Annotated in this window: 35 protein-coding genes; 4 read left to right on the forward strand and 31 right to left on the reverse strand. The window is 33.5% G+C overall.

All coding sequences use genetic code 11. The features are described 5' to 3' along the window. The first annotated feature begins 442 nt into the window (after positions 1–442). Positions 443–3,310, forward strand: a complete 2,868-nt coding sequence (locus BBI01_RS04225; RefSeq protein ID WP_065393459.1) for a M16 family metallopeptidase — start codon at positions 443–445, stop codon at positions 3,308–3,310. 46 nt (positions 3,311–3,356) lie between these two features. Here the strand turns inward: BBI01_RS04225 and BBI01_RS04230 are convergent, their stop codons facing one another. The 3 genes from BBI01_RS04230 to BBI01_RS04240 all read right to left on the reverse strand — a co-directional run bounded on the left by BBI01_RS04230 (position 3,357) and on the right by BBI01_RS04240 (position 7,647). Further along, positions 3,357–4,442, reverse strand: a complete 1,086-nt coding sequence (locus BBI01_RS04230) for a GNAT family N-acetyltransferase (protein ID WP_065393460.1) — start codon at positions 4,440–4,442, stop codon at positions 3,357–3,359. Next, on the reverse strand, positions 4,439–5,440 hold the full coding sequence (locus BBI01_RS04235) for a polysaccharide deacetylase family protein (RefSeq protein ID WP_065393461.1): 1,002 nt from the start codon (positions 5,438–5,440) through the stop codon (positions 4,439–4,441). Before BBI01_RS04235 ends, BBI01_RS04230 begins: the two co-directional genes overlap by 4 nt. Positions 5,441–5,508: 68 nt before the next feature. Next, on the reverse strand, positions 5,509–7,647 hold the full coding sequence (locus BBI01_RS04240) for a S46 family peptidase (RefSeq protein WP_083190010.1): 2,139 nt from the start codon (positions 7,645–7,647) through the stop codon (positions 5,509–5,511). A 278-nt stretch (positions 7,648–7,925) separates the two neighbouring features. Between BBI01_RS04240 and BBI01_RS04245 the strand changes: the two genes are divergently transcribed. Next, positions 7,926–8,411: a copper resistance protein NlpE gene (locus tag BBI01_RS04245; RefSeq protein WP_065393462.1), complete on the forward strand. Its 486-nt coding sequence runs from the start codon at positions 7,926–7,928 to the stop codon at positions 8,409–8,411. A 36-nt stretch (positions 8,412–8,447) separates the two neighbouring features. Here the strand turns inward: BBI01_RS04245 and BBI01_RS04250 are convergent, their stop codons facing one another. After that, entirely contained in the window at positions 8,448–9,095 is a 648-nt protein-coding gene (locus tag BBI01_RS04250) for an MgtC/SapB family protein (protein WP_065393463.1), read from the reverse strand. Positions 9,096–9,246: 151 nt separating this feature from the next. Between BBI01_RS04250 and BBI01_RS04255 the strand changes: the two genes are divergently transcribed. Together BBI01_RS04255 and BBI01_RS04260 are read left to right on the forward strand one after the other, a co-directional pair. Beyond that, positions 9,247–9,645, forward strand: a complete 399-nt coding sequence (locus BBI01_RS04255) for an immunity 22 family protein (RefSeq protein ID WP_065393464.1) — start codon at positions 9,247–9,249, stop codon at positions 9,643–9,645. Between the two features lie 204 nt (positions 9,646–9,849). After that, positions 9,850–10,212 carry a hypothetical protein gene (locus BBI01_RS04260; protein ID WP_083190011.1) on the forward strand — a complete coding sequence of 121 codons (363 nt, stop codon included), beginning with the start codon at positions 9,850–9,852 and terminating at the stop codon, positions 10,210–10,212. Positions 10,213–10,291: 79 nt separating this feature from the next. On the opposite strand, the gene polA is transcribed toward BBI01_RS04260, so the two are convergent. From polA to BBI01_RS04400, 27 genes are all read right to left on the reverse strand, one after another. Beyond that, positions 10,292–13,126 (reverse strand): DNA polymerase I, encoded by a 2,835-nt coding sequence (gene polA / locus BBI01_RS04265; RefSeq protein WP_065393465.1) that lies wholly within the window; start codon positions 13,124–13,126, stop codon positions 10,292–10,294. 81 nt (positions 13,127–13,207) lie between these two features. Further along, positions 13,208–13,639, reverse strand: a complete 432-nt coding sequence (locus BBI01_RS04270) for a hypothetical protein (RefSeq protein WP_065393466.1) — start codon at positions 13,637–13,639, stop codon at positions 13,208–13,210. Positions 13,640–13,734: 95 nt separating this feature from the next. Further along, entirely contained in the window at positions 13,735–14,148 is a 414-nt protein-coding gene (tssD, locus tag BBI01_RS04275) for a type VI secretion system tube protein TssD (protein WP_065393467.1), read from the reverse strand. Between the two features lie 346 nt (positions 14,149–14,494). Next, entirely contained in the window at positions 14,495–15,778 is a 1,284-nt protein-coding gene (locus BBI01_RS04280; RefSeq protein ID WP_065393468.1) for a hypothetical protein, read from the reverse strand. Then, positions 15,771–16,745: a hypothetical protein gene (locus BBI01_RS04285; protein ID WP_123862080.1), complete on the reverse strand. Its 975-nt coding sequence runs from the start codon at positions 16,743–16,745 to the stop codon at positions 15,771–15,773. The genes BBI01_RS04280 and BBI01_RS04285 overlap by 8 nt, the downstream gene beginning before the upstream one ends. Positions 16,746–16,776: 31 nt before the next feature. Then, positions 16,777–17,841, reverse strand: a complete 1,065-nt coding sequence (locus BBI01_RS04290; RefSeq protein ID WP_065393470.1) for a LysM peptidoglycan-binding domain-containing protein — start codon at positions 17,839–17,841, stop codon at positions 16,777–16,779. Positions 17,842–17,902: 61 nt separating this feature from the next. After that, positions 17,903–20,056 carry a type VI secretion system Vgr family protein gene (locus tag BBI01_RS04295; RefSeq protein ID WP_065393471.1) on the reverse strand — a complete coding sequence of 718 codons (2,154 nt, stop codon included), beginning with the start codon at positions 20,054–20,056 and terminating at the stop codon, positions 17,903–17,905. A 203-nt stretch (positions 20,057–20,259) separates the two neighbouring features. Then, complete coding sequence (gene tssD, locus BBI01_RS04300; protein WP_065393472.1) at positions 20,260–20,667, reverse strand: type VI secretion system tube protein TssD; 408 nt, start codon at positions 20,665–20,667, stop codon at positions 20,260–20,262. A 355-nt stretch (positions 20,668–21,022) separates the two neighbouring features. Then, positions 21,023–21,889, reverse strand: a complete 867-nt coding sequence (locus BBI01_RS04305; protein ID WP_083190012.1) for a lytic transglycosylase domain-containing protein — start codon at positions 21,887–21,889, stop codon at positions 21,023–21,025. Positions 21,890–21,948: 59 nt separating this feature from the next. After that, positions 21,949–24,444, reverse strand: coding sequence for an ATP-dependent Clp protease ATP-binding subunit (locus tag BBI01_RS04310; RefSeq protein ID WP_065393473.1), 2,496 nt, complete (start codon positions 24,442–24,444; stop codon positions 21,949–21,951). Between the two features lie 266 nt (positions 24,445–24,710). Then, the gene (locus tag BBI01_RS04315; protein WP_065393474.1) at positions 24,711–25,382 is read right to left on the reverse strand and encodes a hypothetical protein; all 672 of its coding nucleotides are present in this window, start codon (positions 25,380–25,382) and stop codon (positions 24,711–24,713) included. A gap of 78 nt (positions 25,383–25,460) precedes the next feature. Further along, a complete protein-coding gene (locus BBI01_RS04320) occupies positions 25,461–26,069 on the reverse strand; it encodes a hypothetical protein (protein ID WP_065393475.1) in 609 nt (202 codons plus the stop codon). 276 nt (positions 26,070–26,345) lie between these two features. Continuing rightward, complete coding sequence (locus BBI01_RS04325) at positions 26,346–26,903, reverse strand: hypothetical protein (RefSeq protein ID WP_065393476.1); 558 nt, start codon at positions 26,901–26,903, stop codon at positions 26,346–26,348. A 24-nt stretch (positions 26,904–26,927) separates the two neighbouring features. Then, positions 26,928–27,425, reverse strand: a complete 498-nt coding sequence (locus BBI01_RS04330) for a hypothetical protein (RefSeq protein ID WP_065393477.1) — start codon at positions 27,423–27,425, stop codon at positions 26,928–26,930. A 281-nt stretch (positions 27,426–27,706) separates the two neighbouring features. Then, positions 27,707–28,291, reverse strand: a complete 585-nt coding sequence (locus BBI01_RS04335; protein ID WP_065393478.1) for a hypothetical protein — start codon at positions 28,289–28,291, stop codon at positions 27,707–27,709. Between the two features lies 1 nt (position 28,292). Further along, positions 28,293–28,670 carry a hypothetical protein gene (locus BBI01_RS04340; RefSeq protein WP_123862081.1) on the reverse strand — a complete coding sequence of 126 codons (378 nt, stop codon included), beginning with the start codon at positions 28,668–28,670 and terminating at the stop codon, positions 28,293–28,295. A gap of 131 nt (positions 28,671–28,801) precedes the next feature. Continuing rightward, positions 28,802–29,338: a hypothetical protein gene (locus BBI01_RS04345; protein ID WP_065393480.1), complete on the reverse strand. Its 537-nt coding sequence runs from the start codon at positions 29,336–29,338 to the stop codon at positions 28,802–28,804. Beyond that, positions 29,335–30,885 carry a hypothetical protein gene (locus BBI01_RS04350; protein ID WP_065393481.1) on the reverse strand — a complete coding sequence of 517 codons (1,551 nt, stop codon included), beginning with the start codon at positions 30,883–30,885 and terminating at the stop codon, positions 29,335–29,337. The genes BBI01_RS04345 and BBI01_RS04350 overlap by 4 nt, the downstream gene beginning before the upstream one ends. A 3-nt stretch (positions 30,886–30,888) precedes the next feature. Further along, positions 30,889–32,820, reverse strand: coding sequence for a type VI secretion system Vgr family protein (locus tag BBI01_RS04355; RefSeq protein WP_065393493.1), 1,932 nt, complete (start codon positions 32,818–32,820; stop codon positions 30,889–30,891). Positions 32,821–33,183: 363 nt separating this feature from the next. After that, positions 33,184–33,531 carry a hypothetical protein gene (locus tag BBI01_RS04360; protein WP_065393482.1) on the reverse strand — a complete coding sequence of 116 codons (348 nt, stop codon included), beginning with the start codon at positions 33,529–33,531 and terminating at the stop codon, positions 33,184–33,186. A gap of 650 nt (positions 33,532–34,181) precedes the next feature. Beyond that, positions 34,182–35,168, reverse strand: a complete 987-nt coding sequence (locus BBI01_RS04370; protein WP_123862082.1) for a hypothetical protein — start codon at positions 35,166–35,168, stop codon at positions 34,182–34,184. A 109-nt stretch (positions 35,169–35,277) separates the two neighbouring features. Then, positions 35,278–35,826, reverse strand: a complete 549-nt coding sequence (locus BBI01_RS04375; RefSeq protein WP_123862083.1) for a hypothetical protein — start codon at positions 35,824–35,826, stop codon at positions 35,278–35,280. A 5-nt stretch (positions 35,827–35,831) separates the two neighbouring features. Further along, entirely contained in the window at positions 35,832–38,477 is a 2,646-nt protein-coding gene (locus BBI01_RS04380) for a hypothetical protein (RefSeq protein WP_065393486.1), read from the reverse strand. Between the two features lie 13 nt (positions 38,478–38,490). After that, positions 38,491–39,048, reverse strand: a complete 558-nt coding sequence (locus tag BBI01_RS04385; protein ID WP_228393933.1) for a hypothetical protein — start codon at positions 39,046–39,048, stop codon at positions 38,491–38,493. Between the two features lie 97 nt (positions 39,049–39,145). Next, positions 39,146–39,787, reverse strand: coding sequence for a hypothetical protein (locus BBI01_RS04390; protein WP_123862084.1), 642 nt, complete (start codon positions 39,785–39,787; stop codon positions 39,146–39,148). A 2-nt stretch (positions 39,788–39,789) separates the two neighbouring features. After that, on the reverse strand, positions 39,790–41,181 hold the full coding sequence (locus BBI01_RS04395) for a zinc metalloprotease (RefSeq protein WP_065393489.1): 1,392 nt from the start codon (positions 41,179–41,181) through the stop codon (positions 39,790–39,792). A gap of 16 nt (positions 41,182–41,197) precedes the next feature. Continuing rightward, the coding region (locus BBI01_RS04400; protein ID WP_228393934.1) for a phage baseplate assembly protein V at positions 41,198–41,934 on the reverse strand (737 nt) is incomplete at its 5' end.

The following is a 41,934-nucleotide window of genomic DNA, read 5'->3' on the forward strand; positions in this document are numbered from 1 at the left end:
TGAGATTTATTTAGTAAACGGGCTAAAGCCGGTTCTAGTGAATGGATTGTGGTTGGGCATATTTTATTTAAATACATAGGCATGGATTGCGCAGAGAAGTATAGATGTTTTAGGAATATTATATATAGGAATGGAAATAGGGAGCCGGAAACTTGGAGACATGTACAATAGCTTGAATCCTTCATAAAATGAATGGTTGACTTTATTATATATATAGAGAGGCGAAAGTGAAAGTATTGTTAGGATCACTACAGGATAACTAATACGGTAATGGATGCCTGATTGAAAGTAACGACTGCCAATTATTATTTATTTTTCTCCTCGATTTATCCATTCAACTATAATAATAGATGTAATAGTAACGAAAGCATAAAGCATATTTTTTCGATTGCTTACATTTGCATCACATTCTGAATCTACAAGAATGAAATGAGCTTATTATATGACAGACATAAAATATAAAGAAACGAATCACACAGATATAAATCACTACGAATATACTACGGTAAATCACGATGAAAATAACATAAGAATCTACACATTAAAGAATGGCTTAAAGGTTTTCCTTGCTCAAAACTTCGATGCTCCGAGAATTCAAACATTTATTCCTGTAAGAACCGGAAGTAATAATGACCCTTCTGACAATACCGGGCTTGCTCACTATCTGGAGCACATGATGTTCAAAGGAACGTCTAAATTAGGAACTCAAAACTGGGAAAAAGAGAAAGAACTTCTTGACCAGATCTCTGATTTATACGAAGAACATAAAACTGAACAGGATTCTGAGAAGAAAAAAGAAATCTATAAAAAGATCGATGAAGTATCTCAGAAAGCCAGTCAATATGCTATTTCCAATGAGTATGACAAAGCTATTTCTTCGTTAGGAGCCAGTGGAACGAATGCCCACACCTGGTTTGATGAAACAGTTTACAAAAACAATATTCCTAATAATGAACTGGAAAAATGGCTAAAGATCGAGAAGGAAAGATTCTCTGAAATTGTTCTGCGCCTTTTCCATACAGAATTGGAATCTGTATATGAGGAATTCAACAGAGCACAGGATAATGACACAAGACTTGTAAACTATGAGCTGATGTCAGCTCTCTTCCCTACTCATCCCAATGGGCAACAAACAACTCTTGGGAAGCCGGAACATCTGAAAAACCCGTCCATGAAAGCTATTCATAAGTATTTTGATGAATATTATGTTCCTAATAATTATGCGATGGTACTGGTAGGTGATCTCGATTTTGAGGCAACGATTCAACTGGTTGACCAATATTTTGGAGCTATTCCATATAGAGAGCTTCCGGAAAAAACACCTATTATTGAACAACCGATAACCGAAATTGTTGAGAGAACGGTAAAAAGCCCCACTACTCCACGGGTTCAACTGGCGTGGAGAACAGACAGCTATGGTACACGTGAAGCCATGCTTGCAGATATCGTTGTAAACATCCTTAGCAACAGAGGTGAAGCAGGACTATTGGATCTTCACATTAATCAAACTCAAAAAATGCTATGGGCACAGGCTTTCTCTGTAGGCTTGAAGCAATATGGATATTTTTCAATTGTAGCTGTTCCAAAGGAAACTCAAACTCTGGAGGATGCTACAAAAATGGTTTTGGAAGAAATTGAGCTTATCAAGAAAGGAGATTTCCCTGACTGGATGCTTCCTGCGATTATCAATGATTTCAAACTCCAAAGAATGAAAGGGCTGGAAACAGCAGAAGGGCTTGCCACCAATTTATATGATATCTATATAAAAGGAAGAAGCTGGGAACAGGAATTGAATGAAATGAACGAATACGCAAATTTCACCAAGGAAGATGTAATCAGCTTTGCCAATACTTTTTTCAAAGACAATTATGTGGTTGTCAATAAAGAAAAAGGGGTGAATGATAAGCTGGTGAGAGTTGAAAATCCTGGGATTACTCCTATAAAAATCAATCGTGAGGCACAATCAGAGTTTTTACAGGAAATTTTATCTGAAAAAACGGAAGATATCAAGCCTGAATTCATTGATTATAAAAAAGAGATTGCAACAGATCATATTAAAGGTAAAAAATTAAGCTTTGTAAAAAATAAATACAACGATATTGCTCAGGTTCATTTTATTTTTCCTTTTGGAAGTGATCATGACAGAGATTTAGGTATTTCAACCCAGTTTTTACAATATTTAGGAACCGAAGATTTTTCTCCTGAGGATTTAAAGAAGGAATTCTTTAAAATCGGGGTGAGTAATGATTTTAAAACGACAAATAATCAACTACTGATTTCCCTTAGCGGACTGGAAGAGAATATTGAAAAAGGAATTTCACTTTTACAGCACTGGATGACTCATGTACTGCCAGATCAGGAAATTTATAATCAGTTTGTAGGAACTATTTTAGAGAACCGTCAGGCAATGAAGAAAGATAAAGGTCGTATCATGACAGCTTTAGTCAATTATGCAAAGCTTGGAAACACTTCTCGTTTCACAGACGTTATTTCTAAAGAAGAACTTGAAAGCAGTAAAGCGGAAGCATTCACAGACCGAATGAAACAGCTTTTCAAATATCCTTATCAGGTTTTCTTTTACGGAAAAGATTTTGAAAAATTCAAAAGTTATATTGGACAATATATTGAAAATGAAAGCCTTCAAATTCCTGAACCCAAGAAATATCCTGAGCCTGCAACCGGAGGCAACGTTTATTTTATCAGCTATGATATGGTTCAGATGGAAATGAGTAAAGCTGGAAGAGGAAATCTTGTTAATCCGTCAAACTTCGGAAAGATCAATGTTTTTAACGAATATTTCGGAAGAGGTTTGTCGTCTATTGTTTTTCAGGAAATCCGTGAAAGTAAAAGTTTAGCATATTCTGCTTATGTTTCTTATTCTGCCAATGCGGAAATAAATCATCCTGATTATGTAGTTACTTATATCGGAACACAACCAGACAAATTGATGGTTGCAGTGGATACTATGAACGAGCTGATGAATGAGCTTCCTGAAGTTCCTATTCAGTTTGAAAATGCAAAAAATGCAGCGTTAAAACAGATTGCATCAACCAGAGTTACCAGAAATAATATATTCTTTAATACATTAAGATTAAAAAAACTGAATATTGAACATGATTTCAGAAAAGATATTTATGAGCAGATTCAGAAATTACAATTTAAAGATATCAAACAGTTTTACCAAACAGACATTCAATCTATAGATTTCAATACTGCCATTATAGGTAAAAAAGAAAATCTGGATATGGAAGCTGTAAGTAAAATGGGAACTTTTACAGAAGTAAGTCTGAAAGATATTTTCGGACATTAAAAGCAAAAGCCACTCAGTTGAGTGGCTTTTTATTTATATTTTGTTCTTATGTCATTAAGCAATCTCCGTCTCCATCCTGAAGTTCAGGGTTGAAATCTTTGGGAAGTTCTTGTAATAATTCATGACGGAAAAGATAATCACGTTTAAAATCTCTTTCGTAAATTTTTGGAAACCTATTAAATTTCACGATCTTATTATTCAGAGCAACATTATAACTAGTCATCATTTTCACTTTGTTTTTAATGATAAAATAGCTCAGAAAATGAATCAATTGGGTCAGATTTCTGTCTGTCTTTGAAAAAATATAAGGAATTTTAAGATGCCCGTCCCTTAAAAGCATCAACGAACAGGTTTCCAGATTACCTTTAGGATCATATATTTTAACCCAGATATATTTAAAAACTTGAGCATAACTTGAAAAGAAGTAATTATCATCTTTTTTCCTTCCTTCTATCACCCAAGGATTTTCTACGAAATAATTAATCTCAGAAATACTCCTTTTACCCGAAAATGTATTCACAAAGTCTAAAATCTCTACATTAGCATGGTCCAAAGTTTCAAAACGAAAATCCGGTTTTTTAATTTTACTGTTTTTAAAACTAATCAAAGAGTTGGTAATACCGTCTGCCATCTGCAATAAAGGGCTGAATATTTTTGTCCAGGGCATTTTTCCAATAATCATCTCTGTAGCATCTACTTTAAAATAGTATCGTTTTCCACTTTTTGGGAAAATATTCTCAACATTTCCCATATGATTAAAGAAAACCTCAGCTTCTTTGGTAAACTCAGCCATTATCACACGATTTTCGTATGCTTCCAAAGCTTTCATCAAAAGTGCTTTTGCAATCTTTTTTCCTCTGAATTCTTCACTTACATACAGTGTACTTAGCCACGCGAAACTTATCTTCTTATCCTCAACTGAGAAATAATCAGGAAGACATCCCATATATCCGGCAAGTTTACCTTCGTAAAAAGCAAGAATAAGAAGGGTCTGCTCATCCGTTGCTTTTGGATTATGGATGTGAGACTTGGCACGATGCTCCGTGATAGGAAGAAAATCATACTGCAGATAATCACCGGAAATTACAAAGTCTTTTAATTCTTTTTTGTTGAATGTTTTCAGCTGCATCATTTTCTTACAATGGTATTTTTATTCATCAGTCTTTTAAGTCTGAAATAGGCTGTTTCCTTTTTCAAAATCATTTCTGCACTCTCTCCCATTTCCATTGGAATTCTCTGAAAATTTTTCTTTACACTATCCAGCTTTACTCCTGCTGCACCAAAACTGCAATACATCTCTTCATTCTTAAAAAGTTCATCAAAGAAATCTTTTTTTACCCCAAAATCGGTGAAGGGAAACGCAAAACTTTCATACAGGAAACCATTTTCCTTTAAGTAAGCAAATGTTTTATTCGTTGTATTCATTTGCTGCTCAAGAGATAGATCTCCATATTTTGGATGATCCCAACTGTGGGAAGATATTCCAAAGCCCTTTTCTGTAAGTTTTTTCAACTCACCAGTACTCAGATAAGGTTTATATTCTTTTAAATAGGATTGAAAATCTACTTCAAGTCTTTCTGCAAGATTATCGAGAACATCTTTTTTCTGATAATTAATTGTTAGAAGATGCCTTTGCAGCATTTCTAAAGTTGTATTTTTTTCAAGGGATAAAACATTATACACTTCAGTATCAACAACTTTCACTTCACTAATCTTATCAATAATAAGACTAGATTTACATCTGAACATCAGTTCTTTATTATCTATAAAAGCAGGATTGATAAAATTACATGCATAAATTCCTTTGCGTTCCAAAACAGGAGCCACAAGATCATAAAACTCTCTGAAACCATCGTCAAATGTAAGTAAAGCAATTTTTTTTCCGGTCTTTACATTTCCTGAGGTAAAATTTTTAAATTCATTCCAATCAACAAACCTGAACTGTTTTGAAATATAATCCAGATCTTTTTCAAACTGTCTTGTATTTTTATACTTAATAATATGCTTGATATGAGGGAGATCTTCATCGGAAACACAGTGATAAACCGGCAAACAGTAATCCAACGGAAATGACTTCCCGATATTATCAGATTCAAGAGCAGTAAACAGATTAATGATTTTATCCTTCATCCTAAAAATAAAAAGAATCTATTCGAAATAAATTCAAATAGATTCTTTAAAGGTATAACTTTTTAAAATTATTTAACGATCTTCATTTCATCAACAAGCCATTTTGCATCTGCAAATTTCTCAACGACGAAAAGGATATATTTAGTGTCCACCATGATGTTTCTGCTGAAACGTGGATCATAGTTGATGTCACTCATTGTTCCCTCCCACTGTCTGTCGAAGTTAAGACCTACTAAATTCCCGTTAGCATCAAGAGCAGGGCTTCCTGAGTTTCCTCCTGTTGTATGGTTGGTAGCAGTAAATCCTACAGGAACATCACCTGTTTTATCTTTATAGATTCCGAAATCTTTCTTGTTGTAAAGCTCAATCAGCTTCTTTGGAACATCAAATTCGTAATCTCCGGGAACATATTTTTCCATTACTCCGGCAAGGTGAGTCTGGTAACCGTAAGATACAGCATCTCTTGGAGCAGATCCTTTAATTTTACCATACGTTACACGAAGTGTTGAATTCGCATCCGGGAAGAATTTTCTGTCTTTATCTGTCTCCATCTGCTGTGCCATGAATTTCTTCTGTAAAGCATCAATTTTTGCCTGAAGAGCAGTATATTGAGGATCAGCTGTCTTTGTATAAGCTTCTCTCATTGAAATATACAACTGATAGATAGGATCTTTCTTTAAAGTCTTGATTAACTTGTCCTGATTAGAAAATGCTTTATCAATATCCGTAGTTAACGTCCCGCCATTTACAGCTGTTCTTCCTGTAATGATAGAGTTTTTAGACATATCTTCCAATACAGGAATGTTTGCATTTTCGTCTTTATATTTGTTAAAACCTGCCGGTAAAAACTGTGGAGCCGTTTTATTCACATATAATGCCAATAATTTCGCTGTTACTTTAGCATCCAGTTCTGCGCTGTAATCCTTGTAGAAAGATGTTACTTTTGTTTTGAACTTAGCAAGTTCTTTTTCATCCATTCTACCTGCTTCTACAGAAGTGATGAAATCATTATAATCTCCTGCAAGCTTCAATGTCTCAGCATTTCTTACTACTTCTGTATAATAGGCATTATTCAGAGCGTAAGGAGCCTGATCGTTATAAAGTTTGTTCAATTGATCTAAAGTTGTCTTAATCTCTGGATTTTTAGCAACTAAAGAACCTTCATACATTACCTTTTTCTCTACAGCATTAGATTTTTTCAAACCTTCTACTTCACCGATCCATTTTTTCCAGTAATTAGCTACTGAAGCATATTTCGAAGCATATTTAATACGTGTTTCGTTATCTACACGCATTTTTTCGTCTAATGTTTTTAAAGCTACATCACGAACAGCAATTCTTGCAGGGTCGATATCTTTCATGATTTTCTCTACTGCTACTGCCGGAAGATATTCTGTAGTTCTTCCCGGGAATCCGAATACAAAAGTAAAATCGTTTTCGTTTTTATCTTTTATTGAAACCGGTAAATAGTGTTTTGGAACGTAAGGAACGTTGTCTTTAGAGAATTCTGCAGGTTTATTGTTTTTGTCTGCATAGATTCTGAACATTGAGAAGTCTCCTGTATGTCTAGGCCAAACCCAGTTATCGGTATCACTTCCGAATTTCCCAATGCTTTGAGGTGGTGCACCTACAAGACGGATATCTTTATAAGTCTCTATAGTGTAAGCATAGTACTTATTTCCATAGTACATTGGCTTAACCATAATAGATTGATAAGATTCTATTTTTTGAGAATTCTTATAAATTTCAATATTGTTATTGATTTTTTTAGTGTACTCAGGCTCAGTAAGCTTATCCGTACCTTCCAAAATCTGGTAAGTAACTTCTTTAATATCGACAATAAAGTCTACTTTTACTCCCGGATTAGGAAGTTCACCATTCATGTTTTTAGCCCAGAATCCGTTTGAAAGAAGATCATTCTGAACCGTAGAATGTGCCTGAATCTGACCATATCCACAGTGGTGATTGGTCAAAAGCAATCCTTTAGGAGAAATAATTTCCGCAGTACATCCGCCGTTAAACTGCACCACAGCATCCTTTATGCTTGGTTTCTGAGGGTTGAAAATATCTTTTGCAGAAATTTTCATTCCCAGGTCCTTCATTTCCTTTTCATTCAGTTCTGTAGGAATCCACATTCCTCCATATTGTTGTGCAAATGCCATTGCAGCCGGCAAAAGAAATACGGATAAAAGTATCTTTTTTGTCATAATCAAAATTTTGCCCGAATTTACGAAGAAAAATAAGAATAATCCCCATAAAAAGGCTGTAAAAGTTGATAATGATGGTTTTTACAACAGCATATTAAAATTAATTGTGGATTTACCCTCCCAATGAAACGTGAACCATTGTACCTATAAAAATTGTCAAACAAAGTAGATCAGGCATTGATAATTGTATATTAAACACAGAAAACATTATTCTTCAATGGCTCGATTTTTGTTCATAAAAAGTCAGTTTAATAAAACATTTTTAATTAATTTTTACGATGAAAAATAAAATATTCATTCTTGGAATAGGAGCAGCTTTGTTCCTTGCTTCATGTTCTAAAAAAGAAGCTACTGAAACTTCAGGTTCAACTACAGATTCTGCAACAGCTATGCCGTCTACTCCTTCTGACAGTATTGCTAAGGCTACTCCATCAGCTGCTGGTGACACTTCTGAAAACGCATTAGATTGGAATGGTACCTATGAAGCGGTAGTTCCTTGTGCAGATTGTCCTGGTATCAAAACTTCATTGACGCTGAATGATGATAAAACATTTAACATTACTGAAGAATATCTGGACAGAAACTCAAAGAACGATGACAAAGGTACTTTTAGTTGGGATTCTACAGGAAGTATTATTACCTTAAAAGGAAAAACAGCAAACTATAAATATAAAGTAGGTGAAAATATATTAATCCAATTGGATATGGACGGAAAAGAAATTGATGGTCCAAACAAGGATCTTTATGTTTTCAAGAAAAAATAAAAATAAAGGCTTTTGCCTTTATTTTTTTGCTTTATTCTAAAATTGATAGGATACAATTTTACGATCTTTCATCATATGTTCGATAACCGCTTCATGATTACTGCTTTTTCCTACCAACCTCCATGTAACGGATAAATTACCGTGAGTATATTGCTGCTTGAGCATCATATATTTCAAATGATGTTCTTTGAAAAACTTTTCACAATATTGCAAATCTTCCGGCTCCGACAAGGCTATTTTATACTCTCTTACTTTATTATAATTGTCTATAAAAGATTGAAGATACGTCAAAGCACTCAGAATGATAAGCACCAGTGCTGTTCCCAACAGTGAAAAATATACATATCCTGAACCCACCGCCATTCCTATGGAAGCAGTAGCCCAAATAGTGGTAGCAGTTGTGATTCCTTCAATCTTATTTTCTCCTTTAAATATGACTCCTGCTCCTAAAAAACCAATTCCTGTAATAATATTGGCTGCAAGACGATCAGGGTTAGCTACTCCAATTTTAATGGAAAGAATAGTAAACAGACAAGCTCCAAAGCAAACCAGAATAAAGGTTCTCAATCCTGCAGATTTGTTACGATACTCACGTTCAGCACCGATTAACAAACCTAATATTACAGAAATAAAGATAAGTAAAAGTTCGTTTTTGACCGTATAATGGTCCTGAAGAAATTCCATTTTTAAAATTTTAACCTTAGAATAAAATTACGATAAAAAAATTTACGGAACTATTTTTGATCTTCCGACTTTCATTGGACATCAAAAGTTGATTTCACAGAAAACTTTTGTAATATTACATTTTAAAAAATAAGACAACAAAAAATAGATTATGGACAAGGAAATTTCACACTTCTGGTTGGGATATTTTAATAATGAAGAAGAATTTTATGCTTTTGTGGAAGAGAATGAAGATTATTATCTGGAGGAAGAATCTGAGGATCAATATGTTTCAAAGTTCGCAGAATCTCAGAATATCAAGTGGTTTGATGATGATTTTATAGAATATGGATTTGAAGATGAGCGACTAGGTCTTTATGACAAATTCGCGGAATATTCTTATGCAGATCAATGGCTTCCTATTCTAGAGAACAAGCTTAATGAACTTAGTCTGGATACGCCTGTAAATGCAATCATTTTTGCCAGCAGATTTGTAATTCCTAATCCTGTTTCTGTGGATGGTGAGGAAAATAAACTGTATTATCTTGGCGAGATTGAATTTGATGTATAATATCAGAAATAATGGATATCTCAAAACGGGTATCCATTATTTTTATCTATAAAACGATAAGAAAATAAACACTCACCAATTTTAAAAAATATTTTGAAAACTGCTGAACCCATCAAGAAAAGTCGCTTTTTACCTTTTTTAAAAAAGTTTTCTATTAGTACTGTCATTATTTTTTTGCTTACAATACTACAGATTTATTGGTCAATGGGAAGGTTAGCCGATCAGATGTCAAGCAGCTGTATGAGCTGTGGTTTTCTGGATGATGCTGTTTTCATGTCTTTTCTTACGGGGATTTTTCTGTCTGCTGTATTTATTTTATTCAACTCTGTTCAAAAGTATTTTATAAAATATATTTTTGAGTTTCTATTATTGATCAGCATTTGGATATTCTGGAACTACTCGGTTTTTGTAGACAGAGAATCATCCTGGAGTACTTATGATTTTCAGTCTGAAATGTACTATACATTCTCCCAATCTTTTTTTCCTGTTATAATTCTGGGATTTGGATGTATTTTACTTTTACATTTTAAAGAAATAAAAGATAAGTTCATCTCTTTTAGAAAATGATATTCCATTTATAAAAACAAAAACTTCCGCCCCTACGAGCGGAAGTTTTTTTGTTCAAAGATATATTTGGAGGAATTTATTAATGTGCTTCCAACCAATTGTCTCCTACACCTATTTCCACTAATAATGGAACCTGTGTTTTCAAAGCATTCTCCATTTCTGTTTTAATCAGTTTTGAAGCGGCTTCAATTTCATCTGTCGGAGCTTCAAATACCAATTCATCATGAACCTGAAGCAGCATTTTTGTTTTAAGATTCTGTTCTTCCAGTTCTCTGTCTATTTTGATCATAGCAATTTTCACGATATCAGCTGCACTTCCCTGTACAGGAGCGTTTACTGCATTTCTTTCCGCATGACCTCTTACCACAAAGTTATTGGAGTTAATATCTTTTAAGTGTCGTTTTCTTCCTAAAATAGTTTCTACATACCCTGTCTGGCGTGCTTTATTTACCTGCTCAGCCATGTATTCCTTCAATTTCGGATAGGTTTCAAAGTAAGCTTCGATCATTTGTTTCGCTTCTGTACGGGATAATCCGGTTTGTTCAGCTAATGCAAAAGCTCCTTGTCCGTAAATGATTCCGAAGTTTACTGTTTTCGCTTGGCTTCTTTGAGTTTTAGAAACTTCTTCCAAAGGAATTTTAAACAGTTTTGCAGCTGTGGAAGCGTGAATATCTTCTCCATTCTGGAAGGCTTTAATCATATTATCTTCTCCAGAAATCTCAGCGATAAGACGAAGTTCAATCTGAGAATAATCGGCTGAAATAATCTTCTTTCCTTCCCCTGAAACAAAGGCTCCACGAATTTGCTGTCCTCTTACTGTTCGGATCGGAATATTCTGAAGGTTCGGATTCACACTTGCCAAACGACCTGTAGCAGCCGTTGTTTGAGAGAAATTTGTATGAACACGATTATCTAATTTTTCAATCTGCGATGGTAATGCATCTACATAAGTTGATTTTAATTTCTGGTACGTCCTGTATTCCAGAATATGTTTGATGATCTCGTGCTTTGAAGCTAATTTTTGAAGAACATCCTCTGAAGTAGCGTATTGCCCTGTTTTTGTCTTTTTCGCTTTCGGATCAAGCTGCATTTTTTCAAAAAGGATTTCCCCCAATTGTTTTGGTGAATTCATGTTGAATTCTTCTTCTGAAAGTTCAAAGATTTTAACTTCAAGTTGCTTTAGATCGTTCTCTAAATCAATACTTTCCTGAGCCAGCCATTTTTCATCAAGAGAAATACCGGTAAGTTCCATTTTCGCCAATACTTCCATCAGCGGCATTTCTATGTTGTAGAAAAGCTCTTCCAGATTTTCTTTTTTTAATTGAGGAGCAAAAAGCTCATATAATTGGAATGTTACGTCGGCATCTTCTGCAGCGTAATCTGTCTGGGTTCTAAGATCTGCATCTCTGAAATTCCCTTGTTTTTTGCCTTTTTTTCCAATAATGGTTTCAATGGAAACAGGTTTATAGTTAAGGTATACTTCTGAAAGATAGTCCATCCCATGTCTTCCGTCCGGATTTAGCAGATAATGAGCAATCATTGTATCGAACATTGCGCCTTTTACGGTAATGTCGTACTGTTTTAATACTTTGTAATCGTATTTAAGATTGTGAGCAATTTTCAACAAATCTTGCTTTTCAAAAAACGGTTTGAAGATTTCCAGCGTCTGTAAAACTTCATTTCTATCTTCAGATAATGGAATATAATAGGCAAGCCCTTTTTTATAAGAAAAACTCATTCCTACCAATTCTGCTTCCAGCTCGTTTAGGGAAGTAGTTTCCGTATCAAAACAAACGGCTTTTTGTTTCAGCAGGTTTTCAACCAGTTTTTTCTGTGCTTTAGGATTGTCGATAAACTGATAAAGATGATCATTATGTTCAATAGATGACTTTGTAGAAGTTGCCTGATCCAGCTCTTCAAAATTGGCAAAAAGATCAAGCTGCATTGCCTGTCCTTTTACCTCAGTATTTGTCGGAGTCTGTTTTACTTCAACTTCACTTACCACTATAGTTTCCGTTGCTGCAGGTGCAAATGCTCTGTAAAGGTTTTCATACAGCCTTCTGAATTCTATTTCTTCGAAGACTTCTTTTACTTTTTCGAAATCCGGAGTTTCAAGATCGTATTGTTCCTGATGGAATTCTATAGGTGCATCACAGATAATGGTAGCCAGCTTCTTAGACATGATTCCGCGTTCTGCAGAAGCTTCTACTTTTTCTTTCAGTTTTCCTTTCAGCTTATCTGTATTTGCCAGTAGGTTTTCAATGCTTCCAAATTCTTTCAGGAATTTCATTGCAGTCTTCTCTCCTACTCCCTCTAATCCAGGAATGTTATCTACTGCATCTCCCATCATGGCAAGATAATCGATCACCTGCTTAGGATCTTCGATTTCATATTTTGCTTTTACCTCCTCTACTCCAAGAATTTCTATATCACCACCCTTTAAGCCTGGTTTATAGATTTTAATTTTATCTGTAACCAACTGTGCAAAGTCTTTATCGGGTGTAACCATGAATGTGGTATACCCTTCTTTTTCTGCTTTGCAGGCAATGGTACCTATTACGTCATCTGCTTCATAGCCTTCTACTCCAAGAATCGGAATATGCATTCCTTCCAAAATCTTATGAATGTATGGAACAGCAATTTTTATAGCCTCGGGAGTTTCACTTCTATTGGCTTTATAATCTGCAAAATCATCGGTTCTTACACTTGCCCTCCCTACATCAAAAACTACAGCCAGATGAGTAGGTTTTTCTCTTCTGATTAATTCGATCAAAGAGTTGGTAAAGCCAAAAATGGCAGAAGTATCCAATCCTTTACTGGTTAATCTCGGATTCCTGATCAATGCGTAATATCCTCTGAAAATCATCGCATAAGCATCGATGAGAAACAGCCTTTTATCTTGTGTTGCGTCCATATTATCTATAATGAACAAATATAAGAAAATAGGAAGATAAGTTGCTAGTTTTGGTATGAGGTTATAAGAGTGAAATACAGATTAGCAATCGTGATTTTCATAATTTACTTTTTCCATTTTTTCCTCGTAGGTTTCCATTTCTTTTTTGCTGACAGATACTTTCTTTAATTGTACAGGAAGTTGTTTTTTGTTGTCTGGGCTTATCCAGACTCCGTTCATGGTTTCTCCGTCTTTTTTCAGGATCATTAAACCTGTAAAACCATTTTCTACCATTGCAAACTGTTGTTTTACTCCTTCTGTAACGCTTAGTTCAAGCCAATTGCTTACTTTTTCGTAGCGATACATTGCATTATAGAAAGGATCTCCTCCGCATCCGTTTTCTACAGATTGCAGGAACAATGTTACCGGCATTTTTCCGTTAATGGTTCCTTTGTATAAAGTAGAGCTATTTTGTGCTTTTAAGGAAATAAAAGAGAGTATACATGTGAGAATTAGTATAGCCTGTTTAATCATGGTTATTTAATTTTAATTATATTATTAATAAAAGCAAAACAGCATACTCTATGAGTATACTGCTCTGTTTTAATTTTTTTATTAAGTGTTTCAGCTTATTTACCGTCTGAAGGCCAAAGCCCTTCATAAGCAGAATTACCGTACTCAATTGTTTCAGCACTTACTACAAAGCTGATTAGCATACTGTTAGTATCCACAGCATCGAAGTCTACTTCGTGTTGGATTACATATCCGTTGTTCCACTTTAAAGTAATCAATGTTCCTTCTTCGTGAGATTTGTTGAAAACAATTTCTCCTACTGTCGGCTTATATTTTCCGTTTAGTAAGCTCTCAAGGATGTCAGATTTTTCAGTAGCTTCTACTGTTACCTTGATTAATGCGTTAGAAGGGTCTGATGCTACACGTCCAGATACATCTGTAGATCTTGCTACGCTGTAGTTCATTTTTAATAATTTCTGACCTTCTCCGTTGTTGAATTTTAAGATTCCTCTCGAATTTCTTTCTGCCATGATTTGTAAATTTTAATCGTTAATAATATTTTGTTTTTCAATATTTATATGACAAAGATAGAGCCCATTATGATGAAAAAAAAGCTTTTGAATGGAAATCTGAAAAATTGTAGTAGTTCTACGATTTTGTGTCGTAATTCTACGACAATAGATTTAAAGAGTATCGCAATTGCTTATTAATAAATATTTTAACCATTTTCAATATCTAGTAAAAATTTATAACTTATATCCCATTAAAGAGATATAAAATATCATAAATAACGATTATTTTGATTCAAAAATTAATTAAAAAAAAGGGAATGAAATTTTCTTAATAGCTCTTTTACTTTCTCCTGATACCTTATTATCAATTCTGTGATGCATTGATTGTGACTCCACCTCCTGACTGATTTGCATATGAATCTGCCAGTACACTAAAAGTCCATTCGTTAAGAGGAGAAACCAGTAAAGGAAGTACTAATCCTACTACATTCATTACGCCTCCAAAACCTTCAGCAGCCTGATTCTTCATTGCCTTATTGGTTTCAGCTCGATGTTCATTAATTACCCGGTTACCTTTATTACTTGTTTTTTCTCTTGGAAGAATTTTGCCGCTACCTTTTCTTTTCATGGCTTCTACAGCCTGAGCTCCTGATCGGGTTTTCTTCATTTCCGTAACTATTTCTGCTATTCTGGCTTCTCTTTCTGCACGGGTACCTTTCAGGTTCATAATCTCTTTGATATACTTTTCATTTTGATTTTGTCTGTATTTATCATAAGAAAGAGTCAGTAGTTCTCCGGCAGCACCCGTTTGTGATGTTCCGACATATGGATCATCAGGAGTGTCGACTGTAAAGGAACTTTCCATACTTTTGCGTGATTCCAACATCTTATCATAAGTTGTGTTGCCATCACCACTGTACATTGCCTGCATTCCCTGGGCTTCCCAAGTAGAAATGGGTTGATAAACCAAATACGCCCCAATTACTCCTACTGCAACCTCTTTCCCTCCAGCTAATAATCCAGCTCCAAGACCACCTGTAGATCCTGCGGCATAACCTACTCCAAAACCAAAAAGCCCTGAAATAACTGCCGTAAGTCCCAGTTCCCCCATATTTCGGAAAGCAACATTTTTTGCAGCTGAGTTTGCTTCTGCTTCATCTATAAATGGTGTTAAGATCCCCGGACCTACAGAACATGTCATAAATGAAGATAAATTAACTGCCTTTTTCCCTTCGAACGCTACAGAAGGGTGTGGATTTTTCCAATCTACAAGATTTGGATTACATTTTGTGGCATTAGATTTCAGTGCAAATGTAAGTCCTGTCCCAATGACAGCCGTAGCTACCACGCCAATGATGACTGCGCCAACTCCAAAGGTTAAAACAGAAAATGCTATCGCAGCACCAATAGCAAGCCCGGTAATCAGTCCTCCCCAAAAGAATCCCCATCCTACAGCCTTACCCCAGTTGGATTTACACTCAAAGTCTTCTTTAAGGAGCATATCTGCCTGAGTTAAGAGCGGTTTCTTTTCAGATTTATATAGTACAGACAGATTCCATACATTCGGATCTGCTAAAATATTGCCCGGTGAAGGGTTTACCTGATGAGAGCAAACAATAAATGTTTCTTGAGGAAGGTATTTACTCATGAGTGTATTTTTTTTTCATTAATATACTGCCTGATGAACCTATTGTAGTTATGGTATTTTCAATATCAATGTCAAAATATCTGATATATGAATTTATGAATTCCTGATAATCAGGATTATTATCATCTTTATTTAAAACTATATAGCGTATTCCTTGCTTCTGTTCTATGATGAGCCATTTTGATAAATGAGTAAGCCTGTTGATAAAAAAGACAGATGTTTTAACTTCGCTTTTCTTAAAATCATATTTTTTACTTCCTACAGAGGCTGTTATCTGATTTGGAGACCAATCTATTTTTATCAGCTGTTTTCTTAATACTGTCTGTTGGAACATGTAATACATAACCAAAAAAAATACAGCCATAAAAGGTATGGATATCATGATCATCAATAAAGGACTCTTCGCTCTAAAAAGCATCTGTAGAGCATCTATATGAGGCTGTAGCAATTTAAAAAGAATGATTGAATAAGCAATATAAAGAACAAACACAACAGCCAATGATAAGTACACAACACTCATTGGAAGTATTGTTCCTGAGAAAGAACTTCCAACAGCCTGCTGATTTTTTATTTCATTTAAATACTGTCTAAAAGCATCAACGGATATTCCTTTAGGATGCTTTCTCAAGGTTCCTTTTATATTTTTTATTCTGAATGTTTTCTCGCTTATGAATTGAATATCCTCTTTTCTAATCAATGTTTCATTTTGATTATGATCAGATAAAATATACTCGTTATTATTTGTTGCACTGATATAAAAGTTTCTGGAAAACCTATTGAATAATGCTATATACAAAATGAGAAAAAGCGAAAAATAAAACAGTAATAATATCCCCATAGGAATATATCTTCCAAAGTAACTTTCCAGTGCGGCTAAATGAGTATTCAGGTAACCCCATCCCGGAATGAAATAGGAAAGAATCACACATACCAGCAGAGATACTATCAGAATGATAATTCTTTTCAAAAAATTAGGGTATGCACGAAATATGAATTTATTAACCGCCATTATTCAATCTTTTTAGGTTAAATATACATTCAGATTTTATATTATTCTCAATATTTTCGATGATTGACAGCTCTGCTTTCTCCAATGTTTTTGTTTTCAGATTATAAGTAAACAGATTTCTCATATCAAGTTTATATTCAGAAAATTTATATTTTATAAGAGGTTGATGATATTTTTCGTAGCCTTTGGTTACTTTCTCCAGCAGCTCTTCCGATTCAATCGTTTCCCAAACCTTTCTGATGGTAATCAGGTCTTCATCTTTTTTCAGAACGTCATATCTCACTGTCATAGGGACAACCACATCTGGAAAAAGCTGGGATTGATAAGTATACTCTTCAGACTCTATATTTTCATCCTTATTATAAAGGTATTTGTCTAACAAGGTAAGATAAAAAAGCTCCCTGTTGTAATCTTTTTCATCATTATACTGGTTTGAAAACTGTAAATCACCTTCCTGAATAAGTTTCATATATTCCTGTGGTTTAGCTTGCTTTACAACTTTGATAAATTCAATTTCATCAAGCTTATTTTTTTTAAACTCTTCCCAGTTTTTTCTTATTTTATTTTTATCAGCAATCTTATTGAATCGTCCATGTTTGTTAATTTCTATCAAGCAGTCATTTCGAATATAATCTACTTCGGATATAAAGTCGAAAACTCGGGATAACGCAGGAGGATTAAATTCATAAAAAAAATCACAGAGTTTTACCTGCACCAGGTGATTTGTTAAATTAAACTTCACCTCATATTCTTTCTTAAGCTGTGAGTAGCTTTTTATATCATCTTCTATTCTGGTAATATTCAGCTGTTCTGCTCTATATCTGTTTTTTTGTTCGAAAGTTGTATAATCAATATCCTTTTTCTCTTCTTTATCTTTTTGGAGTGGGATTATGACTGTATCAATATGAATGGGCAAATAATCTCCAAAGAACTGCTGAGTCACCGGTGAATGTGAATTATGAAAGGCAAGCAGTTCCTTCCCTGTCATATGATATTTCTCTGCAATTGACTTTAATGTATCTCCTCTTTTTATCTGATACTTACTGTATTCCATACAATGGATTTCTATGATTTTATTTATAGTTAAAAATTCCAGTTTCCGTTCTGACCGGAGTTTAGTTGATATCTACCTGAGCACCTTTAATAGTAACGTTACCATCTACCACCATTCCTGGATTTCCCGCTGCTTTTCCAACATTGGTAAGACTAACTCCTTCGATATTTACTGTGTCAGCTTTCACTGTTATGGCATTTTTTGTAATTTCAATGCTGCTGCTTCCCACTTTAAGGGTAATTTTATCAGTTCCAATTAAATCAATAACTCCGGCATTATTCATTTTAAATATGCTTTGGGCATCTCCTACTTCAACCTTATGCATATTACCAACATCTGCAATATGATCACAACCTACTTCAAGCTTCTTATTGTTTCCAATTTTATCCGTCTTGTCATTCCCTACCGTCTTATTACTATTATTATTAGCATTATGAACTACATTTCCAGAACCGTCAAAGAACATATGAGCACCTCCCTGATCTTTAAGATTCATAGATCCGGCGCCATTGTCATACTTTAGCTCGGCACCGCTTCTCCCACTAAAACTCATGATATTATTACCGGTTCCACCGCCGCCGCCAACGCCACCATGGAACATGCCTCCCATCACAAACGGACGGTCAGGATGCTGATGAACAAAATTGATGATTACCTGATCTCCCACTTCCGGAACAGACATAAATCCTCTGTTCTTACTGACTTTATCACTACTTCCTGCATCAGGAGACATAACACGGATGAATTCTGTAATATCCGGACCGTTTTGCCAGTCGAATTGTACCTGAACTCTTCCCTGATTTTGAGGATCTGTATTGGATATTACTTTTGCAAACTGTGCTTCTGCTCTCGGAGTTTCAAATTCAGGACGAGGGATAAATCCAGTATCTGCTGCTATAGCTTCAAATCTTCCGTCATAATATCCTCTGGCATCTACTTCATGAGTAACTTCTATAATCATCAGCTTGGTAAAATAAGACGTTTCATTACTTGCAGATTTACGCATTTCAATATCAGCAGTACATCCCGGATAAAGGAAAGGTACCGTGGTAGTTCCAGAAGTGATAAATACCTCCGATGCTTTACTACCTGCTGTTCCTTTTTGAGAAGCATCAATATCCATGAAAGATGATGCTTTTATTGGAGCTACTCTAAGAGAAGGAGTTGTAAAGGTTTTCTCAGATATTTCGTAAGCTCGTCTTGCAATATCCGAAGTATGGTTAATTTTTGAACTACCGGCAATAAGTTTTTCATTTTTACTACTATTATAGCCGTAAAAACTAGGACTTACATGCTGAGCTTTCATTTTGATAGCAATATCACTCACGCTACTTCCATAGGTAAGTTTTACAGGCTTTTCCTGAGGTGGAAGCTTCCCGAAATGCAAAACTTCACCATCATAATAAAACTGTTCTCCGTAGGCTTCAGCAACTCTTGCCAGATAATTGTAATGCGTTTCTTCGTATTGTGAACTGTAAGATACGTTTCCGTGCTGTGCATCAACTCTGAAATCGAATTTGTTTTGTCCTAATCCTTCTCTGATGACATGGTCTGCAATACTGTTTAAACTTACAGGCTGGCTTCCACCAAAACTTTGAATATGCGGAGCAGCATCCAAAAGTACCGTTGGGCTGTACCCTTTAAGCACAATATTTCCCAGGCTGCCTTTCTCCTGGCTAAATCCTACTTCTGTAACTACTCCAACGAAATTACGCTCTGCTCCTTGTACAATATCTTTATATTTAAAAACAACAGTAATACGTTTCCCAAGAAAGTTCTGAGCTTCTTCCAGATTATGATTTTCAGCATTTCCTAGAGTGTCATGAGCTAAGGTAAGACTGAATTCATGATGTTTTGCAGCGCTTTGAGTCAGCTTAAAATGTTTAAAATGCTTAATAATCTGCCCTTCAATTACCACATCCAGTTTTACAACACGGTTAATCCCCGCAATAAAACTTTCCGGAATGGCTTCGGCATTATGTATTTTTGAGGTTGGCTGTTTTGCCCACACTTTATCTCCAACTATGGATGGATTGTTAGGAACCTGAGTTTGGTTCATAAACATATTGGCTCCCTGTACCGAACTTACAGCCTGTTGTCCAGCTTTTGTCGCTTTATTTAATTTTCCCTCAGCATTTTTAACAGTATTTTCTTTAACTGCCTTCATATCACTCTTCTGATTGTCTATTTTAATGGTTTTATCATCCTGAAACATAGCACTATGTTTTAAATTAAATATTAAATACAATGCTGATTGTGCAGCATATACAGAATCAAAAAATAGGTTGAGATATCAACTTTTTCATGGGGAAAACACCCTGAAATTCAGCACTTCTTATAATGGAAAAACAGAACAGCATACTCTTACGAGTGCACTGTTCTGTACCAATTTTATTTTTACTAAGATGATGAATAGGCTTAATTACCTGGCCACAGTCCAGCGTACTGAGAAATACCATAATCAATGGTTTCAGCACTTACTACGAAGCTGATTAGCATACTGTTTGTATCTACTGCATCGAAATCTACTTCGTGTTGGATTACATATCCGTTGTTCCACTTTAAAGTGATCAATGTTCCTTCTTCGTGAGATTTATTGAATACGATTTCACCTACTGTCGGCTTATATTTACCGTTTAGTAAGCTTTCAAGGATATCTGATTTTTCTGTAGCTTCTACTGTGATTTTAATTAACGCATTGGAAGGATCTGATGCTACACGTCCAGAAACGTCTGTAGATCTTGATACACTATAGTTAAGTTTTAATAGTTTTTGCCCTTCTCCGTTATTGAATTTTAAAATTCCTCTCGAATTTCTCTCCGCCATGATTTGTAAATTTTAATCGTTAATAATATTTTGTGATTCGGTGATTGTGTAGCAAATATATAGGCTCTTTTTTTCTAAAAAAAACATTTAACTATAAATATGAAAAATTGTAGTAGTTCTACGACTTTTTGTAGTAATTCTACGACATTAGATATAATAACTCTACTTAAACAGCCTAAAATAAATACTTTTGAAGATTTGTAAAACACTGAAAAGAAGACACTTTTCCCACACATTTGAGAAATATTAAGATCTTGTTATGATAATTTAGCATGCTTTAACAAATCGCCAAAAGACACAAAAAAAAGCCGTCAATATGGACGACTTTAATTATTTTTTTAGTAAAAAATTCAACTTATTGCTGAACTCCACTCCCTTCTTTTATCGATCTTGAAAGAATTTTAGTTTTTCTTAAAAGGAAATCAGGCATTAAATCGGTAGGAAGATAGAATGTACTTTCTCCTTTTTGCTGTAATTCCTGTACAATTCCAGGATTCCAGGCAAGAATTTTATCTACTTCTACATTCAGTTCATCGGCAATCACTTTAAGGCTGAATCCTGCATTAATTTCAGTTTCTGAAAGAGAAGCATTCATTACTTTTCTATTTCCATCTTCAAAGAAAACTTTATTAAGTCTTGAAGAGTTATAATTACTCAATACACTTTCAAGTTCTCCTGTTGCATAGCACGCGTTCAGGTATTTTTTTACGTGATTAATTGTTTCTCCCGGAAGATACTTAGAAAATTCGTGATAGTGTGAAGAACCCGCTGCCTGCATTGCTTTTGCGATATTTCCTTCTCCACAGTTGTAAGCCGCTACTACAGTTACCCAGTTATTATACTTTTTATAAAGATTTGCCAGTGAAATAACTGCTGTTTTTGTACTTTTATAAATATCAGTACGGTTTTGTTCTGTAAGTCCATACTGATTGGCATGAGCAGTCATCAGCTGCCAGATTCCTACTGCTCCGGCACTTGAAGTAATATTTCTGTTAAAGTGAGATTCAATCAGAGCCAGGTTTCTTAAATGTTTCGGAAGTCCTTTCTGTAAGAGTAACTGCTCAATAAATTCAACAAGATCTTTATTTGAATTAATGATCCCCTGATATTTTTTCACACTACTTTCTGAAGTATCGGAAGCAGCAAGAAACTGTCCGTTTACAAAAACAACAGTTCCTAACAACATGACACCTGTAAAGATATTCCTGATTATCGTTTTCATCTTAAATGTATTTATAAAGCAGAAAGACAAATCTGCCTTTCTGCTATTTTATTTCTCAATTAATCTACTTTCCAGCTTAATTTTTCTTCTTCTTTATTCCAATCAACATGAATGGTCTGCCCGGATTTTACTTCTTCTCTTACAATCATTTTGGAAATGGGTCTCGCAAGCTGTGCACGTATCACACCGGAGATCTGTCTGGCTCCATATTTACTACTGAATCCTCCCAATGCAAGATTTCTTACTGCATCATCCGTGATTTTTAAGGCAATCCCTAATCTTGTTAATGAAGTATGAAGTGATTTTAACTGGATGTTAAAGATTCTTTCTGCAATAGATTCCGTAATTGGAGCAAAAGGAATGATTTCTGTAATTCTTGCCAGGAATTCCGGTCTGAATCTTCCTGAATTTGACATAATCTGCATCAATGAAGATGATTCCGGTATTTTTCCTTCTTCAAACTGCTTTACGATTTCCTCACTTCCGATATTGGATGTAAACAGAATCAAAGCATTACTGAAGTCTCCTTCTTTTCCAAGTTTATCATGTACTTTACCTTCGTCCATAATCTGAAGGAATACATCAAAAACGGAATGGTGAGCTTTTTCAATTTCGTCAAATAAAACAACGGTATAAGGCTGTTGTCTGATCTTATTCACCAACATACCTCCTTCTTCATATCCTACATATCCCGGAGGCGCACCATATAATAATGCAGCTGAATGTTCTTCTTTAAATTCTGACATATCGAAACGAACCATTGCTTTCTCATCATTGAAGAGTAATTCTGCCATTGATTTCGCAAGCTCTGTTTTTCCGGTTCCGGTAGGTCCTAAAAGGAAGAATGATCCAATTGGCTGTCCTGGCTTGTTCAATCCGCTTCGGTTTTCAACAATAGCATCGGAAAGGATCTTCAATGCATGATCCTGTCCTACTACTCTGTTCAATAGAAGAGATTCCATATTCAGGAGTTTTTCTTTTTCCTGAGCCTGAATTTTCCCGATCGGAATATTTGTTTTGGCAGCCATTACTGCAGCCAGCTCCAGACGGTCTACTTTTTCTCTTTTTTTAGCAGCATGCTGTAAAAGTTCAGCATAAGTATCTTCAATGATCTGTTGAATCTGTTCTACCGGCATTGAATTATCAATTGCAGGCTGCTCACTTAGTGAACCCCATAAAATAGGGCTTATTTTGTCTCTCAATAAATTGTACGTCCAGATCAGTTCATCTGCTTTGTCTTTATTATCAAGATATTCTTCTTTTAAGATTTCATCGTAGCTTGTTTTCCAGCTTTCCAGTTCTTTTTCGGAAAGTTCGTCAAGCATTTTGATTGCTGCCATTGTTCTATCTAACAAATCGATTGCTGCATCTGGTAATTTTTTACCTTTTGCATATCTTTTCGCTAAACGAACGCACTCTGGAAGAGCTGTTTTTTCCACTTCAATACCGTGGTGTTTTTTGTAACCTTCTAAAAGAACGTCAATCATTTTTACACAGGTCTTTTCATCCGGTTCATTTACAGTTAAAACCTCAAAACGACGATTGAAAGCCTGTTCCGGTTCAATGATTTTTCTGTATTCTTCCTGTGTAGTTGCACCAATTACTGTAATTTCTCCTCTTGCCAACTCCGGTTTTAAAAGGTTGGCAACATTTCCTATACTTCCTTTTGGGTCTAAAAGAGTGTGGATTTCATCAATGAAAAGAATTGCTTTTTCAATTTTCTTACATTCATTGATTACTTTTTTCAGACGGTCTTCAATTTCTCCTTTGTAAGAGGTTCCTGCCAGTAAAGCTCCGGTATCCAGTTCTAAAAGTGTACCGTTTTTAAGCATATCAGGAACGTTTCCTTTTGTAATTTCAATGGCAAATCCCTCTACTAAAGCGGTTTTTCCAACTCCGGGTTCTCCGATGATAATTACATTCGGTTTGCTTCTACGACAAAGGATTTCAACTAGCATTCTCAGTTCTTTGTCTCTACCAATAATATTTTCAAGGTTTCCGTTTCTTGCCTGTGCCGTTCTGTCTACACAATAGCTCTTAATAGAAGGAAGTGATGAATCTGAAAATTCTGATCCATTGGAAAATAAAGAGGCAAAGTCTCCGTTTTCTGATACGGTGAAAGGAGTGTCTTTTCTGTATAAGTTAAAAATATCGTGTTCTCTTAATGGAAGAGATTTCAATTGTTGAAGTGAAAATACAACCTGAGGTTTTACAATAGCTGTAAGGATACAGATGGGAGTGATCTCATCCAATCCTAATTTTAAACGGATATCGTCTGCTTCTTCTATAAGAGTATCTACAGCTTCATCCTGTCCTACCTCATCGGGAAGATGACTTGTTTTTGGATATTCTTCAATACGAACATCTGCCCATTCGTAAAAATAACCGGGATCTTTATCTATATTTTTTAAAAATTCATTAAGACCGATATCTTTATGCATTAATGCCTGTAAAATATGTGGTCCGCCATATGTTCCGTTATAGTTTTCCCTTGCTATCGACTGAGCAATATGAAATAGCTGTTTTACTGTTTCGTTGGTTACTAGTACTCCCATTTATAATTTTTCTTATATTAATATATTTGCGTTCTGTTTTTACTTTTTATTTCAGATCAACTGATTGAAATGTATCTTTCCCTCCTTTGGTGTTCAAGAAGTCGAAAGTTGTTTTTTATTTTGCTAAAATTAAATATTTTATTCTAAACGTGATAAAGATAGTTAATTCTTCAATTAGAGAAGTAATAACGGACTTTTTTTATTGGTATATGAGTTTCCAGAAGTCAGTAAAATCTCCTAAATATTACTGTAAGAAACTTTTTATTTTAGATATTCAAAAAATACATTAAAATAAGACTTATCCATTGAAGCCCGATATAGATGTAAAATAACATTGCAGATGGTTCTGCTAATTCGTGCAACTTTTCAATGAGTGTTGTCTTAATAATGTCATCAAAATTGGTATTTTCATCTCCCAGATTTAATTCATCAAATTTAACTTTATTTAAGGCATAGCTTAGAATACGTTTCAGTATTTTATTTTCTGAATTGTTTTTAAACTCATTGAGTAATCGGGTTTTTGCTAAAGCATAATCTGCACTATTCTTTACAACTATCGGTTGATTATTTTTAAATTTTTCTACAGCTTTATCAATAAAGGGAATTAATATGGTTTTTGAATGGTCCTGTACCAATCTGCTGATAATTCTCGACATTCCATATTTGGTGGAAAATATTGCAATACAAAATGGTGCAGCGATCATTAAAAGATAAAAAAGTCCGGCTGACAAGGGTTTTGCCATTACTGTAGCAATCAGAAATGCTAATGCTCCACTATGTCCTAATGAAGCTCCCAAGCTCTCTGCCAGGATATAAATTCCAAGCGTAAAAGTGATAACCGTTGAAAGAATTCCTATTGCATAAATCTTCAAAAGGCTAAAAATAAATACTCCTGAAAGTTTCGAAAAATATTTTAGGTGAGTGGTAAGGGTGTTCATTAGTGTTCAGGTTATTGTTTTAAGCTTTTCAAGATAAGAAAATTATAGAAAAGTTATTTAAATACTTAATTCATTTCTTTAATATTCTTCTAAGTCTGAAAAACTTAAGTCCTGAATTTTTGGCAATATATCCATTTTAATTTTTCTCACTTTTTTATTTAGAATTTTATCTGAACCCAGCTCCTGATCGAATTCTACTTTAGTTTTTGTTAAAAGATCAATTTCCGTTTCGGAGGTGGTATTTTTTCCATCCCAGATTACCCTTGAGATTTTTATTAGTTCAAAATTATTCTGTTTATACCTGAATTCATATCTGCTTTTCCGGCTATTAATATCAGTTAGCATTATTAAATTACCATCTTCAATAATAAAATCCGGAATGGTATTTCCGTTATGTTGTCCATTTTTGTCTTTAGGATATTCACTTTCAATTAACTTTGTTGAAGAAACAACCAGCTTGTGTTTATGGTCAGGCTGTGTGAGGAATATCTGTACTGTTAACGGTCTGGTTTCGTCTTTCAGATCTATTGTTAAGACAACTTTATCATCACGTTTATCTTTATTTAAGTCTCCTTCTTCTGTTTGTACCAGGAATGTATAGCTATCTTTCTGAACCGGTTTTTGTGAATATAAACCTGTTTCCATTAAAAGAAAAAATATAATAAAGTACGGGGATGTTTTTTTCATGGTTATTTTATTACAATTTTAATTGGAATATTTAAAGTGACTGTATCTGATGGTTTATAATTAGGAGATAGACTTAAGGATATTTTTACCTGTGGGAATCTGGTCTATATTCAACGTTTAGTCTTCGTATCACAAAAATAAAATCACCAGACTTAATACAATAAATGAAATTTTCATAATCCTGACCTTGATTCTTAATAAAATTATTTTCTAATACCAATTTTTCATCTTTTCTTTCGTCTCAGGAATCATCAATTACAAAATCCAGTATCAACTTCACCAATTTACCCTTATTCTTTTTTCATTCAGTAGCTTGTTTTTTGAAAAACTTCTTACAATAATAGTATCCCCAATTTTATTAAGTTGTTTAAAAACAAGTGGATTCTTTTGTTTAAATTCTACATAATTGTATTTAACAGTGCCTGTTTTATCTAAATCATCAATTAAGCTTGTACTGTTTCTGTCAAAATCACTCTTTAAGACTGGAATATCTTTAATAACAACATTAACTATCAAATCTTGATTTGAAGTACTTTTCTTTTCAATATCATAAATAGGTCTATTATTTTCATCAAAAAACATATAATCTGTTATTTGGTACAATAATTTATTGTCATTTGTAATTAAAAAAAGTTTATCTAAAGTCTCAGAATCTTTATATAATTTAAACTTTAACGGAAAACTGATTAAAACCTTTTCATTATCTAAACTTTTATGATCCTTAATAACAATAACTTTTGAATTTATATCATTTTTCTCCTGTGATATAACTTCCTTTTCTCTTGATTTACAAGAAAACAGTACTAAGCAAATAATATAAAAGAGGCTCTTCATTTATTGAAAACTATTAAATAAACTTTACCAAGTGATTTTCTTTCGAAAGCTTGTAAGTAGTTGGTTATTATTAAACAAGTTAACAACAATACTATCATTATTTTTATTAAACAAATTCATCAGTTCACGATTTTCCTTACGAAAAACTGAACTCTGACTGAGTTTAATTGTATCAATAGAATTTTCTTTATAGCCTGTAAATAATTTCCTAACATCCTTTTTAGAAATCTTCATTGTACTGCGATGAACAATTAAATTTTTCTTAGCTTTCTGTGGGATATCCAATTTATGTATGATATGAGATCCTTTGTTATTTAAATCATATACATAATAGTCAGTAAGATTTATAAGCATTTTACCATTTTCAGACATCAAAATAGAACACCCAGTAATATCTTTATCAGAATTATTTAGTATTTCATATTCAATAGGAATGTCTATAATAAGGCTATCCTCATTTTTCTTAAAAATATCGGAATAGATTTTAACATGTTCAGTTTTATTATCTGTTTCCTTTAACATGATATCTGAACTATTACCATTTGTTTTACAACAAATTAGAAATATTACGCTACTTAAGTAAAAGAAATGTCTCATTTATTAATATGCTATTCAAGAGATTTCACCAATTTATTTTTAATTCTTCAATAAAAGTTTTTTTACTTTACAAGAAAATAAAATCAATAAAAAGATTGATAAAAATAAGTTTCTCATTCATTAATAAAATATTTATAAGCTTTACCCATTTTTTTCATCTTTTCCTTTGTCTCAGGAACAATTATTTACAAAATCCGGCATCAATATTACCAGCTTATTTTGAATTTTTTGGATTCGTAATTTTTTTTTCCATTATCTCTTGTAGTAACTTGTACTGTATCCGGAACTTTCTCCATTTTTTTTATGATCTCAGGAAAATCTTTTCGGAATTCTTTATATGATACAATTTTTGCTGAGTCCCTAAAATTTTCTATATCTTTATTGACTGCATATTTTTTAAAGATTTTTTTTGCATCGTCCATATCAATATAAAGTTTTTCAATGCGAGATGTTATCATATTATCCTCTCCTTTTGATATCTCCCAATCTTCTCTCTTTGCTTCTTTTGTATTTTTATCAATATTTTCATAATCTCCTAATGAAATATATTCTTTATTAATAAAAAATTTTGTCCCTACAAAATCATAGTTTGTATTGCTATTATTCTTAATATAAAATTCTAACGGTATATCGATTTTTAAGCTATCTCTACTTTCCGAATACATATCAGGGGTTATATAAACAAATTCATTACTGATATTTTGTTTAAAAATTAATCCCGATTCTTGATTTTTACAGGAGTAAATTGTTATAAAAATTATAAATAAAATAACTATTCTCTTAATGTTCATATTAATTTTTTATAAATATTGTTTCTATAATGAAAATATCATCTGCAATCTTTTCATCATATTCTTGTCTTAGTAGTATAATATAATTCAAAGAAGATTTATAAGGTTGATTACCAGCTTTTCTATATACTTCTCCATCTTGCTTTTGCGTGGCTATCTCTAAATTCTCCAATTTATCTCTTTTTCTTATTTTGCCAGATAATAGTTTTTCAAGTGTATCTTGGCTAGCCTCAATAGTCTCATATTGTTTATCACTATTTGCATTCAATAACACAAACTCTTTCACTCCCTTAACACCTAAGTCCTTCGCTTTCTCTAACACAGCTTCCACAGCTTCATCCCACATTTCTTTCATTCTTTCCTTCGTCTCTGTAACCATAATATCAATTACAAAGTTTAGTCCCGGAACCGGGCTAGGAATTGATGGCAGTTCTCCGTTACCGGAAATGTATTTGGCAAGATCCAGAGGCAAGACAATCTAAGGCGTTCTTCCTATAAGTAAACTATGGCTTATTTAGCATAATCTATTTTCAATACATCATAAGAAGTCTTTTTCCCATTTGAAAATCCGACCACTTTAATACTATCTGTATGTTGATTAAAAGTTTTCACCAAAGGCAAATAATGTTCTTTAGATTTAAGTACAATGGAATCTTTATCTCCAAAATTTATTTTTTCGTTTCTGAAAGCTTCTTGAGAAGCTAATTTGGAAATTTTAGTATGATTTTGACGAATAAGGAAAACAATAGCCTGATTAGGTTGAATTTCATCTTGAAAGTTCAATAATGTACCTTTCTTATAAATAATATAATCTCCCATATCTATTAAGGCACTATTACCATCGCTTAAAATAATATGTAGTCTGTTAATGACTTTACCTGTATTATTTTTGAATTCGAATTTTAAAGGTATATCAACAGCAATGCTATCATCCTTCTCTATTAAATTTATACTATTTGATGACTTAAGCTGAGTAAAATTATTCACTTGAGTTTTACAAGAAAATAAAAAGCTTAATAAAATTATTGCAAATAAACAGGTTTTCATATTATAAATATAGTTTCAATTATAACTAATTCTTCTTCGAATTTATATAAAACAATGTATTTTGGTGAGGTTTTAAGAGAAGAATTCTTTCTATATTCAAATTCATAGTTTCTCAATCTTTGTAAACTTCTTATGTCTCCTGACAATAACTCCTGTAAGGTTTTTAGACTTATATTTTCAATATGATATGTTTTATCTGAGTTAGCATTTAAAGTTACAAATTCTTGAATACCTCTAACACCTAAGTCTTTCGCTTTCTCTAACACAGCTTCCACAGCTTCATCCCACATTTCTTTCATTCTTTCCTTCGTCTCTGTAACCATAATATCAATTACAAAGTCTAGTCCCGGAACCGGGCTAGGAATTGATGGCAGTTCTCCGTTACCGGAAATGTATTTGGCAAGATCCAGAAAGGCAAGACAATCTAAGGCATTTTTTCCAACTTTGGCTACTTTACTGTAAACATTCGTTTCTTTAAAAAAGTCTAACTGGCTGATCCCTTTTGAAGTCACTCGTTCACCATTACTCACATACCCGAAGTTGGAAGCTCTTATTACCGTATATTCTTCACCCAGGTTATCAAACTGGATTGTGGTATACAGTCTCCTGTTTGATCTCACCTGTCCATTGTTCATGCCCAGTTTCCCTTTCTTCAATTGATGAACAGCAATGGTTTTCTGGAGCTTGTCAAGCCCTTTACCGGTCATTTCTTCAGCTTTGTCTTTGATCTTTCCTTCTATTTCGTCCTTGATCTTATCTTTTACCCTGTCAAATGCTGTAGAGTCTTCTTCTTTTTTAATATTATCTGCACTTGCCAGCTTATCAAGACTTTCAACGCCACCACTGAAAATAATGATATCTCCATCTGCAGACCGGAACTCGGGAAGACCATACTTCTCGTCTCCTACTGCTGACTGTATAAATAAAGTTCTGTCTGAATATCCTACCTGGAGATATTTACTGTTATCTCTTGGCAGGTAAGCCATATCATGTCCAATATATCTCGCAATAAAATAAAGCTCAATATAGGCACCGGTATCTTCTTCAATATACTGTTCAAAATATTCGGTAAGATCAATACTGAATATGGCATATCCGTCTTTATCTATATTGGCTGTTACCGCCTTAGATCCCGATTCTTTTCCTTCAAGAGGAACAAAATCATCAAACATACGGTTATCGAAAATAGTTCCTAGACCAATTTTCAGACTTATCCCATCACTTTCCCAAAGTTCAAAGCTTAAAGGTGTATTTTCAGGAATATTTTTTGTTTTCACCCTGAAAAAAACGGTATTTCCAATTCTTACGTGGGGAGTTTTACTTGTATCGATGGGGTTTCCATCTTTATCCAGCCACTCTCCATCAATAATATAATCACCTTCTATAGCAGCAGGTTTTTTCGGATCACCATAGGTAACCCCGTTATTCACCCCTGTTTCTGTTATAGCAGCTCCTGCATTGGTGATAATATTGGCATTGGAATACATGCTATGCCCTTCCTGAGAAATCTTGGTGTAAGTTCCTTTTACAATTCTCGTTCTGCTCATGGCTTAGTGGGCTTTGGATTTTTCACCGCTGTTGTTTTGTACTTCAGCCTGTGCGTGTTTATGAACAAATTTTCCAGATTGAATATTCATATCATTTTCACTCACCTCATTCCGTTCTTTTTTGGTTTCACTATGTACATCTCCTTCTATGATCTCGGTTAGCTTTCCGGTGATAAATGTACTTGCATTTCCGATCACCGAAGTAAGTTTCATAGCCCCCACACTTTCTGTATTATTCAATCCGATATTATCAGATTTATTCATTCCCACTGTCGTCGTCATATTCTCACCTACATTGATGTTCATATTCTTACAATTCAGGGTCATTGTTTCCGGTGCTGTAATATTAATATTGCTTCCTGTGGTATCTAAATGAATCTCATTACCACTCTTATCCGTGATAATAATGCTTTCATCTTCAGTGAATACGATTCGGTGTCCACTTCGGGTTTGAATAGATTTTACACGGTTATCCACTCCTCCTCCAAGACCGATTCCACCATGGAACATCCCTCCCATTACGAAAGGACGGTCAGGATGACTGTGTACAAAATTAACCATTACCTGATCTCCTACTTCAGGAATTGCTACATAGCCCCGGTTTTGAGTGATCTGATCGGTTCCTCCAGCATCTGGGCTCATCACTCGTACAAAATGAGTGGTATCATTCATCTGCCAATCGAATCTTACCTGGACTCTTCCTTGTCCTTCAGGATCGGCATTGGCAATTACCGTGGCTATCTGAGGCTGAGCGATAGGTTCTGTAAACTCTGGCTTAGGTAAATAACCTGTATCAGCAGCTATAGACTCAAAACTACCCGTATAATGTCCAATTGTATCGATTTCATGGACGGCTTCGGTTACCATCACTTTGGTAAAGTAAGACGTTTCATTACTATCCGGTTTTCTCATATGAATATCTACTACACAGCCAGGATGTAAAAAAGGGACTGTTGTAGAGCCAGAAACAGAAAAGACTCCTACGGCTTCACTTCCCGAGGTACTTCTCTGAGAATGTTCTACATCTAAATGAGTCGAGACTTTGATAGGTGCGACCTGAAGTGCCGGAGTTTTGTATATTTTATCGTTATGGCTGTAAGCGGTTTTAGCCAGATCTCCTAAATGTTTTATTGGAGTCTCTCCAGATGTCAGCTTTTCATTTCTGCTGCTGTTATAACCATAATACTGAGGTTTGGTATGAACAGCTTTAAGCTCTACCTTTACATCACTGGCATTGCTACCGTAAATAAGTTTGATAGGTTTGTTTTGAGGGGGAAGTTTCCCGAAATGTAACACTTCACCATCATAGTAGAATTGCTCACCATAAGCTTCTGCCATTCTTGCAAGGTAGTTATAATGGGTTTCATTATACTGGCTGCTGTAGATGATCTGTGAGTAGTCATTCGTATCTACTCTTATATCAAAGCGGCTTTTATCAATTCCCTGTTTAATTACTTCTTCGGCAATAATTCCCATATTAACAGGCTGTCCGCCTCCAAAACTTTGAATATGAGGCGCTCCGTCTAATAGAATAGTTGGACTGTAGCCGGAAAGAACAATATTTCCAAGGCTCATTTTCTCCTGACTGAATCCTACTTTGGTTATCAATCCTACAAAATTTCTCTCAGGGCTGTTATCTATATCTTTATAGGAAATAACTACAGTAAGTCGTTTTCCTAAAAATTTATTGGCTTCTTCAAGGGTGTGACTCTGTCTGTCATTAAGCGCATCATGGGCGAGAATAAGACTGAACTCATGATGATGACTTGCCTTTTGTTTAAGGGTAAAATGTTTATAGTGTTTGATAATTTTACCTTCAACAACTAACGAGAGTTTTACCAAACGGTTGATACCCGTATGATGATTCTCAGATATACCGTCTGCATTCTGAGATGGGCGGAAAGAAGCTCCCTTTAATTTGGATTCGGTTTTCATTTGCTTTGTGTTTTTGATTAAGTCTAAAAATAAAAACATTTCATAAAACACACAATATCAAGACGATAAAACTTAAAAATCATTAAATTCAAATAAAAAAAGACTGCTTTCAACAAAAACAGTCTTTTTGATATAAAATTTTAATATTAATATTGGTTTTTAAGGTAATTAAAGATTATAGTCTGTTATCTGCCCGATAATCAACACTCAGAACTTTCCCTGTGTTTGCATTTATTTTATAATCCCATTTACCTTTTGTTAAACTAGTTGAAAATCTATATTTATTAATATTAGCAATTATTTCATAAGATTGATAAGAATATAGAGTCTCAATACCTGATAATGGAGATTCAGATTGATCTTTTAATTTTTTCTAAGAATAGAATCTCTCACTTTGTTTTTCAGTATAAATATTTTTTCTCCTTTGAATAATTCTTTTTGTTGTTCACCATTTTGAATTTGGATCGAAGATATAGTATCCTGATAATCGGGTTTCTTTTGGAAAATTAAAGTGGAAGAAATATGATTATTTTTAAGTAACTTAAAATATCCTCTATGATCTGTTACCGTCTTAGTATCATTTACTAAATCCAAAACCTGCATTCCGGATATTGGTTTTTTATCAATAGCATCATGTACGTATCCTTCATAGTAATGTTGCTTACAACCTATTAGAAATAAAACCATAATGAACAACTTTAGTAATTTCATATTCTTTAATTTACAAACTCATCATACTTTACAACAGAAAAAAGGACCCGTAATTATTTCAGATTTAGATTCAAAACGTATATCATTCTTTTATTATAGTGATCTACAATATTCAATTCTTAATATTTTTTCATAAGGTTAAAATGATTCTAGCTGGATAATACCTAATCTAATTGTATCAGAATCGTTAAATTTTGATATATCATATTTCTTAATTTTATACCCATCCTTTCTGAAAAAAATAAACTGATTTAATTTCTGAATTTTTCTTTTTGACACCTGTGAATCTTCTACTTCAATTTTAGGAAAAATAAATTGACCATTGCTTCCACTGGTAATATTTCTTGGACTTAGAACATCTAAAGAATCATAATAAATATGGACATTTGACAAAGGTTTATTGTTTGTATTTCTTACTATTCCAACAACAGGTTTTCGATAAACTATATTTTTTGAGCAAGAAGAATTTGTTATATTAAGAAATATAATACCCGTAATGAATAATAAATATGTTTTTAAAGCTTACTATCATTTACTTGTTAGAAATTAAAATTATCATAATATAACAATTACATGAAGAATACTATTTATAAACACCTTAACTTTAATATTAGTTAATTAAATAGCACGTTGTAAACAATATTTAGTACTTATTCAAATTTGATTTTCTGCAAATAAAGAGTATCTGGAATTTTGTATATAAAATGATTGCTGTTTAGATTTTTTGTCTGTCTATATTGTGGAATACGCTGAGTAGTGTAGATTGTATCAGAAACATATCCCTCTTTGTAGAAAATTAATTTTCTTTGCTCTTGTATATTAAGTGTATTCAAAGATGAATCTGAAATTTTAAAATGTCCTCTTTTATCTGTTAAAACAGTTTTAATAACATTATTATTTAGGGAACATTTAACTGACACATTCGGCAATGCAGTTATACTATTCTTATCTAGTACGATTCCATTATAATAATTGACAATTTCTCTATTATTCTCAGCATTTTTATGAGAACAAGAAAGTATACATGAAAAAATAAAAAATAAACTCAAAATTTCTATTTTACTAAGCCAAATTATACTCAATGAATCCTCCTTAGATAATACGACTCTATCATGATAATCTACCGGTATTTCTTCGTCAGCATATTTCATTAAATCAATTTCTTCAGTATTTTCAGGATACTTTGTACCTGGCAGAGGATCCTGCTGAATCCAAGTAGGTCCAGATGTACTTTTATGCGTGTAACTATAACTACGTCCCCCATAAGTTAATAAGAGCTGATGCCCTATTTCATGGGCTGAAGTTTCTTTAAAATCTAAATCACTCTCTTTAGGATCACTATAAAACCATCCTTTAGTTACGTAAACAATGGTATTTTTATTATAAGATTTCCAATCAGAATAATATGTGTATCCAGTTTTATAGTATAACTCTCTATGTAACTCCCAATTATGAGAACGATTAAAAGTTGTATTCTTAGCATTTGTAAAATAAATAATTTTTGGAGCAGCCATTCCATTCTCATCTTGAACAGCATTAACAAATATTCCCCATTTTTCTCCATGAATATCTGTTCCTTTATTAAATGTTTTTTTATCAGTTCTGCTCCAATATATATTGATACCTTCTAAAGCCATATTTTTCAATTCTTCCCAATTTTTGGTTCTATTTTTGATCGGATTTTTGACAACTGAAAAAACAAAATATTGCACCTACGATTAAAGCATTTTTTTTCATTTAACACTCCTATTTTCCTACTTTCACTTCTTCCAATCGTTTTTTTATATCATCTGGGAACCAAGGTAAGACAGGATCATTTTTGTACTGTTCAAATACTTCATCTGGATTTAAAAATGTTTCAGGAAGATTAAGTTTTTTTAATTCAGCTTTAAAAGCTGATTCTTTATCGAAAAATATTACATTTAAATCTTTTGTATTTATTAAAAAATAAACCTTGGGATTCATTTCGGTATTTTCAAAATTTAATCTTTCGCCTTGAATACCATATATGTATATGGTATTTACAGAAATTGATTCTATAGGAGTTGCATCACTTATTTCGTTTTTTGATGCAGATGTATTTAACATCCATTCTTCTTTTCCTTGAAGTTTAGTTAATTGATATGGCTTTAACAGTGGAATCATTGTATAATCCCATCCATTGTCAGACCAATAAAATTTATCAATTTGAGCATCTTCATACGGTCGTGCAGGAAATAATTTGCCTTTCATTTCTTTAGTTTTATCACAGTTTATAAGAGCCATTAAGCATAACACATAAAGTATTGTTTTCATCATGATTATTTTATAATATCTTTAATCTTATTTTTAACTCCCTTTAAATTATCATGTACATTATTTTTCAATTCTTGTACATCATATTTGAGGTTATCACCTAAATCCTCCATAAATCCTTTAGGCTTTTCGTTCAATCTATCTTGTAACTGTTTAATTGTGTAAGTATTACTCCATTTCCCTTTCACTTTCATTAGATCATTTCCTCCTGCAATATCATGATATAAGAAACCTGCAATAATGCTCACTGTGTCATATTCAATACTTCTTGAGCCATCACCAGATGGACGCAAATCAAAAGTATCTTCAAATTTATGAGATATTGTAATATTTCCATTTATATCTACATTAGCAATTGAAGTCACACCTATACTCCTCAATAACCATGTCAATTCGTTTGCAGCTACTTTCCAAGTATCGAGATATTTAGTAGAAAAAAAGTATTTAAATTGATTTAACATTTCACCTTCTGTCCTTTTACCTCCTAACTGTATTCCTTTTACAATTTCTTTTGTCTTAAAAGATTCTTTTTTATATTTTTGATCATTTATTATTAATTTCATAATATCCTTTTCATATTCAATAAAAGCTATATCATTATTTATTTTTCTTATTAATCGAGGACTATTGCTAATGTCAACTTCTCCGGTCTGTAACATAGAATAAATTCCTGCTTCAAAAAGGCTATTCACCTCACCATCGTCTAATCCAATTGCCTTTGCAAAGCTCTGTCTTGCCCCATGTCCCCAGCCAGATCCGTCATATTCTTTATCTCCTTTCCACCATTCTAAAATATTAGAATACCAATGTTTTTCTACTTTGAGTTCTTCTTTTGCTTTATCCACCCATTCTTTGATACCGGGAGTATTGGCAATACTTGTTTTTACCATCCGGCTCTTTCCTTCACCTTCTACAAAAGCTTTTTCCTCTTTTTTCTTTTGTTCATTTGTGGAGCCTGCAGAATAGTTTACTTTATAAAAGATGTCTTTTCCTGTATCCTGTATTCTATCCCATATGGTTTGATCCTGATATTCTTCCCAATCTGATAAAACCCCTTTATTAAACATTAAACCTACCGGAGCAAAATGTGCCTGAAGTTCCATCTCGTGTACTTTAGCAAAAGCCAGTAAAGCATTAAGTTTTTTACGATACAATTCACTTTGCATATAAGCTTTCTGCTTTGTCCCTTCAGCTTTAGCAATAGCATTCATCATAATATTTTTGAACCATGAAGGTAAGATACTGTCAATTTTAGGGATAGCATACTCTGCTGGAGCATATTTTTTAGAAGGATTAGCTTTTACAATACTACGATATTGTGCATATTCTTGGTAAACTTTCCAATATTCTTTGACACGTTGTCTAAAAGTAGGAGCTTTCTCATTAGGGCTTCCATCATCATTAAAAACTTTATCCAATAATCTTTTAGGAAATTGATAACCATCATCAAGGAAAAAGCCATCAGAAAGCCCTCCTCCATGATAGCCCCAACTTTCGATATACAGATTATCCTTTTCATTACAAGCATTCTTTACATAAGGAATATCTCCCATTCTGGTAACAAATAAAGCTCTATCATTAGGAAAAGTAAATTGAACAGCTCTGTTTATTAATCCTCCCCAGGAGTTGTCCCCTAGCAGTTCATTCATTTTCTCATAGATACCTTTATTTTGATATAATTTTTCGTTCGTAAAAATATCAGCAAGCCACTCCAGAACCCATTCATTAATGAAGTCTTCAAAATAATATGACTTAAAAGACTCGTAATCTTTCCCATATAATCCCTGGGGTTGATGAGTACCTAAAAACAAAATATTAATAGGAATTTCTTCCCATCCCATTTCATAAGCATAATAAATAATACCTAAAGCCACACCAGCTGCTATTGCTGCTCCTTGGCTATGTCCAACCACGGTTACAGGTTTATACTGTGGCGAGTAGCTAAGTGCTCCAGGATTCTTTTCTTTTAATTTTTCAATTTCTTTTTTTTCTTTGATATTCCATTTTTGCCTTGCCCATGAATATCCCTGTGCTATACCATGCTCAACCCTGTGCGCTCCCGAAGATTGTAACCCATGAGAACCATTAATGAAATGTGCATTACCTTGCGCATGAAAATATTCTTTAAATATTTGCGAGTAACGTTTCTTAGAGACATTATCGTATCCTTCCCAATACCCTTCAAATTGTTCTTTAGCAGAAAACATCCAACGAAAATATTCTGTATCCTTGTAATTCTTATCACTATATAAAGTACCTCCTCCCTGCCGATCAATGAACTCTAGTTCATCATTTGTCATAATATCAGCTACATCTGTGATTTTTTTTTCACTCATGTTTGCCCCTCGTAATGGGTTTTGCTTAACATCATCAGGAACCTTGTTCATAATAACATTAAGATAAGACCCCGGGTTTTTCTTTGGACTACTTAAATAACCATTACAAAATATAACATCCCCATTTAAAACAGGATCTGGATAATTGAGCATAGGTGGCTTTGGTGGTTCTTCATTTATATTATAAATAACTCCGTCTTTTCCTTTTTGAATGACCTTGCTCCCAATATTTTCAATATCATCACTGGAATATCTTTTATAGTCTCCACCAACAATTTTAGTAATATTACCTTTTACAATTCTAATTCTGCTCATAGCTGTAATTATTTTAAAAATTATTACTTACCTCAGAACTATTATTCTTTACGACTTTACCAGAGTGCTGTTCATTTGTTCCTGTACTTTGAGTAATGATTTTCCCCTCACTCACTTCATTTCTCTCTTTTTTTGTCTCACTGTGCACATCTCCTTCTATGATCTCAGTTAATTTCCCTGTAATCATTGTACTGGCATCACCTATCACAGAAGTAATTTTCATAGCCCCCACACTTTCTGTATTATTCAATCCGATATTATCAGATTTATTCATTCCCACTGTAGTCGTCATATTTTCACCTACATTGATGTTCATATTCTTACAATTCAGGGTCATAGTTTCCGGTGCTGTAATATTAATATTGCTTCCTGTGGTATCCAAATGAATCTCATTACCACTCTTATCCGTGATAATAATGCTTTCATCTTCGGTGAATACGATTCGGTGTCCGCTTCGGGTTTGAATAGATTTTACACGGTTATCCACTCCTCCACCAAGACCGATTCCTCCATGGAACATTCCTCCCATTACGAAAGGACGGTCAGGATGACTATGTACAAAATTGACCATTACCTGATCTCCCACTTAAGGAATAAATGGAATTTCGGTTTAAAAAAAATATAAAATTTGAGATTTATAGATCTTATTTGTTTTTTGTAACGTTTTTTTACTCTTTTAAAATTTTTCCAGAATTCCCATCAATTTCATAATAAAAATTAGACTTTAACCCTTGTCCAGCCGGACTATTTTTAGAATAAGTAATGATGCCTTCTGAAGACCTAATTGTCCATAAATAATTAGTTTCATTAAAATTTATACTTATAGCTAAATCTCCATTATCCTTATACCAGCCTTTACCCGTTTTTAAATCCAAATGATTTTTTTCGTTCAAAATCTTAAGAATGTCTGTATATTTTATTTTCCCAAATTTTAAATCTTCATTTTTCTCACTGATAATTTTCCCCACTTTGTTATATTCAAAGGATTTTCCAACGGAAACTTCTGAAAAAACAATCGTGGAAGATTTTAAATTACCATCTTTATAATAAGTATTATATTCGGAAAGAAAACTAGGTAATGGTTTTTTTATAATTTCATCAAAACCATCATCAGTTTCATATTGTTCAATTTTGGTTCCGTCCGATAATGAAAAAAAAGCTCCGCCTTTGCTCCAATTTTTTTTAAACTTATCAATATCAATTTTTTTCATTTTCTCATTTTTTTTTGTTGTATTAATTTCTTTTTCATTCTGTCCTGAACAAGAATGAAAAAACATAAGAATTAACAAAATAAAAATTTTATTTATCATAATTATTTTATTTTAATTGTACTGTTAAGAATTTGCCATTGCCAACCAAATAAAATCTTTCCTTCAACAGGAGTTCTTGGATTTCCATTTAAATCCGAAGACCAATGACAATAATCCATGATATTATCTGTTTGCTGTGCTTTGTATGTGTACTTCGCCGCCGCTTTTATTCCATCAAAAGTATGAGCCAATCCCATTGCATGAAAAGTTTCATGTGAAATAGTTGAACGATCGTGATAATTAAAAAACACACCATGCATAGTATTAAGATTTGAAAACCCTTGTGTGACTAAATTTGAATTCACAGGATCAGGGTATGCGTCTAATAAAAAATATAATTTATAAAAATTCGTGTATCTGCCAGGATATGTTCTATTTAATTCATTGTCAAGATAATCTAACATTTCAATGTTACTTCCATCCAAACTTCCATCACTACTAAAAATAACCCCATTCCTGGAATATCTATTTTTAAATGTAGGAGTTGTAGAAAGATCTAAAGGTTTTATTAAATATCTAATATTGGGTTTTATCAAAGACTGAATTAGGTTTTGTCTAAAAAAAGAATCACCATCTGAGACCATTTTTCCTATTTTAGGAACCGCACCTAATTTAGTTTTGACAGGTACAATAATTACATTAATTTTTTTTATGTGATTATTATCATTAGCTAAAACTTTGAATTGCCCACAAACTTCATCATCCGCCAAAACATCAACATATATATCTTCTTTTAGTGGCTTCGAAGCCTTAATTGTCAAAAAATTATATAAGTTATATTTGCCTTTTTTTATTGGTATTATGGTCTTATTAAATATCAAACCAGTATTTTCTTTTTGAGGTTTGATTTCTAATTTTTTGGGAATTTCTTGAATTTCAATTTTTAAACTAAGTTTTGCAATATTTTCATTTGGAACGATTGCTATAACAGGAACTCGATAAAAAAAAGGATTTCCTTTTGTAGACTTCCAATTAATTTGTAATTTTTTAAAACTGTTTAAGAGATTATCATACATTGAAGACCATTTTTTAAAAAAATCAGTCCAGCTATTTGTATATGGTGTAACTACATTAAGATTTGAATTTGTATAATGCTTTCCCAAAATATCCTTAACCCAATGTTTATCTCCTACCAAGCCACTATCCCCCATTCTTATCCAATCAAAACCAAATTCACCCTTCCAATTTCCATGCGGACGAAATTCAACTAAACACTTAACTTTTATTTGACTTGAAGGGGGATTACTAGGTTTTCCATAACTTACACCTTTATCAACACCTTTATTAGAAACAGTTTCTGCAGCATTATATACAATATTACTTTCTGAATAGAGATTATAATCTCCTTCTATTTTTTCTGTAATTTTTCCTTTTACAATCCTTAATCTGCTCATGTTATAAAGTGATTATTTAGTAATTTTTACTTTTTTCTCCACTATTATTCTGTACTTCCGTTTGGGCATGATTATTTATTGAAGTACTAGATGTAGTTTCTATACCTTGTTCAGCATTTGTTACTGTCTTACCCTTTTTCACTTCCGTTTCTACATCACCTTCAATAATCTCAGTCAGTTTCCCGGTGATAAATGTACTTGCATTTCCAATCACGGAAGTAATTTTCATAGCCCCTACACTTTCAGTATTATTCAGTCCGATATTATCAGATTTATTCATTCCCACCGTCGTCGTCATATTCTCACCTACATTGATGTTCATATTCTTACAATTCAGGGTCATTGTTTCCGGTGCTGTAATATTAATATTGCTTCCTGTGGTATCTAAATGAATCTCATTACCACTCTTATCTGTGATAATAATGCTTTCATCTTCAGTGAATACGATTCGGTGTCCGCTTCGGGTTTGGATAGATTTTACACGGTTATCCACTCCTCCTCCAAGACCTATTCCTCCATGGAACATCCCTCCCATTACGAAAGGACGGTCAGGATGACTGTGTACAAAATTAACCATTACCTGATCTCCTACTTCAGGAATTGCTACATAGCCTCTATTTTGAGTGATCTGATCGGTTCCTCCAGCATCTGGGCTCATCACTCGTACAAAATGAGTGGTATCATTCATCTGCCAATCAAATCTTACCTGGACTCTTCCCTGTCCTTCTGGATCAGCATTGGCAATGACCGTGG

It is taken from the genome of Chryseobacterium artocarpi (genome assembly GCF_001684975.1).
Taxonomy (GTDB): domain Bacteria; phylum Bacteroidota; class Bacteroidia; order Flavobacteriales; family Weeksellaceae; genus Chryseobacterium; species Chryseobacterium artocarpi.

What these genes read in the sequence shown, in the direction of transcription:
- BBI01_RS04225 (WP_065393459.1), top strand. Translation starts at nt 443, where the DNA reads ATGACAGACATAAAATATAAAGAAACGAATCACACAGATATAAATCAC.
- BBI01_RS04230 (WP_065393460.1), bottom strand. Translation starts at nt 4,442, where the DNA reads ATGATGCAGCTGAAAACATTCAACAAAAAAGAATTAAAAGACTTTGTA.
- BBI01_RS04235 (WP_065393461.1), bottom strand. Translation starts at nt 5,440, where the DNA reads ATGAAGGATAAAATCATTAATCTGTTTACTGCTCTTGAATCTGATAAT.
- BBI01_RS04240 (WP_083190010.1), bottom strand. Translation starts at nt 7,647, where the DNA reads ATGACAAAAAAGATACTTTTATCCGTATTTCTTTTGCCGGCTGCAATG.
- BBI01_RS04245 (WP_065393462.1), top strand. Translation starts at nt 7,926, where the DNA reads ATGAAAAATAAAATATTCATTCTTGGAATAGGAGCAGCTTTGTTCCTT.
- BBI01_RS04250 (WP_065393463.1), bottom strand. Translation starts at nt 9,095, where the DNA reads ATGGAATTTCTTCAGGACCATTATACGGTCAAAAACGAACTTTTACTT.
- BBI01_RS04255 (WP_065393464.1), top strand. Translation starts at nt 9,247, where the DNA reads ATGGACAAGGAAATTTCACACTTCTGGTTGGGATATTTTAATAATGAA.
- BBI01_RS04260 (WP_083190011.1), top strand. Translation starts at nt 9,850, where the DNA reads ATGGGAAGGTTAGCCGATCAGATGTCAAGCAGCTGTATGAGCTGTGGT.
- polA (WP_065393465.1), bottom strand. Translation starts at nt 13,126, where the DNA reads ATGGACGCAACACAAGATAAAAGGCTGTTTCTCATCGATGCTTATGCG.
- BBI01_RS04270 (WP_065393466.1), bottom strand. Translation starts at nt 13,639, where the DNA reads ATGATTAAACAGGCTATACTAATTCTCACATGTATACTCTCTTTTATT.
- tssD (WP_065393467.1), bottom strand. Translation starts at nt 14,148, where the DNA reads ATGGCAGAAAGAAATTCGAGAGGAATCTTAAAATTCAACAACGGAGAA.
- BBI01_RS04280 (WP_065393468.1), bottom strand. Translation starts at nt 15,778, where the DNA reads ATGAGTAAATACCTTCCTCAAGAAACATTTATTGTTTGCTCTCATCAG.
- BBI01_RS04290 (WP_065393470.1), bottom strand. Translation starts at nt 17,841, where the DNA reads ATGGAATACAGTAAGTATCAGATAAAAAGAGGAGATACATTAAAGTCA.
- BBI01_RS04295 (WP_065393471.1), bottom strand. Translation starts at nt 20,056, where the DNA reads ATGTTTCAGGATGATAAAACCATTAAAATAGACAATCAGAAGAGTGAT.
- tssD (WP_065393472.1), bottom strand. Translation starts at nt 20,667, where the DNA reads ATGGCGGAGAGAAATTCGAGAGGAATTTTAAAATTCAATAACGGAGAA.
- BBI01_RS04305 (WP_083190012.1), bottom strand. Translation starts at nt 21,889, where the DNA reads ATGAAAACGATAATCAGGAATATCTTTACAGGTGTCATGTTGTTAGGA.
- BBI01_RS04310 (WP_065393473.1), bottom strand. Translation starts at nt 24,444, where the DNA reads ATGGGAGTACTAGTAACCAACGAAACAGTAAAACAGCTATTTCATATT.
- BBI01_RS04315 (WP_065393474.1), bottom strand. Translation starts at nt 25,382, where the DNA reads ATGAACACCCTTACCACTCACCTAAAATATTTTTCGAAACTTTCAGGA.
- BBI01_RS04320 (WP_065393475.1), bottom strand. Translation starts at nt 26,069, where the DNA reads ATGAAAAAAACATCCCCGTACTTTATTATATTTTTTCTTTTAATGGAA.
- BBI01_RS04325 (WP_065393476.1), bottom strand. Translation starts at nt 26,903, where the DNA reads ATGAAGAGCCTCTTTTATATTATTTGCTTAGTACTGTTTTCTTGTAAA.
- BBI01_RS04330 (WP_065393477.1), bottom strand. Translation starts at nt 27,425, where the DNA reads ATGTTAAAGGAAACAGATAATAAAACTGAACATGTTAAAATCTATTCC.
- BBI01_RS04335 (WP_065393478.1), bottom strand. Translation starts at nt 28,291, where the DNA reads ATGAACATTAAGAGAATAGTTATTTTATTTATAATTTTTATAACAATT.
- BBI01_RS04340 (WP_123862081.1), bottom strand. Translation starts at nt 28,670, where the DNA reads ATGGTTACAGAGACGAAGGAAAGAATGAAAGAAATGTGGGATGAAGCT.
- BBI01_RS04345 (WP_065393480.1), bottom strand. Translation starts at nt 29,338, where the DNA reads ATGAAAACCTGTTTATTTGCAATAATTTTATTAAGCTTTTTATTTTCT.
- BBI01_RS04350 (WP_065393481.1), bottom strand. Translation starts at nt 30,885, where the DNA reads ATGAGCAGAACGAGAATTGTAAAAGGAACTTACACCAAGATTTCTCAG.
- BBI01_RS04355 (WP_065393493.1), bottom strand. Translation starts at nt 32,820, where the DNA reads ATGAAAACCGAATCCAAATTAAAGGGAGCTTCTTTCCGCCCATCTCAG.
- BBI01_RS04360 (WP_065393482.1), bottom strand. Translation starts at nt 33,531, where the DNA reads ATGAAATTACTAAAGTTGTTCATTATGGTTTTATTTCTAATAGGTTGT.
- BBI01_RS04370 (WP_123862082.1), bottom strand. Translation starts at nt 35,168, where the DNA reads ATGGCTTTAGAAGGTATCAATATATATTGGAGCAGAACTGATAAAAAA.
- BBI01_RS04375 (WP_123862083.1), bottom strand. Translation starts at nt 35,826, where the DNA reads ATGAAAACAATACTTTATGTGTTATGCTTAATGGCTCTTATAAACTGT.
- BBI01_RS04380 (WP_065393486.1), bottom strand. Translation starts at nt 38,477, where the DNA reads ATGAGCAGAATTAGAATTGTAAAAGGTAATATTACTAAAATTGTTGGT.
- BBI01_RS04385 (WP_228393933.1), bottom strand. Translation starts at nt 39,048, where the DNA reads ATGGTCAATTTTGTACATAGTCATCCTGACCGTCCTTTCGTAATGGGA.
- BBI01_RS04390 (WP_123862084.1), bottom strand. Translation starts at nt 39,787, where the DNA reads ATGATAAATAAAATTTTTATTTTGTTAATTCTTATGTTTTTTCATTCT.
- BBI01_RS04395 (WP_065393489.1), bottom strand. Translation starts at nt 41,181, where the DNA reads ATGAGCAGATTAAGGATTGTAAAAGGAAAAATTACAGAAAAAATAGAA.